Raw genomic sequence first — 57,671 nt, forward strand, 5'->3', positions numbered from 1 at the left:
TAATAGGATCTCGGGCAGCGGATAGATCACTTTGGCGAGTTGGCGCGGATCGCGTAGGCTTGCCAGATGTTCCATCAGACGGCTTACGGCATTGGCAGGAGGTGGGCATTGGGTAGGGGGGATAGGAGGAGTGTTTGGCATCTTGACGGCTCTCGGAGTAAAAGCCTTACTTATCCTCTATTTATATAGCAGGGTTCAAGCGATTGCCCTGCCTGGTAGTGCTTGTTCAGTTACCACAGGTAATGCTAGCACCTATACTAAAGCCTCTACTAGTTTCACAAACTCTGGAGCAACTCAATTGCAGGTTGTATGCCCTCTACCTCATATAAATGCTGAGGGTATTTTAGCATCTTTAGTGAAAGTATATGTATATCAAACTGCTGCTGCTGCTACGACTTGTACACTCAGTCGAAAAGATATTGCTTTAAATACTGCAGGTAGTAGAAATAATATTGCTGTACCTGCAGCTATTGGAGCTCAAATTGTAACTTTCAACGATTTTACAACTCCACATACACCTCAAGCTAGTTACGCTCTTATCTGTAAAATATCAGCTGGAGATACACTCAGAGGTTATGAGTGGTAATCACTAAGTTATTTTATAATTAAAATAGATATATCAGCTAAAAGCTGATATATCTATTAAGCTTTCATCAAATTAAATTTTAAAATGAATATTTTTTATCAATTAAAGCTTTTAAATAATATTGGTTTAGTATCTTATATAAAAGGAATCCATGAAACCCTTTATAACAAATACATTCAAAAAAAGTTTAATATTGATGGATGGCATGTTACGGGCTATCATTTGAGGCCTTATAAAAGTCAAGTAGTAGATTTAATAAATAATTTAAAACCAAATTCAATCTTAGAAGTAGGATGCGGTTTAGCAGATATCCTTTCAAAAATCAATTGCCCTAATAAAATTGGCATTGATTCTGATCCAAATGTTATCAAGGCTGCTAACTATATTCACCGTAAGCAAAAAATTAATTTTATTACAGCCTCTTTAGAAGAAAGTTTCGAGGGAATTATAAGCAGTAATATAGAAAAAGTTGATATTTTACTATTAGTTAATTGGATACATCAAATTCCTTTCGATGTGCTTTACCTACATATTTATAAGTTAATAAGTTATTTTGAAGTAAAATATATCATCCTAGATATAATAGAACCAAATGCTATAGGGTATAGGTATCACCATTCTATTAGCCAACTAGAAAAAATGGGATCGATAGTAAATAGAGTTCAAGATATTGATAAAATTAGAATTTTTGTAGTGATCTCCCCTAATAAATGAAGGTTGGTTCTATCTGGTCATAGTCCTTGACCTGTACTCACATCAAGTGATCAGCTAGCCGCTAGTCTATGTCCGAGCGAATGATGGTAGATACTCGCAAGCCTATCACAATTGAATCCGTTTACATTCTGCTCGTCAGTATCGCAGTCCGATACAATGTGAAGCAGATTTTTGTCAAACGCTCGCTTCTTAGGCTATCTACTTTTGATGGAATAAATCAGATGCTCCCACATCCATTAATCTCTCTTTTTATTATTCTAAAGTACCCATTGTTTTTTATAAAAATAGCCTTTACTTAAAATTTGGCAAGATATTACCACAGCATATACTATGAAAAAATATATTATTAGATTCGATGATATTTGTCCTACTATGAATTGGGATAATTGGGAGGATCTAGAAAAAGAACTTATTAAGTTAAATATAAAACCAATAATTGGCGTTATTCCAGATAATAAAGATAAAAAACTAATGATAGGTTCAATAGATGAAAAAAAATTTTGGGAGCGCATACGTCACTTTGACCAACTTGGATGGACCATTGCATTACATGGTCTTCACCATACATATGAAACTCAGGATTCTGGCTTACTAAAGCTAAATAATCGCAGTGAGTTTGCAGGGTTACCTTATGATATTCAGAGTAATAAAATCAGAAAAGCGTTAGATATTTTCACACGTAATCAGATAAACATTAAGATCTGGATGGCACCTGCTCATTCTTTTGACGAAAATACTATCTTAGCTCTTAGAGAAAATAATATTAATATTATTACAGATGGTTTCTATTCAAGACCAGTGATACATTTAGGTATTACCTGGATTCCACAACAATTATGGAATTTTAAAAGACATTTATTTCCTGGGATTTGGACAATATGTTTTCATCATAATAATCTTTCTACGAAAGATATATATAAGATCATAGAAAATTTAAATAATTATAAGAAAAGAATTATATCTGTAGATGATCTACTTAAAAACCATACAATACAAAGAATTAATTTTTTAGATATATGTTTTAATTTTTTATGGAGAAAAAAAATTCATATTAACTCTAATTTACATAAATATATTGGCTTAAAAAAATGAAAATAATGATAGATCTTGATAGCTTACCTAAGGAAAAATCCATACAAATACTTAATGATTTTCCAAAAAATAGCTATTATATATTAACCCAATACGATACAAATTTATATAGAAATAATATTGGAGATAATGTTAAAATACACAATTACCCTCTATACCATAATAAAATTAAAGAGACTAACTTAAAAAATTCTCCTGATAAAATATGGAGCAATATAATAAATGACCACCAAACTTTTATGCTTTATGATAGGGAAAAAGTATTCCCTGGTCAGACTAATAATAAGGTTTATGAAATCTCTAAGCTATGTTTATCCTTTCAAATATACCTTGAAGATATAGATCCTGATATTATTATATTCATAGCCACACCCCATCACATCCACACATGGATATTTGCCAGAGTAGCGGAATCAATGGGTATTAGGGTGATTTATTTTAAATCAAGTATTCTTCCATGGCGCTATTATTTATGCCAAGGGCTTCACTCAACACCACTCCTAATTAGCCATAAAGATATAGACATCACTGAGAAAGAGCACCAATTAATTTCTTTTTTTATAAAAAACAAGAAAGATGGGCATTTAAATGCTATGCCAGCATACGAAAAAGATCGCCTTAGTAATAATAGAGGTAAATATTTTAATATAAAAAATGAGATCATTAGTTGGTGGCAACGACCTGATTTAATCTTAAATAAAATCTTATGCTTTAACTATTATAAAAAACTAACTAAAAATTTTACTATGCCTCATAAGAAGTATGTAGTTTATTTTTTGCATTATCAACCTGAGAGAACCACTCTTCCTGAAGGATATGGTTTTGCACAACAGTTACTAGCTATCCAATTACTTTCAATAGCGTTACCAAATGATTGTCTTTTAATTGTAAAGGAACATCCAACAACATTTACAAAAATGTGTTCATGGAAAGAAAGAAATACAAGTTACTACTCAAAGATTCATAGCCTCCATAATGTAATAATAGCCCCTATTGAGCAAGATGCTTATACACTAATCGATAGAAGCATTGCGGTTGCTACTATTACAGGAACAGTCTCAGGCGAAGCTTTAATTAGAGGAAAACCAGCTATTGCTTTTGGCAATGCTCCCTTAAAAATAAAAAACCATAAGCTATTCCACCAATACATTGATTTATATGAACTTTCTCTATTCATAGCACAAGCTTTTAGCTTGACTAATCCCCATAATAATCAAAATGAGGTGAAGGAATTGATCTATCACACATTTTGTAGAATATCAGATGATGAACTAGGTCAGATTGATTTAAAAAAAATTAATTATTTAGACTTAAGAAATAATACAATACTTAATGGAATTAATAGTTTTCTATCCTATGAATATAAAAACACCAACTAAAGAATATAAGGAAGAATTTTTTCTTGGCTTTTTATTTTCACTACATTTATTACAATTTAATCAACTATCTTTTTGGTTATTCAATATCATTAGTCCACTATTATTATTATTAATTTATAAACATAATACTTTAAAAGCAGATCAACTCAAAATTATAGTTATTTTTTTAACATTCCTTTTATGGATTTTACTCACTGGAGTACTCTCTCAAGAACCTTTCAATCCATTAAGAAAAGCAAGTGAAATATTCCTATGTTTTCTATTTCTTATAGGTATTTTATTAATAATAAGTAATAATAAAAAAACTGTTGTATTTATTAATGGCATTATTTATTCTGGGATTCTTATTTCTCTTTATATCATTCTTGTGGGAATTCGAAGCTCTTTTGAGATTGATTTTTCTACGACATTAGTTTCAAAAAATCCCTCTGGAATGCATCTAGTTATTTCAGGGATGGCAATAATTTTTCTTTCCACAGTTAAAAAAATAAATCTACAATATTATTTTTTCTATTTGATTATAGGATTTGCGCTAATTTTAACTCTATCATTAAAATCAATAATTATCTATTTTATGATGACTTTTTTTCTATTTATAAGAAGCAATAAAAAAATACACGTACTAATTGGATCTATGATCCTCTTCATAATTTTTCCTATATTATGGCCCGAATACATTTTTAATTTTGAGGAGTCAAAAAACTATTACTTTGTTTCAAACAAATTCTTTGCTGCATTAGGGTATGATACAAATACATTTGCGGATAATGCCGTTATTGTACGTCAACGACTGCAGCAGGGTGCTCTAGAGCTTTTTAGAGAAAACCCTTTTTTCGGTATTGGTTTAGAAAATACTAGGATTTATCTTGGAACTTATTCTCATAACAACTGGATAGAACTACTTGCAGGTGGAGGGGTGTTAGCCTTAGTTTTATTCATTTTACCTATAGGATATATATTTTTGGCAAAACATGACACTATCCTTGCCAGTAGGAAAAGATTTTTATTATCTATTTTGATAGTAGTTGCAATTTTAGTTTTCTCACAAGCTCAGAGAATATATGACTCCAAAACTTTCATAATTCTATTCTCTCTCCTTTACCTATCTACTCTCAAAAACCTAGGTAACCAATAATGCCAAACAGAAATCATATTGCTATATTCCTACCCTCATTAATGGGTGGGGGGGCAGAGCGCATGATGATTAACCTAGCAAATGAATTCGCTCATCAAGGATTTCGCATCGATTTAATTGTTGCTCAATTAGAGGGGCCTTATTTGACAGAAATCAGTGATGATATATGCTTAATAAACTTAAAATCCACACGTGTCATAAAAAGTATAGTACCTTTAATAAGCTATATTAGAAAAGAAAGTCCCGATATCATTCTATCTGCAATGAACTATGCAAATGTAGTGGTTATTATATCAAAAATACTATCTTTTTCTAAAACAAAAGTTATTGTAAGTGAAAGAAGTGTTCTATCACAAGTACTTTCTAAATTGCATCCAATAAAATCTATTTTTTTCAAAATACTAATTAAAACCACTTATCCATTTGCAAAAAAAAACATATGCATCTCAAATACCGTTAGACATGATTTATTAAATACAATTAAAATTAATGAAAACAAATTAGTCACTATTTACAATCCTGTCATTGATAAAGGTTTTTTCGAAAAAAAGCAAGCATATATTTATCACCCTTGGCTTAGTGATGAAAATATACGTGTAATTTTAGGTGTCGGTCGCCTTTTTTCTGTTAAAGGATTTGATACTCTAATAAAAAGCTTTAAAATAACTCATAATACGAATAAAAATACAAGACTAATAATATTAGGAGAAGGACCATTAAGATCGGATCTAGAAAAACTAATTCAACATCTAGAAATTGAAGACTTTGTTTTCATGCCGGGCTTTGTGCAAAATCCATACCCATATATGGATAAAGCAGATATATTTGTTTTATCTTCACATTATGAGGGGTTTGGAAATGTACTTGTTGAGGCCATGGCTTGTGGAACACCTGTTATATCAACAAATTGCCCAGGGGGTCCCGCTGAAATCTTGGAAAATGGAAAATGGGGGACTCTTGTTCCTGTAGATAATCCACATATTATGGCTAATGCAATTTTGGAAGTATTATCTAATTATAACTTTTTCTTAAAAAAAAGCTCTCAAGAACGAGCTTTACAGTTTAATACTAAAACAGTTGCTGATCTTTATATGAAAGAGCTAATGCAAGCAATAAAGTAAAAATTATGAGAATACTTCACATCATTACAGGTTTGAATAATGGTGGCGCAGAAGCTGTGCTATATAGATTAATATCCCGTGACACAAAAAACACTCACACGGTCGTATCACTAACAGGTAATGGTAAATATAGTAGTCTTTTATGTGATTTAAATGTAACAGTCTACACTCTTAATATGCCTAGAGGGAAAATTACTTATTTAGGGGTAATGAAATTATGGAAAATTATAAAAAATGACAATACCGCTATTATACAAACATGGATGTACCATGCAGACCTACTTGGTGGCTTGCTAGCCATATTACAAAAGACTCCCTATATTATATGGGGTATAAGAAACAGCGATATTTCTACTCAAACAACAAGCTCAAGTACTCGTATTGTGGTATACATTTGTGCACTCTTATCTCGAATTATTCCAACCAAGATTATTAGTTGCTCACAGCAGGCAGCAGATGCACATCAAAAAATAGGATACATAAAGAAAAAATTTATTGTAATTCCAAATGGTTACAATACTAGTTTATTCTCACCTCATCATGATTTTTATTCAGCATTATATAGCGAATTAAACTTACCAAGAGATATAACCGTTTTAGGCATGGTAGGGCGATTTAGCCCACACAAAAATCATCAAAACCTGATTGAAGCTCTCAAAATAATAAAGCAAAATCAAATTAGCTTTCATTGCTTACTAATAGGCAATGATATGTCTCATACAAATATTGAATTAATTAAATGGATAGAACAAGCAAATTTAACCAATCAAATTTCATTGTTAGGACAACGAAATGATATTCATAAAATAATGAATATACTTGATATACATATATTATCATCTATTGGGGAAGCTTTTCCGAACGTATTAGCAGAAGCTATGGCTTGTGGTATCCCTTGCGTTACAACTGATGTGGGTGATGCTGCTATGATAGTCGGTGATACCGGATGGATTGTTCCGGCTTCTGATAGTCAGGCTTTAGCTGATGCTATAATTCGTGCCATAGTAGAAAAGGAAAGTGAACCAAATATTTGGCTAACCCGCAAACAAGCAGCAAGAAATCGAATAATCGAAAACTTTGATATTGATCGTATGGTCAGTGCCTACAACAAAGTTTGGCAAGGAATCTAAAATAATGTGCGGTATATGTGGGTTACTAAATTATTATACTCATACTGATCATCATTTGCCGAAAATGATAAATATGTTATCTCATCGTGGCCCTGACGATTCTGGGATATGGTATGATGATGAAAGAGGCATTGGTTTAGCACACCGTCGTCTTGCCATTGTTGATCTATCTCCTGCTGGTCATCAGCCCATGCATTCAAATGATGGTCGTTACATCATTGTCTTTAATGGGGAAATTTACAACCATAACAAGCTACGGGCTGAACTCGAAAAGACTAACCCAGCTCCCCATTGGCGCGGACATTCCGATACTGAAACTTTATTGGCTGCTATTGAAATATGGGGTATTGAGTCCACCCTACAACGCTGCATCGGCATGTTCGCCATCGCTTTATGGGACAAAGAAACCCAAACCCTGACTTTAGCGCGTGATCGCTTGGGTGAAAAACCGCTGTATTATGGTTGGCAAGGTGATACTTTTCTATTTGGCTCCGAACTTAAAGCACTTAAAGCTCATCCCGCATTTCAAGCAACGATTGATCGTAATGCTCTATGTCTCTATATGAGGTATAATTATGTACCAGCTCCTCATTCGATCTATCAAGGTATCCACAAGCTTCCTGCTGGCACTTGGCTACAGGTGTCACGCCAGCAACGAGAGCCACAGATCAAAACATATTGGTCAGGTGTTGAGATTAGCCATAAAGGAAAAATTCACCCCTTTACAGGCACATCTGAAGATGCAGTAAATACTCTCGAAACTCTACTTAAAGACGCTATTAAGCAACAAATGATGGCAGATGTACCACTAGGAGCATTTCTTTCAGGGGGTATAGATTCATCGACTGTGGTTGCTTTAATGCAAGTACAATCTAACCAACCGATTAAAACCTTTTCGATTGGCTTTCATGAAGAGCTATATAACGAAGCTGCTCATGCTAAAGCAGTAGCCCAATACCTAGGCACTGATCATACAGAACTCTATGTCACACCGGATGAATGTATGAGGGTTATCCCTCGCATACCTGTCTTGTATGATGAGCCCTTTTCTGACTCCTCACAAATACCTACTTTTCTGGTTTCGCAACTAGCACAGCAGCATGTCACTGTATCACTATCTGGGGATGCGGGTGATGAGTTATTTGCCGGTTACAACCGTTACCAACTCACCGCTAATACATGGGGAAAGCTTTCACAAATACCTCGCCCACTACGTCATGGGGCAGCTAAAGCCATTACACATATTTCGCCAAATAGTTGGAATCGTATTGCCTCTACCCTAAAAACTATTATTCCTGCCTTCAACCAATGGGCCAATATAGGAGAGAAGCTACATAAAGGTGCGGGTGTTATGACTCACCAATCTGTCGCTGATCTTTACTTAGGCATGGTTTCGAGCTGGCAAAACTCTTCAGATATCGTTATTGAAGGTAAAGAACCACCTACATTACTTACCAGTCATTTACCCGACCTAAGCCATCTCAATACTATCGAGCGTATGATGCTACTCGATATGCTCACCTACCTTCCTGATGATATTCTTTGTAAGGTAGACCGAGCAGCAATGGGAGTATCACTAGAGAGTAGAGTTCCTTTCCTAGATCATCGTGTTGTCGAATTTGCATGGCAACTGCCGCTGGAATATAAACTGCGAGAAGGCCAAACCAAATGGGTACTACGTCAAGTTCTCTACCGTCATATACCAAGAGAGTTAATCGAACGCCCTAAAATGGGATTTGGAGTTCCGATCGATAGTTGGTTACGAGGACCATTACGTGATTGGGCAGAAAATCTACTTAACGAATCACGCCTACATCAAGATAACTATTTTAACCCTATACCCATACGCCAGAAATGGAAAGAGCATCTTTCAGGACAACGTAACTGGCAACATCAACTATGGAATGTACTAGTTTTCAATCAATGGCTTGATCATAACCGCCTATCAAACACATGAAGCGATTTATTCTTATCGGTGCACTACCCGAATCCCTAATCAACTTTCGTGGTTCACTTATTCAGTCGTTACGCAAAACTAATTATCAAGTCACTGCAATGGCATCGGAAACAAAAACAATTGTTACCCAACAGCTAGCTGCATGGGGTACAAACTTCTGTACATACCCTGTACAACGTAACAATTTAAATCCATTGGCCGATCTAAAAACATGGTATGCTTTGCGACAAACCTTTCTTATTCTTCAACCAGATGTCATCCTAGCCTATACAATAAAACCTGCAATTTGGGGGGGATTAGCTAGCCGAATTTTACCTAATGCCCGCTTTTACGCACTCATTACTGGTTTAGGCTTCGCCTTTCAAGGTAAAACCATCAAACGCAAGCTTTTGAGCAAGCTGGTGACATTTCTCTATAGCATTGCTCTAAAAAATGCCAGAAAGGTCATTTTTCAAAACCCAGATAATCTCAATGAATTTGTCCAACGGGGTATTGTACCTGCTGATAAATGTGCTTTGGTGAATGGTTCTGGTGTAGATATTAGCAACTACACACATACGCCTTTACCAAGTGGTTCTATAACTTTCCTTACTATCGGACGTTTATTAGGTGAAAAAGGCTTTCGCGAGTATGCTCAGGCTGCAAAACTTGTCAAAGCTCTTTACCCAGAAGCCATCTTTCAACTATTAGGACCAGAAGATCCATCACCTGATGGTATTCCCCTTAGTGAAGTGCAACATTGGCACCAACAAGGTTGGCTCGAATACCTAGGTTCTACCCATGATGTGCGACCCTATTTGCAAAATTGTCATATCTACGTATTACCTTCCTACCACGAAGGAATGCCACGTACTGTACTAGAAGCAATGGCAACTGGTCGTCCTATCCTCACCACCGACGTACCTGGTTGCCGTGAAACGGTAACTAATGGCGACAATGGCTATCTCGTCCCCAAAGCAAATGCCCAAGCGCTCGCCGAACGTATGATTTGGTTCATCGAAAACCACGACCGGTGGGAACATATGGGCAAACGCAGCCGTGAACTCGCAGAAGAAAAATATGATGTCCACAAAGTCAACGCGAAATTGCTGGAAATAATGGGATTATGAAGCGCTTTTTTGATCTAACCGTATCCCTGCTCGGCTTGCTCCTGCTCAGCCCACTTATTCTGATACTGATACTATTGATACGCTGGAAACTCGGTTCTCCTGTATTCTTTACTCAAGCCCGCCCTGGTTTACAGGGCAAGCCGTTCAGAATGGTTAAGTTCCGTACCATGACTGATGCTCGTGATGATAATGGTAATTTACTGCCTGACAGTATTCGTCTTACCTCATTTGGTCGTTTTCTACGCTCCACTAGCCTCGACGAACTCCCAGAACTCTGGAATGTGCTTAAGGGTGATATGAGCTTAGTAGGCCCCCGTCCCTTACTAATGGAATATCTTCCCCTCTACACCTACGAACAAGCACGTCGCCATGAAGTGCGCTCTGGCATTACTGGCTGGGCACAAATCAATGGGCGCAATGCCATTAGCTGGGAAGAAAAATTCAAACTTGATATTTGGTATGTTGACAACCAATCCTTTTGGTTAGACCTAAAAATCTTAGCTTTAACTGCAAAAAAAGTGTTTGTGCGTGAAGGGATTAGTGCTGAGGGTGAGTCTACCATGCCCAAATTTACTGGATCGACATCATGATTTATATCTATGGTGCGGGTGGCCATGGCAAAGTTGCTTTTCACACACTAATCCAAAGTGGCAAACAAGTTGGATACTTCATCGATGATAAAGCACAGGGAGACTTATGTGGCATCCCTATTCTTGCTCCAACACAAATTATGGAGTCACGCACCTATACTATTCACTTTGCGATTGGAAACAATGCCATTCGTAGTCGACTACAAAACCAATGGCACAATATCGCTATTATACCCGAAACTGCCATCCATCCCCATGCCACGATTTACCCAGGTGCAAGTATAGGCTTAGGCAGCCTAATCACTGCTGGCTCTATTATTGGTCCAGATGCCCAACTTGGCACTGGTTGTATCATCAACCATAATGCCGTGATTGATCATGATTGTGTCATTGGTGATTTTTGTCATATTGCCCCTACAGTTACTCTTGGTGGGGGTGTTACCATCGGTAAGCAGTGTCTTATTGGCGCAGGTGCCACTGTTCTACCCTACTTAACTATAGGCAACAATGTCACTGTTGGTGCCGGTGCAGTTGTTACACATAACCTACCAGATAACATCATAGTAGTGGGTTGCCCTGCACAACCTAAAAAATCCTAAAACCAAAATTATGCTAAATACTCAACCGTCTCCATGGCCTGCATTTACCCAAGAAGAAGCCGATGCCATTTCCCATACCCTTCTCTCTAATAAAGTCAATTATTGGACTGGTATAGAATGTCGTGAGTTTGAAAAAGAGTTCGCCACGTGGTGTGGTACAGAACATGCTATTGCTCTTGCCAATGGCACAGTCGCTCTTGATCTTGCCCTCAAAGTATTAGACATTGGACAGGGTGATGAGGTCATTGTTACTTCACGCACTTTTCTTGCTTCTGTCTCCTGCATCATTACCGCAAGTGCAACTCCTGTGTTTGCCGATATTGATCGCGATAACCAAAATATTACTGCTGCCACCATCGCCCCTATGATCACTCCGCGCACTCGCGCCATTATCTGTGTACATCTCGCAGGTTGGCCGTGTGAGATGGATCCCATCATGCAACTTGCTGCTCAACACAATCTCTATGTCATTGAAGACTGTGCCCAAGCTCATGGAGCGACCTATAAAGGGCGCATGGTTGGTAGTATTGGGCATATCGGCGCATGGTCATTTTGCCAAGACAAAATTATGACCACAGGCGGTGAAGGCGGCATGGTCACGACCAATGACCATAAGCTATGGTCAAAAATGTGGAGCTACAAAGACCATGGCAAGAGTTGGGAAGCTGTATATGAACGCCAACACCCCCCAGGGTTTCGCTGGCTACATGATAGCTTTGGTACTAACTGGCGTATGATTGAAATACAGGCTGTTATTGGTCGTATCCAACTCACTCGTATGAAGAACTGGACAGCTCAACGCCAAAAAAATGCCTCAGCTATATGGGAAACTGCTCGCCAACTACCTGGGTTACGTGTCCCTATCGTCCCTCCTCATATCGGTCATGCCGCCTACAAGTGCTATGTTTTTGTAGAGCCACAACAATTGAAAAGTGATTGGAGTCGTGACCGCATCATGGCTGAAATGAATCAACATGGCATCCCCTGTTTCTCTGGCTCATGTTCGGAGGTCTACCTCGAAAAGGCCTTTGATAATACAGGATGGCGACCTACTCAACGTCTTCCTATTGCTCAGGAATTGGGTGAAACCAGTCTAATGTTTCTTGTTCATCCTACTCTTACTGAGCATGAAATAACAAAAACTTGCTCTACTATCACTCAAATCCTCCAAGCAGCAACCTTATAGCAAATACATAACTGTATTTTACCTGGCTAAACCACAAGCATTATAACTGCCTAAGAGCCTATCCATGTTTAATCCCTCTCAATCCATCTACCATCTGTTTACCCTCCCCCGCTGGCAAAAGCGCATTGTCATGGTCACAGCCGATCTCTTGATCCTGCCACTGGCGATCTGGATCAGCTTTGCTCTGCGCCTCAGTACTTGGACACCTACCCTCAATGATGGGGTGTGGCTGATGCTCATTGCCCCGTTGGTTGCATTTGTTATCTTTACTCGGTTAGGGCTATATCGTTCTATTATCCGCTTTATGGGGGTGAAAGCCTTACAGTCAGTCGTGATAGGTGTCACACTCAGTACTATAGTCCTATGGGTGGTTGCAACCTTTGCTCATTGGAAAGGGATTCCTCAATCGATCTATCCTATCTATTGGGGTACTGCTTTATTAGTGATTGGGGGTAGCCGCTATCTCATGCGACGCTACTATCAACTCCTTAACTCGCGTCAACACCAACAGCAACGCGCTGCTGTACTGATTTATGGTGCTGGACAATCCGGTGCACAGCTTGCGGCTGCTTTAGAACACAATGAATATTATCGTGCAGTAGCCTTTGTAGATGATAACCCTAGCCTGCATAAATCCCTTATTCAGGGCTTATCGATCTATGCACCCGAACAAACCGCACGCCTCATTGAACAATATGCGATTAAGCACATCTTTTTGGCGATGCCACTCATAGCCCATACCCGTAAGCGTCAAATTATTCAGTCTTTAGAGTCGCTACCTGTGCATGTGCGCACTATTCCTAGTATGACTGAATTACTCTCAGGTCAACGTTCCATCGATGAAATTCGCGAAATCGATATCGATGAACTGTTAGGGCGTGAAGCGGTGGCTCCTAATCAAGCCTTATTGTCAGTTTGCATCCAAAACCATCATGTGATGGTCACCGGAGCGGGGGGTTCAATAGGTTCAGAACTCTGTCGCCAAATTCTCCGCCAACAACCTAGCTCTTTAGTGCTTTACGAACTCAGCGAATATGCGCTGTATCAAATTGAACAGGAACTACTTGAAATCAATCGTAGCGAAGGTTTGAATATTCCGGTGATTCCGGTGCTGGGTTCGGTACAAGACCGCCAACGTCTTGACGAAACTATCAAAAATAATCAGATTCAAACCCTCTATCATGCCGCAGCCTATAAGCATGTTCCTTTGGTTGAACATAATCCCATTGAAGGTATCCGTAATAATACTCTAGGTACCTATCACACGGCTCAAGCCGCGTTGGCTCATCAAGTGAAACACTTTGTGCTGATTTCCACCGATAAAGCGGTACGCCCTACCAATGTCATGGGGGCTAGTAAACGCATGGCGGAGTTAGTCTTACAAGGTATCTCCGAACAGACTCAACATACTTGTTTTAGTATGGTGCGTTTTGGCAATGTCTTAGGCTCCTCTGGCTCAGTCGTGCCACTTTTTCGCAAACAAATTCAACAAGGTGGGCCGATTACTGTGACTCACCCCGATATTATCCGCTATTTCATGACGATCCCCGAAGCCGCTCAATTAGTGATTCAAGCCGGTGCACTCGCACAGGGGGGAGAAGTCTTTTTATTGGATATGGGTGAGCCAGTTAAAATCGTCGATCTAGCTCGCCGCATGATTCATCTCAAAGGCTTATCGGTTAAGAATGAAACCAATCCCTATGGTGATATTGCGATTGAATTCAGTGGCTTGCGTCCAGGTGAAAAGCTGTATGAAGAACTACTGATTGATGATCATGCCCAGCCTACTCAACACCCCCGTATTCGTCAGGCACATGAAGACTACTTAACTTGGCCTCAGATTCAACAAGTGATTAGCACCCTACAATACGCCTGCTCACAGCGTGATCTGCTCACGATCTATCAACTACTGCTACAACACGTCAATGGGTTTAAACCGACCCATCTGCCTGACTACCTAGCGCCGCTTGCGAGTCATACCCTTCCCACTTCTAACTCACACACCAACACATCCCCACCTCGTATTCCATCTCTCTCCTTTACACCTCTCTCCGCGAATTAACTTGTGACCTTTTATCTTTTTATTCTTTATAGGAGCAATGACCGTTAATACGGAAAGATTAGTCCTTTATAACAATAGTTAATATAGTCTAGCCAACCTCCTAGATTATTAAAACAACTTAATAAAGGGTCAATCCATGCTAAAAAAAATAATTCAAGCCACACTTTTAGTTTTAAGTCTTAGCAGTTCTGCTGCTGTTTTAGCTGAATTAGTCAATATCAATACTGCCGATACCAAAACCATTCAAGATAATCTAAAAGGTATCGGTGAGAAAAAGGCTAAAGCCATTATTGATTATCGCACCGAAAAAGGCAGTTTTAAAACTCTAGAAGAAATTCAAGAAGTTAAAGGTATTGGGCCTAAATTATTTGAAAAAATCAAAGCAGATATTTCCCTTACTGAAGGTTTAGGTACTACTAAACCCACCCCAGCCTCTAGCCCTGCTCCTATTGCTACTACAACACCCAGCACTACCCCTGTTTCTACCCCTAGTAATACCCCAGCACCTGCTAAGCCGGTAGAAAATACACCTACTCCGACTTCAACAGTGGCAAAAAGTGTAACAGCTCCAGTCATCAAAACAGATTCTGGCAAAACTCCCCTTAGCTTAGATCGTCCAGCAACGTCTACTCAGTAATAGTAGCTATAAAATAGTGGTATAGGGTAACTTTATAAATGCTACTCTGTACCACTGGCTATTAAGTCACATAAGCGCCTTTTTAACCTTACCTTAAACCAAAATAGGATTTATGACGTCTTAGGAGAAATTACGCTATACTATCCCTAGGTTTGCTTTCCCATTGGTGTTACAAAATTTTTCTATGATTGATTTACATAGCCACACACTCCCCGCTCTTTGTGATGGATCACAAGATCTTGAAACCTCACTTGCTATGGCACGCATGGCCGTCGCGGATGGTATTACCCATTTAGCTTGTACCCCCCACATCTATCCGGGCTTATACGATAATTCAGCCGCTACTATTGCTCCCGCTTTAGAGGCACTACAAGCACAACTGGATTTAGCCCAAATTCCACTGAAATTGTTGATTGGTGCAGATACCCATATGGTACCAGATGTGATGCGAGGCTTGAAAACGGGGCGCATCCCTACCCTCAACCATTCACGTTACTTTTTACTCGAACCCTCGCATCATGTCCCAGTCAATGATTTTATTGGACAGGTTGAAAACTATATCCATGCAGGCTATATCCCCCTCATTACTCATCCCGAACGTCTTACTTGGATTGGTGAGCATTATGAGGAGTTTTTAACTGTCGCACGTTTGGGGGCTTGGATTCAGATTACGGCAGGTTCTATTACTGGACAGTTTGGGCGCAGTGCTAAAAAATTTGCCGAGCAATTCTTGCGTGATGGTTATGTACATATTATTGCAACGGATGCCCATGGCATTGATAGACGCCCACCGATTTTATCAGAAGGGGTTAAAGCAGCAGCATTGATTGTAGGTGAGCAAGAAGCACGATATTGTGTCTGGGAACGCCCTCAGGCTATTCTGGAAAATCTGGCTCCTCATTTAGTCCCAACTATTCCTGCCTTACAGGCTAATACCTCTAAAACCCCCTTGCGATCTGCGGCTAATGATGCTAATAGGCAAAAGTCGTTCTTACAGCGTCTATTTGGGCGCAGCTAACCATTATTCGATTGACTAGTAAACTGAGATATGATGAACCAACTAAAACTAAATCTCACTGCCGTTGCCTGCTGTGTTGTTCTGGCAGGTTGTAGTACAGGCGGAGCGCTCCCCGTTACCTCAGGCCCTGCGGTCAATAATAGCAAGCAAATTTTTTCCAATATTAATGAGTTGGGCTATATACCCCCACAAAGCGAATACCGTATTGGACCATCAGATCTATTGGCTATTACTATTTTTCCTGCTGAAGGCTTAAATCAGGAAGTCAGAGTCGATTCACGCGGTTATATCGCTCTGCAAATCATTAAGGAAATTAAGGCTCAGGGCTTAACTCAACAAGAATTAGCTCGTGCTTTAGAACAAGCCTACTCCAGTAATCCCGAAGGTCTTAATAACCCTAAAATTACCGTCTTAGTGAAAGAAGCGGCTAATCAAAGGGTAACCGTTGAGGGTGAAGTCACTAAACCTAATGTTTATGCGATTGAGGGGGCTATGACGGTGATGCAAGCCATAGCTCAAGCAGGAGGACCAACTACTCTTGCTTCTAAAGATAAAATTATTCTATTTAGGACACTACCTAATAAATCGGTAAAGGCTTATCGCCTTAATCTTACTGCAATCCGTAATGGGCAACTCAAAGATCCTTATCTGCAAAACGATGACCGTATTGTCGTCCATCGCTCTGATAGTCGTTATTGGTTGAAGGAAGCCGCTGCATTTATTAGCCCTATCAATACTCTCAACAATTTGGTTAACTAAACAAACAGGGGTAGTGGATTCAATGAACGCGGAATTAAATGCTTCTGAGTATGGGCGGCGTCAAACTTTCCCTACTCAATCTCAACAGGTTATTACAGCATCCTATCAAGAACCAATTAATGATGAGTCAGATGACAAAATTGATTTACGTGAGTTATGGCAAGTTATCATTAGACGCAGATGGTTAATTCTCTCCATTACAACCTTAGTACTCATGTTAGCACTCGTAGCAACCCTGATGATGACACCAATCTATCGAGCCAGTGCTACTTTGCAAATCCAGCCTGAGTCCTCTGGTAAAGTTTTAAGCTTTGGTGTTGAGGCTCAAGATGCTAATGTTACTGACAAGGACTACTATCAAACTCAATATGAGTTATTGAAAAGCCGTAATCTAGCACGGCGTACCATTGATAGCTTAAATCTAGATGCCGAGCTAAAAGGAGAACGAGTAGCTAAACCTTTTTTTGCTGAAACGTTAGATGAGATAAAGGCTTTATTTGGTGAGAAACCTACTGATCCGAATACCTCTAACGATGATCCGCTATTGGAATCTGAAACTACCCCAGCACCAGAAGAGTTGGTCAAAAAACTAGGTGAACGACCATTAGAAGATAAATTTCTTAGTAATTTAACTGTTTCACCAGTTAAGAACTCACAAATTGTCACACTTTCATATGATCATATTGATCCAGTAAAAGCATCAACTATTATTAACACTTTGAGTGAAAACTTTATTAATATGAACCTGGAGAGGCGGCGAGAGTCGGCTCAATATGCGGAGAAGTTTTTAAATGCTGAATTAGCAAAAGCTAAAAGCCAAGTAAATGAGTCTGAAAAAGAGTTATTCAACTTTTCTAAAGAAAAAGATATTACTAACATTGACCCTGAAAACAAACAAACCTTAACAGGACAGAAACTGCTAGACCTTAGTAAATCTTTATCTGAGGCTCAAAGTGAACGTATCAAAGCTGAAAGTCAATATGAAAAAACCCGAGCAAGTAGTGGTGCTAGTAAAACATTGAATAACTCCACTATTCAAGAACTCAAAAAGCAATTAGCACAAGCGGAAACCCAATATCAAGCAGAGTTAGCAGCTCCTACTGCTTATGATAATGAAGTGGTGAAAAATTTACGCAAGGAACTAGCCAAATTAGAAGGTGATTATATAGCAGAAAGAAGTGTTCCCACCGCTCGTGATAATGCGGTAGTACGTAGCTTACGCCAAGAACTCACTAAACTGCAGGGCGAATATCAGGCACAACTAAAAGCATCTACTGCACGTGATAATCCAGTTGTCTCAAGCCTACGCCAACAACTGACTAAATTACAAAGTGACTATCAAGCTGAGGTTAAAGCATCTAAAGTCCAAAGCACAGATCCAACCATTCAGGCTCTAAATCGACAGCTTCAGACCTTGCAAGCAGAATATCAAGAAAAACTCCAAGTCTATAAGCCTCTTTACCCGACCATGGTACAATTAAAACAAAAAATTGATACTATCAAGACTCAATTAGTTGAAGAAACAAGAGCTGTTAAGGGTAACAATATTAATAATCTCAAGCAACTAATTACTGAGATTGAAGCACAAATCCAGCGTGAAACACAAACTGTTAACAATACTACTTTAAATAATTTAAAGCAGCGAATTAGTGAATTAGAAGCCCAAATGATCATTGAAACTCGCACAGTACAATCAACAACTGTAAATAACTTAACACAACGAATTGACCAGTTAAGAACACAGATTATTCAGGAATCATCAGCTATTACAAAAACCACACTTAAAAACCTTGAGGAACGCGCCAATCGTTTACGAGCACAAATTCAGGATGAAACTAACAAAATTACTCAAACAAGTAGCGATGAACTAGAAGCCACATTAAAAGCTGCCCAACAGCGTGAAGCTGTATTAAGGGTTGATGTTGAGGCACAAAAGGCTGCACTATTCGAATTACAAGAAAAGAGCCTAGGCTTTAATACATTAAAACGTGAAGTAGAAAAAAGTCGTAATTTACATGAGGCTTTGTTACAGCGTATTAAAGAGGTAGGTGTAGCCAGTGGTATCGGTAATAACAATATATCGATTGTAGATCCAGCTGTGATTCCTTTTGCTAAATATAAGCCTAATACTAAACTTAATTTGGCTCTTGGTTTAGTATTGGGTTTACTTTTAGGTACTTTATTAGCTTTTTTACTCGAACTCCTTGATGATCGCATTAAGACCACAAGTGATTTAGAGCGCGTAGTAAAATTACCCTTACTAGGAATTACTCCGCTTATGAAAAACACTATTGATAAAGATATAGCATTAATCGCTTCTCAAAATCCCACCTCCGCGATGGCAGAGGCATTCCGCTCACTGAGAACGAATTTATTATTCTCTACTAGTGCTGGTGCGCCTTTAACACTATCTATTACAAGCTCTATGCCTAGCGAAGCTAAATCGAGTACTTGTACTAATCTAGCTGCTGTTTTTGCTCAGGCAGGTAAACAAATTCTAATTGTAGACTGCGATTTACGTAAGCCTACCTTGCATAAACGCTTAGAACTAGATAATAGTATAGGGCTTAGTGCCTATTTAACCCATCAAGCAACTATTGAAGAGGTAATTCAACAAACCTCTATGAAAGGTGTTTTTGCTATTACAGCAGGTCCTCTATCACCCAACCCAGCTGAGCTAATTTCGAGTCCACGCATGGAGGAGTTACTTACTTTAGCCCCAACACGTTTCGATATGATTATTATTGACTCCCCTCCAGTTATGGGGTTAGCCGATGCTTTAATTCTTGCCAATCGTGTGAATGCTACTATTCTAGTCGCAGCTCATGCACAGAGTAAAAAGCGTCCGCTACATGATGCTTATCAACGTTTACGCCAAGCCAATGCTAACTTAATTGGTGTGATTATGACTAAAATGAAAGCGGGTTCTAGTTATGGTTATAACTATGATTATTACTACTCTTATGGCTCTGACGCTAGTCGCACACGTAAACGCCTAACATCGGATACTAACTCATGATCTGGGTATGGCGTGGGCTATTAATATTAGGTTTGATAGGTATCAGCTATCTGATAGCGGTCTATCGTGTGGGAGGGGTAGGGCCTAATGATTTTACCTATCCAAAGTATAGCTCTTCTGATCTCGCAGGGGTAGAAGGCTTATTTCCTCCTCTAGAACCTTGGCAGGTACAGCGTAGCGAAGCCCTGTTAGATCAATCACAAGCTATTTATAATCTGGATATTAATCAAGCTTTGAGTTCAGAGTCATTAGCAGAAGCTAAAGCTCTAGCCTTACAGTCCTTGAAACAAGATATTACCTTTGGTTATGGGGCAGCACAGCTGTTAAGTATTTATGAAAAGCAGCAAGATCTAGAAAATGCGAATCAACTAGCTACACTTGCTACAGATTTAGCACCTGCCCATATAGCCACTCATTCTTATGTAGCGAACTATTGGCTTCGACAAGGTAATCTGGAAAAAGTATTATATGAATGGAATATATTGTTAACTCGTGACCCAAACAAATACAAAACATTATTTCCTATTTTATTGCAAGTCATTTCAGAAAATATAAATGACTTCATACCCTTTATAGAAACCCCCCCTACTTGGTGGAATCGTTTTTTTACTTTTGTTGCTCAATCCTCAGAGCATGGCGAGTTATTAGAAGTAATCTATAATAAACGCATACAGCTATCAAATGGTCCTCTATCATCACAAGAATTAAATACTTACATCGCACGCTTAATAAAAGATGGCTTTTGGGCTGCGGCTAAACAAGCTTGGATTGAGGGATTACTTAATCATCAGATTAAATTTGGTGGTACTATCTATGATGGTGGCTTTGAAGATACTCGCAATATAAATAAAGGAGGATTTTATTGGAGTTTTGGTCGACATAAATTATTTACTATAGAACCGAGCATTACCTCCGGCATGAAGGGATCAAGTGCGCTAAAGATCAACCTACGTAATACAGTTGTCCCTATTAACTTTCAGCATGTTAGTCAAAATTTAGCTCTAGAATCTAATGCATATATCTTTAATGCTTTATATAAAGTCGACAAACTAACAACCACGGGGGGATTGAGTTGGCGTATTCGCTGTCAAGATACACAAAAAACCTTACTAGGTGAAAGCACTGCGATAAAGGAACGTACCAGCTGGAGCAGTTTAAGTATCCGATTTACTGTCCCTAGTAATGACACTTGCGAAGGTCAAATGCTACGTTTAGAAGCAGCCAGCCCATATGCTCATAATAAAACCTTTAATGGAACAGTATGGTTTGATCAATTAAGCATTGTGCCTATTATAAATGAGGAGCGTTCTGAATAATGCTTGCTAATAAAAGCCAATGGGTAATGACTATTATAATAGGCTTACTATTTATTATTATCCCCATTCTATACAGCGGACGCACTCTTCAATCTCTGTTTCTATTGGAAATAGCCGCCCTATTACTCTTACTCATAACCGGGTGGAATTTATCGTGGCGTTCCCATATTAATAAACTTAGTTTAGTTTTATTCGGACTAATTTTAATAACTCCACTACTTTACTTAATACCCCTGCCTTATGATACATGGATTCAATTACCTGGTAGAGAGCGCTATCTAGCATCATTAGAGTGGTTGACACAAAAAGCCCATATTGAACCTTATTTGGCTATTAGTATTATACCTTATAAAGCTGTTCATGCTTTTTTAGCTATGATACCCCTAGTTGCTATTACCCTAGCGCTAACAACCTTAAACTCTAAACAACGTTATTATTTGGTAGTTTTATTTTTAATAGTCGCCTGCTTTCAAGCTATTTTAGCCTTAATGCAGTATATGAATCCTAATGCAGAACTCCTTAAATGGGTAGGAGCTGATACCGGGCGTAGTTCACAGGGTACTTACCGAAATCGGGATCATTTAGCCACTTTTATGGTCATAGCTCTACCTATGGCAATCGGTTTAACCATTTATAGTATTGGTCTTAAAACCTCCACAGATAATGGTAGAAAAACACAAGAATGGCGTATCACTACCACTTTAACCTATTTATCTCTACTATTGATTATCTTAATAGGTGCTATTTTCACCCGCTCACGGGCAGGGGTATTGCTTACTATAGTAGCCCTAATTGTCACCTTACCCACATTTGCCCCTCATATGGGAGGGCGTAAGGCGGCTGGTATTATCGCTAGTATTTTGGGCTTGGGCTCTGCCCTATTAGCCAGTATTGGGTTAATTCCAGTCTTAAATCGCTTTATTGTCGCTAGCCCATCAGAAGATGGACGCTGGGAAATGTTTGCTATGACTATGAAAGCGATTAAGGAGTTTTTTCCCATTGGATCTGGGCCTAGTACTTTCCAAGAAATCTATCGCGGTTTTCAACCTGTTGAGCAATTAAAATTCATTAATCATGCTCACAATGATTATTTAGAATTGATTTTAGAAATTGGTGCTTTAGGTATTGTGCTACTAGCTCTCGCCTTTATTGTTTACATTATGGGTTGGGTGGCTATGTGGGGTACACAGTGGGATCGTGAGCGTATTATTAAAGTGGCGGCGGGTATTGGAATTTTACTATTCATGCTGCACGCTATTTTAGAATTTACCTCTCATACGCCTGCTAATGCAATGTTTTTAGCCTTTTTGGCAGGGCTATTCTTAAAGTTGCCTAGTGATTCTCAACTCAGTAAAACCTAATACTTGGCTGATTAAATGTTATAAGCTCTCGTAAAACGGTGGCTAGTACCTGTAGTGCTAACCACTGTTTTACGAGATATCCATTAGCATTGTCGACAATTTTTATATCTATCGATCATCTAAGTTTATAATCGCTACTTCAAAGCGCTTTCATAGGTTTTAATAATCCTAGAATTAATAAAATTGTCGACTATTTCAGTTAAACCCTCTTTAAAAAAATCCTAACTTAGCTACACTCTTCTCACCTTTGAGAGAGGTGGATTTTCGAGCAAGGCACAGTATGCTAAGCCAAAATCGTAGGATTAATTAACCAGAGGAGGAGACTTCATATGAAAAAGCTGACTTATATATTAGGAATTACCCTTACTGCCTTGAGTTTAAATGTTTTGGCTGCTGATGAAATTGGTAATGAAGCAGAAGCACAAGCTATGAGTGAAAAGGCCGCTACTTTAGTCAATGAAAAAGGCGATGAGGCTTTTACTGTATTTGCGGATAAAGCGGGCGGTTATCAGGAAAAAGACCTGTATGTATTTTGCATGGATTTAGAGGGTAAAATGTTATCCCATGCCATAAAGCCTGAGCTAGTTGGTCAAGAAATGAAAGATTTTGATAAATATGGTGATAAACTATTTCTCAATATGATTGATACCGCGAAATCTACTGAGGGCAAAGGTTGGGTTGAATATAAATGGCCTTATCCGGGTACTGAAGATTTAAAAGCCAAGAAAACCTATGTAATTAAAAATGATAAAGGCTTTTTCTGTGGCGTGGGCGCTTATGTAGCAGAATAATACTAGGCTAATCCTGCGAAATAGTTCTACTTAGCTTAATACTAGGTAGAGCTGTTTAAGCGCTCAAATAGTTAATAATAAAACCACGGCATGCGCTGAAATACCTTCTTTTCGTCCCTCAAAGCCTAAACGTTCCGTGGTGGTAGCCTTAATATTGATTTGTTCTATAGTACATTGCAAATCCGCAGCTAAGTTGTTTCGCATTGCTACAATATGCGGAGCCATTTTTGGGGCTTGAGCGATAATAGTTCCGTCTAAATTACCAATCTTATACCCACGCTCTTGTACTAACTTAAATACATGACGTAATAAAATACGGCTATCAATATTTTTATACTCACTAGCCGTATCGGGAAAATGCTGACCAATATCGCCTAAAGCACAAGCTCCTAATAAGGCATCGCAAATGGCATGAATTAAGACATCACCATCTGAATGAGCTTTAAAAGCATGAGTATGTGGTATTTTTACCCCACCTAAAACAATATAATTGCCCTCGGTAAAGGCGTGTACATCGTAACCATGCCCTATTCTCATTTTTGTATGACACCTTGTTGCTGTAAGGCTACTGCCTTGTTATGACGGCTAATCACTTTAGCACACATAAAACTACCACTATATAAGCATATACTGAGTATTATCATGCTATAGCCATAAAGAGGCTCAGAACCTGTATTTAAAAACCCTATAATGACATAAACTAGTGCTAGCAAAATAGCGTAGACATATATTTTTCCTATGTCTTTTACTATACCCGGTACTAGCACGATTAATGGAATGAGTAATAAACTCAATTCAAGCACTAATGGCACATATTGCACTAACGATAGTTGTAAATTCCAAACCAAAATCAAGGCTATTAAACCCAACAACCCCGCTAAACTTAAAGCTTTCCAATACCACGGAATAGTGATCATAATTTAACTGCCAGCGTTGCTAGACGCTTACCTAATGCTCTACAAAGGCGTTTTTCTTCCTCACTCAGCGGACGTTTGCTATCACTACCAGACACATGAGTCGCACCATAGGGTGTCCCGCCTGTTTGGGTAGTGATTAAATCAGCATTAGAGTAAGGCAGTCCTACGATCATCATACCGTGGTGCAATAGGGGTAACATCATTGATAATAAAGTACTTTCTTGTCCACCGTGCAAACTAGAGGTGGAGGTAAACACCGCCGCAGGCTTATCCACTAACGCACCCGACAACCATAAGCCGCTAGTTTGCTCCCAAAAATATTTTAAGGGTGCTGCCATATTGCCAAAACGTCCGGGGCTACCTAAGGCTAGAGCAGCACAATCCCTTAAGTCCTCTAGTGTCACATAGGGCGCACCGGAGGTTGGAATGCTATCAGCTATAGCCTCACACTCTGCTGAAACCTCAGGTACAGTGCGCAGTTTCACTTCACACCCTGCTACGGACTCTACCCCACGCGCTATCTGCTGCGCCATCAAGGCAGTATTCCCCTGACGACTATAATATAAAATCAAAACGATTTTCATAGTTCTTCCCCGCGCATAGACTGCAACAATAGATTAGCTAAGACTAAGTCACTAGGGCGGGTAATTTTAATATTCCAAGCATCCCCTTCGACTAGGCGCGGCTTCAGCCCTTGAGCCTCTAAGGCAGAGGCCTCATCCGTGAGCGCGGCTCCTGTAGCTAGACCCTGCTCTATAGCTTGCTTCAGTATACCTAAAGGGGCGGCTTGTGGGGTCAGCGCATGCCATAAGCCTGCTCTTGGCTCAGTATAGGCCACTAACGCCTGCTCAGTGGCACGTTTCATAGTGTCACGCACTGAATAGCCTAACAACGCCCCCTCTGGACTATTTTGAGCGATCTCAACTAGATGATTAAGGTCTGTTTGACTCAAACAAGGGCGTGCTGCATCATGCACCAATACCACACTCTCCGCTGATATTTGCAACACATCGGTTAAATAGCACAAACCATTTAATACGGAATCAGCACGTTCCTTCCCACCTTCTGTCCAAAAAATGGGGGTAGTAGAGTGTGAAAAATGCAATTGCTGCCAATAGGGATCGTCAGCACTCACCACCACCACAATCCCTGCAATCACAGCATGTTCAATAAAACAACTCAAGGTATGCTCCAATACAGTTTTACCTTGGAGCTCCAAATATTGTTTAGGGCGATCAACCTGCATACGCTTCCCAACGCCAGCCGCTGGAATCACCACCCAGACTTTTGCCTTATTCAACACGCACTCCTGTAGTACTAGAACTAGCAGGCAGCGGGGCTAATAAGGGTGCTTCGGGCTGATTTTTGAGAATCACCTGATAAAATGTTTCACCTGCTTTAATCATCCCTAATTCGCTCCGTGCATAATCCTCTATAGTATCATTATCCCTAGTGATACTAGTGACATCGGCTTGTAATTTACGATTACGTTCAGCAAGCTGTTGATTTTCATCTTTTTGGGCTTGGATGCGCTGCTCTAGCTCCCAGATTTCGGGGTAACTTCCTGATCCTACCCAAATCCGAATACTTAAAAAAAACAGCACAAAACCCAGCACCCATAACATCATTGGTGTCAGCTTCATTCTCGATCCTAAAACAAGGGCAATAGCCCAGCAAACTTAAGCATATCAAAGCACACACCGAATTTCAGACAAAGTCACTATTGCGGTGTTTTTATCACCACTATAGAGGATATACACGATTACTTTTGTCTAATTATTTACCTGTATGACAGAAAATCTAGCTTCTTTATTTGTATACTGGATATAACGGCATTAAATGTGAGGATGTATTGGTATCCGTTGGCGGATATTTAAACTCTTTCACCGCTTTAGCCAAATTAGCACCCTCCCAATTTTTATCGCCCCCTTCTTTGCTATAAAGCGCCTGCTCTAATTCGTTCATAGCGGTTTTGAGGTCTTGGCTTGCAATGGCTCTTAAATTCACCCACTGTGGGCTAGGTAGTGCTAAGACATCACGCGCCCAAGCGGTTAAGCCTAATTGCGCGGCCTGCTTATCCTGTTGAGCACAGGCTTTCAGTAAATGATTTAAACTCCCCCGCTGTAAACTGTCTTGTACGGGGTTATGGTTCTGAGACCCTTGTTTTTTACCATGGCGATACGCAATAGCACCCACCACTAATACAATAAATGCTAACAATGCCGCCCATAGCCATCCTGCCCAGCGCGGATTAACCACAGGCTCTTCTGCCTTAGGTGGAGTCGCTGCTACCGTATTATCATGAGCAGGTTGAGGCGCGGTATTAGCCTCTGTCTTTGCCGGTGGATCTGCCACCCAAGGTTCACCCCCGACCTTAAACTGTGTGGCATCTAACTGCGCTAATTCTTGTTGTTGTGTTTCAGTATTCCACCAATCCAGTGTCATTTCAGGAATATTAAAATCTCCACCGCCTGAAGCAATAAATACCCACTTCTCTTGACGAATACCAATAATACCTTCCTCTCGCACCTGATCATTTAATAAGGGTTGATCACTATAGGCCTTCATGCCGACTGGAACCGGAATAGTCAGCGCGGGTAATTGTTCTGCCGTCAAACCATCCGCCATAATAGCAATCGTTAGCGTAACCGGCTCACCCGCTTGCAAAGAATCTAAGGGTTTATCCCATGAAGCATTTAAACTAATATTTTTAGCCGGTAACCAATCTTTGCCCGTATAGAGGGGATCCTGTGGGGCAACAGTAATATCAAAGGGTTTGGAAAAACGCCTAACATTTTTCCCGCCTAAACTAAAGGCAAAATAACGCCCTAAAGGATCATTATTATTATTAGCATTAGGGTCAGGAATAACACCTTCAAAAATAGTCCGGCCTATAGTCAATGTACCGCTTTGTTGAGCCATCAGGGCAAATTTACGTTCAATCACTTCATAACGTTTACTATTACGCACAATAGTATGGGCGGTCGGTGAACCTAGTTGGCGCAATAAACCTTTGCCCTGTTCAATTTGCGGTAACGTTAAAGAAGCTTGGGTATTATCGAGGCGGGTACTGGCTAATAAGCGTTGAGTTAAAATAACTTGCTGCTGCACTAAAGGAGCCTTAGGCTCAATATCAAACTCAATTAAAATATCAGCCGGGGCATTTTTATTATTACTTGCGCTAGGGCTTGTACTATCGCTTACGGTTAACCTAATAGGATCAGTACTTTCATTACCTACCACGATGGCTGGAATAATTAACTGCCCCGCTTTACGTGGATAGAGTGATAGCACCCAACGTGAAGTTTGAGTGACACGACCATTAATAGAGCTAGATAACTCTTCTTGACGTTGAGAGCTGATCTCAAAATCTTGATCTAAGACAGATAAATCAGGTGCTACAGTGGTATGATCCGTCGCCGTAATAGTAAGCTCTATCGCATCACCATAGGCTAACTCCGTTTGGTCGACGCTGCTTTGTACCGCAGCCCAACTATAACCGACAGTACTAAACCAGATTAAACCCGCTATCAAAATACGCTTTACCATTGTGAACCCTGCTCTTGTGGAGTACGTTGTTGATACTGATATAAAAACTTACGCCGCCATAATTCCGCAGGATCATCGGGAATCCGCCGCAACCATTGCTCCGTAGCTTGCTGTTGCTCTCGACTTTGTTCAGACTGCGGCTCACTCTGTTGAGTAGCCTCTTTAGTGGGGGACGGCTTTTGTTCTGGTCGCTTAGCTTCTGGCTTTTGTTCAGTAACCTCTGGTTTTTCCTGTTTTGACTCGGCTTGATCTTGAGGCTTAGACCGTTGATCATTTTGCTGTTGATCACTTTCTTGCGGTTTGGCGTTTTTATCTTGATCTTTTGAGCCAGATGAAGAACCGGATTGTTGTTGTGAGCTATTGCCCTGCTGCGGTTGCTGATCTTTTTGTTGATCTTGTTGCTGCTGCTGAGCTTGCTGTTTTTTCAACTCAGCTTCGACCAGTTTACGATTATAAAGGGCGTCTTCATGTTTAGGATTTTGCGCCAATACTTCATCATAAGCCTTTAATGCTTCAGCGAACTTACCTTGTTTGGCTAAGGTATTAGCATAATTATAGCGTGCCTCTGGTGAAGTTTGGTTTTTATAATACTGTTCGGCCTTATTCCACTCTTTTCCTTCATAGGCTGCCGCTGCTTTCCAATCAGGTTGCTGAAACTGTTGCTCAGCCTGCTTAAACTCCTGTTTGTGCATGGCTTGCATAGCCTGCTGATCTGGCGTCTCAAATAAATATTGCAGTTCTAAGGCTAATACTGGCTCAGGATGGGTACTCATGACAAATGCAACCGCTAAAACCAACCACCCGCGCCTAAATATGCCCATCATTAAAAAAATAATAGGAATTAATAACCAGTAACCGGCATTCAACCATACGGTCGCTTGTTGGTTTTGTAATTGTGGGGCTTGATCTTGTACATGTTGCTCCCATAGTGCTTGTAATTGCTTAATCTCGCTATCATTAATAGTCGTTTCTAAAGCTAAACCACGCCCTGCTTGAGCGACGGCTGTAATGGCTGCTTTATTGACAGGAGCAAGTATGGTCTTACCTTGATCATCTTTGAGAAAGCTCTTATTAGGAATCGGAATGGGTGCGCCCTTTTCAGTCCCGATAGCCAAAGTAGATACATTAAAACCATCCTGATTGGCTAATTGTGCCGCATAGATAGCATCAGTCTCATCATCAACTCCATCCGTTATCAGTAAAATATCCCCTTGACGGGCATTGGCTTGCGTCAATAATTGCCGTGCCTCCGTAATCACTGGAGCTAAGCGACTGCCCATGGCTGGCATAATATCGGGGGTTAGGTTTTTCACTTGCTCGGCAATAGTTACCGTATCCGTGGTCAGCGGTGTCACTACAAAGGCATCACCCGCAAATACCACTAAAGCGGTTTGACCGTCTTTACGTTGCGCTAAAATATCTAGTAATTTAAAGCGTGCCTGATTTAGGCGATCAGGTGCCACATCTTTTGCCCACATGGACATGGATAAATCTAACCCAATCACTAAAGCATGCGGATTATCATATACCGGCACTTCACGCTTTTGCCAACTAGGCCCGGCTAAAGCACACACGGTTAACACCCATATTAGCCCTAATATGACTAATTGCCAGCGCTGCGAATCGATCAGTTTACCAGTCAATACAAAGGGAGCGAGTTTGGCATCCACCCATTCTTGCCAATGGACTTGTTTAGGGGCATAGAGCAGCCACAATACCAAAGGTAGCGCTAATAAGAGAACTAGCCACCAAGGATACAAAAAATGTAACTGGGAAAAATCCACGCTATTCCACTCGCCTCCACACTAATAATCCCACCCCTAATACCACTGCCAATGCCAGAGGCCAGGTAAATAACTCGTGTTGCGGACGCCATTGTTTACCCTCTTGCTCAATCGGCTCTAATCGATCCAGCTCGCTATAAATACGGCTAAACTCGGTTGTATCGCGAGCGCGAAAATATTGCCCACTTGTTTTACTCGCAATGAGTTTTAATAATCCCTCATCTAAATCAGCAGAAGGATTATTAAAAGAAAATCCAAAGGCACTATTTACCATATTCGCATCGGAGCCAATCCCAACCGTATAGATTTTTAATCCAGCTTTAGCTGCCATATCGGCGGCCTCTTTCGGATCTACTGAACCAGCGGTATTAGCCCCATCGGTCATTAAAATCAAAACCCGATTTTTTTCAGGATTATCCTTAAGGCGTTTGAGTGCTAAACCTATGGCATCACCAATCGCAGTACGTTCACCCGCCAAGCCAATAAAGGACTCGCGCATCAGGCGACTCACGGTAGCGGCATCAAAGGTTAAAGGCACTTGCAAATAAGCTTGATCGGCAAACACAATGAGTCCCAAACGATCCCCTTGGCGTTTGCGAATAAAATCACCGGCAACATATTGTGTCGCGGTCAAACGATCTACCATACGCCCATTTAGCTCAAAATCCGTTTCCCGCATACTGCCAGATAGATCAACGGCTAACATTAGGTCACGCCCGCTAAAAGGTAGAGCCACAGGCTCACCAATCCACACCGGACGAGCCACGGCAACCACTAAAGCACCCCAGATAATACTGGCTAATAATAATTTTAAGCGGCTCTGCCACGTGCTTTGCTCCACCCATTCGCCTAACTCAAACTCATCCACATTAGGGACTTTTAAGGCTAGGGTATTATCCGCACTGGCTTTAGGCGAGAGCCAGTACACTAAAATCGGCAGCGGCAATAGAGCAAAAGCCCACCACCATAGAAATTCATACATACTAAGAACCTATCAACTGCGGTTTGAGCTGAGCATTAATCCATGTTCGTACTTGTTGTATTAATTGGGTACTATTCACATCCTCAATCGGACGATAAGGCATTTCGCTTAAAGCATGGGCTAAATCGGCACTCATCACCGGATTGCCGGCCTGTTGTAAAAACTCGGCCCAAGCGGCCCCTGTTAAACCCGCTGTTTGGGAGCGCCCATATTGTTGCATTGCGACTCGACGTAACAAACTGGAAACCGCTTGTACTAATTGACGCTTATCATTGTGATAATGCTGCTCAATAAGCTTCAATTCTTTGAGTGCTTGTTGAATAGCCAAACGCCGCCGATTAGTGCGATATTTATGATACTCAACCAGCAGCATACCAAGTGCAATCGCTCCTAAAATCAATAACAGCCACCAGCCGATGGCAGGAGGCCACCAGCCAATGGGGTCTGGGAAATGAATAGGGCGTAAAGGAAGTTCAGTCGTGCTAGGTGTCATGCAATACTCCGCGCTAATAAACGCAAGCGCTCGGTCGTATTCATATCTGTACTAATAGTCAAAAAGCCCATCCGATAGCGCCTAGCATATTGTTTTAATTGGTTTAGCTGTAAACTAGAACGCTCGGCATAACACTCCCGAAAGCGTTGTTGTAACGATATCCATAAACTATACTGCCCATCGGTTAGGCGCAGTTTACCATTCAGATGATCGGGCATTTTTGCTTCAAAGGGGTCTTGAATATGAATTAAGCTGACCTCGCAGTGCTGCGATATTAAGGCTAATTGGCGCAAAGCAGCCGGGGTGGTTTGTTTAAAATCACTAATCAATATCACTTGAGCGCCCGCCGTCGCCACCCGCCGCAAGCGCCCCCAGCTTTCATCTAATAATGATAAGGCGGCTTGCGTATTAGGTTGCTGTAATTGTGTGGTATCTGCAATATGCCGTAATAAATGCAAGGCAGCGCCATAAGCATGGCTGGGTTTGAATTCCGCACAGTGATGTGTTGTTTGAATAAAGCCGCCAATCCGATCACCCGCTTCTAAGGTTTTCCACACTAGCAAAGCCGCTACTTCTGAGGCTAAGACACTTTTAAAGCAGTTTCGGGTGGCAAAATACATGGCTGGGCGCATATCTAGCCACAGCATCACGGGGCGCTCGCGCTCCTCTTGGAATACTTTGGTGTGTACCTTGCCACTACGCGCCGTCACACGCCAATCAATCGTCCGAATATCATCACCTGCTTGATAAGGACGGGATTCGGCAAAATCCATGCCCCGCCCTTTAAAAACGGTACGATATCCACCAGACGTGTTAGCCTCTGCGTGTTTTTTGGCACGCTGCAAGGCTGCAACTTGAGCTTTTAAACGAATTAGGGCGTTTAAAGAGCTATAAACAATACCCTCACCGGCTTGCATCTAAGGTACTGCCACCACATTAAGTAATTCGGTGACTAACCCTTGACGCGTCATACCGTCTGCTTCAGCTTCAAAAGTCATAATAATCCGGTGGCGCAATACATCATGTGCAATCGCCTGCACGTCCTCTGGGCTAACAAAGTCCCGTCCATTAAGCCAGGCATGCGCCCGAGAGCAGCGATCTAAGGCTAAAGTCGCCCGTGGACTCGCACCAAACGCAATACTTCCCTTTAATAAACCGCCATAAGGGCCGGGCTTACGGGTCGCCATCACCAATTGCACCATATATTGCTCTACATTCTGCGCCATATAGAGGCTTAATATTTGTTGGCGTGCAGCAAAGATATCGTTTTGACTGACCAACACTTGCTTGGTTGTCACATCATGACGCACTTGTTGTAATGCTTCTTGGCGGGCAAGCTGGAGGATTTTATATTCATCCTCTACATTCGGGTAATCCACCACTACATGCATTAAAAAGCGGTCTAATTGCGCCTCTGGTAGTTGATACGTCCCTTCTTGCTCAATCGGGTTTTGGGTTGCCATTACTAAAAATGGCTCTGGTAAACGCCAAGTGGTGCCTGCAACAGTAATCTGGCGCTCAGCCATGGCTTCTAACAGAGCAGATTGCACCTTAGCGGGTGCGCGATTGATTTCATCCGCCAGAATCAGATTATGAAACAAAGGTCCCTTTTGAAATTTAAAGCTACTATCGCTAGGATAGAACACTTCGGTCCCTGTAATGTCGGCAGGTAGTAAGTCGGGGGTAAATTGTACACGATGAAAGTCGCCCTCAATCGCTTGACCGAGCACTTGAATCGCGCGGGTTTTAGCAAGCCCTGGTGCACCCTCTACCAATAAGTGACCATCCGCTAATAACGCAATAAGCAGGCGATTAATAAGCGTGTGCTGACCGATGATTTTACTGCCAAGGTAATGGGCCAAATTGTCAAAATTTTGTTTTTGATTCATGCCTAAAAAGCCATTTTAACGTGTATGATGGTTTCTATCGCGCCCCTAAGGGCGAATTGGAAAGGAGTTATGCCTCTCCCAACTCAGTATATCTCCCTATCTCCCTGAAGGAAGAGGTTTCAACCTAAGAGAAATTTGATGAAATATACGCACTATTTGTTGATATGCAAGCTTTCAGAGGTTCATTATGCACATCCAAACTCAGATTGAGGCAACCTTACAAGCGACTTTCGCCCCCGACTTTTTGCAGGTTGAAAATGAAAGTCACCTGCATAATGTCCCTCAAGGCTCGGAATCACATTTTAAAGTTACCTTAGTCAGTGAGCGATTTACAGGCAAGACGTTAGTCTCTCGACACCGACTTGTCAATCAAGCCTTAAGTATAGAGCTTTCACAAATTCATGCCTTAGCGCTGCATACCCTGACACCAGAGGAGTATTTTGCCCGCGCGGGCAAGGTGGCGGATTCGCCATTATGTATGGGAGGTGCTAAACATGGGTGAAGTACTGCCTTTTCGCCGCAAAGGCATTGATGCCGCTCAAGGTGAGGGGCTAATGCTCTGCCAAAGTAAATTCCATAAATGGGAAATTGTGCAAGAAAAACAATTTGATGTACGCTTGGGCAAATTAATTACTTTATACAAATGTAAACGTTGCGGCGTCACGAAAACTGAGGCTCGTTAAAATAAAAGCCCCAAAGTTTGATACTTTGGGGCTTTTATTTTAGCTAAGATTTGCTTTTAGTGGGCTAATAAAATATTAGAATTATGTGAATAAGAACAATGACACCATCTTTTAGTATCCGCACAATATGAGATGCGACCGCATTGAAAATCCATCATATAGGTTTTGCCATCTGGGGCTTCATACTCATCCGATATTGGATAACCTAATAGACTCTTTTCTCCGCCTAAAGAAAGCCATTTTTCCAAAATAACCCCATGTACCCCATGAGCACCGGTATATCTAGTCCAATAGATACGCCCGCCCTGAAACTGCACAAAGGCTCCCTCGCCATCCGAGCATTGGATAGTGGTTTCTATCGTTTCTATGGGTTCTCCTAATAAGCCTGCCTCACCATCTAGGCCACACCATTTGGTATATACTTCTTGGTGAATTATTGAGAAATCCACCGTCGTTTTCTCATTTGCAGAGAAAATGGTGTTGATCTCATCACTAAAACCTTTAAAAAACTCTAGCTTTGAATTATTAAAAACTTGATCGTAAAACATAATATCTCCTCCCCCCTATTGAAAAATAACAACAAGACCTTATTATTATAGAAATAAATAATAGCTATCTAGAGTTTAAAAATATATTTAACACAAGCATCAAAGGGTCTACAGTATCTCAGGATTTATCTTATTATTGAGTGTAACTGTATGACTATGTATGTAAAAAATTAGAAGCTAAAACCGTAATACTTAAAGCGAATATTCATGCACCATTCAGTTAATATTACGTTCATGATTATAATAGCTATATTTTTAGTAATTTTCAATGATTTTTAATTAATCCCCATCACGCAATTAAAATTATCTTTATTAATAGCTAAAAATTAATCACTTTTTGTTTCCATCGTTAATTAAATTTCATTATTAATATAAATAGTTAACTTGTTGATTTTGCTATATTACAATAAGAAATTAGGCTTATATGCTACAAAGCGGCATTTCTGCCGCTAAACTGTCTCCAGAAACATGAAATTACTGTCTGTCAGATATTTAATAGCCTGTATATTCTGCCATACAGCGCACATGTTCAGTCACACTACGCCCTAGCGAGGAAAGCTCATAGCCCCCCTCTAAACAAGAAACCACTCGCCCCTCGGCATAGCGTTGAGCAATATTACATAGGGATTTAGTGATCCATACATAATCAGCCTCTACTAAATTAAAGTCCCCCATATCATCTTCCATATGGGAGTCAAATCCGGCTGAAATTAATATTAATTGCGGTTTAAATTCCTCTAAAGCCGGTAGCCAACGCTCATACACTGCCGAACGCCATTGGGGGGATTTCGTACCTTTAGGTAGAGGTAAATTAATCACATGCGCCACATCGGTATCGGCACCTTTATAGGGGTAATAAGGGTGTTGGAACGAGGAGCAGAATAAAATACGCGGATCATCTTTTGCCACGGCCTCCGTACCATCCCCATGATGGACGTCAAAATCAATAATCGCGACCCGCTCTAGCCCATAGTGATCTAAGGCATGTTTAGCCGCTACGGCGATATTATTAAAGATGCAAAAGCCTGAGGAGTGATCGGGATAGGCATGGTGTCCAGGGGGACGAATCGCACAAAAGGTATGCCGATGCTTACCTGCCATGACTAAGTCCACCGCTTGAATAGCCGCACCGGCGGCATGACGCGCCGCACTTAAGGTATGTTTATTCATGGCAGTATCGCCGTCTAAATTAATCAACTCGTCATTTTGTGGTGCTATACTACGCACCTTAGCTAAATATTCTGCTGTATGAACCCGCTCTAATTGTGACCAGTCGGCTTCTGGCGCATCATAATGATGACAAACCCAGTCCACACCGGAGGCAATAAGGCGATTATTAATAGCACCCAAACGCTCTGCACATTCGGGATGGAGGCTGTTTCCATTATCGTGTAACTCACAGCTAGGATGGGTAATCAACGCGATCGTCATAGTCCTTTACACTCCTACTAGAAAAACATGTTGCAACGCACAAAATAAGGTATAATAAACCCTCTTTCGGTACTAAAAAATAACACAGAGGTCTCCATCATGGGACACCATTATCTCCACCAGCTTTTAGCCTCTCATACCGTAGCGGTATTCGGCGCTAGCGAGGAACCCCTTGCCATCGGCTCGATGGTGTTAACTAATCTTATTCAAGCACCTTTTAAAGGTAAGATTCTACCTATTAATCCTAACTGTGAAAAAGTACAGGAGCTAACCTGTTATCCAACACTTGATGCTGCCCTACAACAAAGTGGGCTGCATGTTGATTTAGCTGTTATAGCAACGCCTGCTGATACCGTGCCTAGCATTGTGGAACAATGCGGGGCGCATGGTGTTAAAGGCGCACTTATTTTATCGGGAGGTTTTAGCGAAACTACTCAAGGTAGACGCCTAGAGCAAAACTTTATGGAAGCCGCCCATCACTACAATATGCACATTATTGGCCCTAATTGTCTAGGGGTAATACGCCCTAGTCGTGGCTTAAATGTCACCTATAGTCGGAATCAGGCACGAGCGGGCAATTTAGCCCTCGTTTCTCAATCAAGTGCTATGTGTACTGCCATTTTGGATTGGGCTGAGCCACGTAAAATTGGCTTTTCCAATGTCATTACGCTCGGCGATGCAGCGGATGTCGATTTTGGGGATGCACTCGATTACCTAGCACTAGATCCTTTAACCGATAGCATTTTGCTCTATGTGGAAGGTATCCATCATGTGCGTAGCTTTATGAGTGGCTTACGGGCTGCCTCGCGCATGAAACCGGTGGTGGTGCTTAAAGCCGGACGTTATGAAGATGGTGCGCGGGCAGCGACTTCCCATACCGGAGCTTTAGTCGGACGGGATGATGCGTTTGATGCAGCATTAGATCGTGCAGGGGTGGTGCGAGTGAATACCATCACGCAATTATTTGCGGCGGCTGAAATTCTCGCCTCTGGCATGCGTGTACAGCAAAACCGTCTCGCTATTGTTTCCAATGGCGGAGGGCCTGGTGTCATGGCAACGGATCGCGCTGTAGAATTAGGCATTCGTCTCGCCCCCCTAGAGCCAAGCCTAATCACTGCCCTCAATAAAGTACTACCTAAACAATGGCCTCATAATAACCCCATTGATATATTAAGTGATGCCACACCAGAACGTTATGAAGCGGTATTAAAGCTCTGTCTGGCTAATGACTCTATTGATGGGGTGTTGGCGATGCTGACCCCTCAAGCGCTTACTGATCCGCGTGGTATTGCTGAAGTACTCGCACGTTTAAAAACAACCACCAAAAAACCTATTCTAGCCTGCTGGATGGGCGATGCTTTAGTCGCAGCCGGGCGTGAAGTATTATTCAATGCGGGTATTCCCCATTTTCAGGCACCTGAATCTGCTATTGAAGCCTTTTCCTACCTCACAACCTATCGTGAAAACCAGAAAATGCTCCTGCAAATGCCCCCGTCCGTTGACACCACACAACACGGTGACCCAGATATTATCGGTGCGCGACTCATTATTGAAAGCGTATTATCCGAAGGACGCAAAGTACTCTCCACCACCGAATCTCGCGCTATTTTAGCGGCCTTTCATATCCCCTGTTTGCCTACTATTCTAGCTCGTAGTGCAACCGAGGCCTTAGTGGTGGCAGAGTCAATCGGTTTTCCGGTGGCGATGAAAATCAGCTCCCCCGATATTATCCATAAATCGGATGTACACGGGGTACGCCTCAATATTTCTAGTGCTCAAGCAGTGCGTAGTGTCTATCAAGACTTAATCGATAGCGCCAAAAAACAACGCCCCGAAGCGCGTCTAGAGGGTGTCACTATTGAAAAAATGCACTCTAGTAAAACAGCGCGTGAATTAATGGTCGGGGTGGCACGTGATCCGGTGTTTGGGCCGGTGATTAGCTTTGGTACGGGCGGTACAACGGTTGAAATTCACCGCGATCATGCCGTCGCACTCCCACCACTGAATGAATACATTATTCGTAAAACCATCGGGCGTACTCGTATTGCGCGTCTATTGGGTGAATTCCGCCATATGCCAGCGATTAAATGCGAGGCATTAATTACCGTATTGCTGCGTGTTTCGGAAATGGTGAGTGAATTACCTGAAATTATGGAAATGGACATTAACCCCCTACTCGCGGATGAGCATGGTGTAATGGCGGTGGATGCGCGTTTTGTAGTAGGCTATCCCTCTGGTGCAGGACGGAAATATAGTCATATGGCAATACATCCCTATCCTATTGATCTGGTGCGTAAACTACAATTAGCCGATGGCACCGATGTGGTGATTCGCCCGATTCGCCCTGAAGATGCGGAAATGGAACAGGAATTCGTCCGTAATCTATCGATGGAGTCGCGCTATATGCGCTTTATGCAGGCTTTACGCGAACTCACTCCCGAAATGCTCGTGCGTTTTACCCAAATTGACTATGACCGCGAGATGGCCTTTATCGCTCTCGCTCGGCAAAACGGTAAAGATGCTGAAGCGGGTGTGGCACGTTATGCGATTAATCCTGACAAAGTGAGCTGCGAGTTTGCGCTGGTGATTGCAGATGATTGGCAAGGGCGCGGCCTAGGCGGTCTATTAATGCGCTCTTTAATGGAATCGGCGCGGAGTAAGGGTTGTACGCTCATTATTGGCGAGGTGCTCGCTGATAATGGTAATATGATCCGTCTCATGACCCGTTTGGGCTTTGAAAAGTCACGCGTTGAAGAAGGTGTCGTCACTGTCACCAAACGTATTACGGATGATGCATTCTAAAGGAACTCGTTTTGCCTGATTACTCCACAACAATTGAAACGGTTGCGGATGCATTAGCCACACAAGGCTATTGCATCCTAGATCACGTTTTAGCTAACACGGTAAATGAGGCACTCTTAGGGCATTGCAAAAGTCTCGACCAAGCTCAGTTTAAACCAGCGGGCATTGGTCGAGCCACTCACCATCAGCATAATCAGCAAATCCGTACCGATCAGATTGTGTGGCAGGACTCTGATAATCCGCTACTTGCCGCCTATTTTGACTGGATTGAACAATTACGCTTAGGCTTAAATCGCGTCCTGTATTTAGGTTTATTTGATTATGAATGTCATTATGCCTATTACCCTGCGGGGGCTTTTTATCGCAAGCATATTGATGCCTTTAAAGCCCAACGTAATCGCATGGTCAGTACTATTTTATATTTAAATCCCGCTTGGTCAGCCGAAGCAGGTGGGAAACTCATTTTATATCATCCCGATGATAGCGGAGTATTAACCCGTATTGAGCCACTGTTTGGGCGCATGGTCATTTTTTTGAGCGAACAGTTTCCCCATGAAGTCGCTACCACAAGGCAAGAACGCTATAGTTTAACGGGTTGGTATCGGGTTAATAGAGGGTGAATGATCTTTATGCTAGTATCTAAATGATACTTTTATTTTCCTAGTATAAACATAATCCAGAACGATTATACTGAGATACCATAAATGACCCGAAAAAAGCTCCCCATTGGTATTCAAACCTTTAGCGTGATTCGTCAAGAAGGGTATTATTATGTTGATAAGACAGCACTAGCCTATCAACTTATTAATGAAGGTCGTTATTACTTTCTTTCTCGTCCGCGTCGATTTGGTAAAAGCCTATTTCTAGACACTCTCAAAGAGCTATTTGAAGGCAACGAACCCCTATTTCAAGGGCTAGCCGTACATGATAAATGGGACTGGTCAATTCAATATCCTGTATTACGCTTTAGTTTCGGCTTAGGTAATTTTTCAAACCCCGACTATTTATTTCAAAATCTCAGTGCCCAACTCGATCAACTAGAAACCCAATTTCACTTTCAGTCAGGCTACACTACCTGCCCCGAACGCTTACAAGCACTGATTCGTCATGTTCACCAGCAAGCAGGGCAATCCGTTATTATTCTGATTGATGAATATGACAAACCGATTTTAGATGCGCTAGATTACCCTGATATTGCCAAACAAAATCGTGATTTTTTACGTGGCTTTTATAGCACCCTTAAAGACTATGGTGCTTATATCCGATTCAGTTTTTTAACGGGGGTTAGTAAATTCTCTAAGGTCAGTTTATTTTCAGGGTTGAACAATCTCTACGATATTACCCTAGATAAAGAGTACTCTACGCTATGCGGCTACACGGATCACGATATTGACACGGTTTTTGCCGAAGAACTAGAAGGGCTAGATCGAGAGCAAATTCGCGATTGGTATAATGGTTACAATTGGCTAGGAGGTGGCGTTTATAATCCGTTTGATATTTTGCAGCTATTTAGACTGCGTGAATTTAGAAACTATTGGTTTGAAACAGGCACTCCCACCTTTTTAGTTAACCTACTCCTCAAGCGTAAAGTCACCTCAGTTCTATTAGATAACAGCATTAGCAGTGCTACCGTATTATCTAAGTTTGATGTAGATGATATAGAAACGGATGCACTATTATTTCAAGCAGGCTATTTAACCATTAAAAACACCCGTTGGGCCGGTGATAAGGAATTTTATACCTTAGGCTACCCTAATCAAGAAGTCTATCAGAGCCTTAATGAGATTTTACTATCAGCATGGGTGAAAAATCAAAAAGCGCAAGGGATTCAAACGCTACACTTATATGATTTATTAAAGGCAAATGATTTATTAGGCTTAAAGGCATTATTTCATAGTTTCTTTGCCAGTATCCCCTATCATTGGTATAGCAATAATGATATTCAAAACTATGAGGGCTATTATGCTAGTGTCTTTTACTCCTATTTTGCTTCGCTTGGTCTAAAAATCACCGTAGAGGATGCCACTAATCTAGGCCGTATTGATATGACGGTACAGTTTAATGAGAATATTTATTTATTTGAATTTAAAGTATTGGAAAATAGTAGCCCTGAAGCCGCTATGGAGCAGCTAAAAGCCAAACGTTATGCCGATAAATACCGCGCCCTGCAACAACCCATCTACTTGATCGCGGTGGAATTTAGTAAACTTTCACGCAATATTGAAGGTTTTGCCGTCGAGCAGGTATAGTAGCCCCCTTTTAAGAATGGGTGTTATATCACTATGGAACAACGCTTAGAGCGCTTAGAAATGCTCTTTATGGAGCAAGAGCAAACCTTAGATAGCTTAAGCGAGCAGGTCTATTTGCAACAAAAAGAAATCACTCAATTGCGCCTAGAGATTCATCAGCTCAAAGAACGTCTCAAGGGTTTCACTCCCTCTATTATCGCGAGTCCCGCTGAAGAAACACCGCCCCCGCATTATTAAGCTCCAGATGTTATGCGTTATCAATTAGTTCAAACGCCTGAGCGTCTAGAATTACACGACTTAGCAGACCCTCATATGGGAGCGGTCTATGTCGATTTTATTGGGGGTAAGGCGCAACATCGGCGGCAATTTGGCGGTGGCAAAGGGCAAGATATAGCCAAAGCGATAGGGCTTAATAAATATGCGCATCCTTATGTAGTAGATGCGACCGCAGGCCTTGGACGTGAAGCATTTGTGTTGGCGAGTTTAGGCTGTCAGCTTTTAATGCTAGAGCGTAATCCTATGGTATTTGCATTGCTAGCAGATGGTTTAAAACGCGCCCAAGCCTGTGAGGATGCCGATTTACTAGCCATTATACAGCGCATGACCTTAGCGCCTATTGCTGCACAAGACTGGTTACAGACGCTCACACCTGATGCCTATCCTGATGTGATTTATCTTGACCCTATGTTCCCTGAGCGACAAAAATCGGCCTTGGTACAAAAAGAAATGCGCTTTTTTCATAGCATTGTCGGCAATGATGACGATGATGCGGGCTTAGTGGAACTAGCGCGGCATAAGGCATTAAAGCGCGTGGTGGTTAAACGCCCCCAAAAAGCACCGTTATTGGGTAATAGCAAACCGGCTTTTGTGATTGGCGAAAAGGCAGCGATTCGTTTTGATGTGTATTTGCCCTTTATTTCCACGCCCCTAGGGTAATCTTGCCTTGGCTCACATAATGCGGCGGCACGGTTAAGGCAGGAATATTTAATGCGCTATTCAAAGGGCGTCCTGTGAGGTCATAGCTGGCTTGCGTACACGTATCGCGCAAGAATGACTGCCTGACCTCGGTAATTAAGGTTATTGGGCAACCGATCCCCGCACCTTTATTGAGATAGACAAAGTAAGCGGGATTATGCATTTGAGTGTCAGGCGCACGCGTATTAGCCTGATTTAAACTAGCTTGCATGGCCTCACTAAGGCGCAACACCCCTACTTCTTGTTGTCCCCAGCGGATGAGTTGTACTTTGCCCACCGGAGCGGTTAGCGGCACAGTGAGCTGTGAACTCGTCTCAAGCTCTGCAGTAGATTTGACCTCTGACGTGCTGATAAAACTGCGTAGCAATACACCGAGCAGCACTATTAGGCCAAATAACACCATGCCTTTCATCAGAACTCGATATAATTGACGCTTATCGATTGAACTCATGTTCACTATTACCTTGGAAAATGACAAATGCTCTCACAACATAAACCATCATTATGGTTATTCCTAGCGAGTTTATTGGGCTTATTAGCGGTGGTACTCGGTGCCTTTGGTGCTCATGGTTTAGAGAAGATCCTTGATCCTCAACTATTACAGCGTTATCACACCGGCGTAGAATATCAATTTTATCATAGCTTTGCTTTATTAGCGGTAGGGCTTTGGTTTAAGATTCAACCGACTAAGTTACTAGGTTATGCGGGTTTATTGTTTACTATAGGAATTATTTTATTTTCGGGTAGTCTATACCTATATGCTCTTAGTGGTGTTAAAGCCCTTGGCATGATCACCCCCATCGGTGGGATTGCTTTCATCGCTGGCTGGGCTGTGATGCTATATACGGCTTGGACCACTTAAGCTGGCTAGGCTGAGTTCAGATAAACGTTAAAACCCCCGCTTTTATCTGAGCCAACTCGCACTGAAGTACAGAGTTGCGATTAAATACCCTGATTCTAGAGACAGTTTTACTAATCTCTATTTTCTTTTAACCACTGGCGTTGCTGTTATATGCCCTATCAAGCCTTTAAATTTTTTAGTCGGAATAGTCGCGGACGCGATTTTGTCGTGGGTGATATTCACGGACATTTCGCGGCGTTAGAAAATTTATTACAACGGGTACAGTTTAATCCGTCAGTAGATCGGGTTTTTTCCGTTGGTGATATGATTGATCGCGGCCCTGAATCCCATCGTGTGATGGAGTTTCTCAACTACCCTTGGTTTCATGCCGTTATGGGCAACCATGAGCGTATGTTACTCGACTCTGCCCATGATATGACCGTCAAACAAAACTGGATTGAATATAATGGTGGCGCGTGGTGGCATAATATTCCTTCGCTCATAAAACCGCGTTTTCGCCGCACAATTGGCAATTTACCGATTGCTTTTGAAATTGATACCGAACTCGGACGCGTGGGGATAGTGCATGCGGATATTCCCCAAAGCTTTAATTGGCGGCAGTTTATTAATAATCTCAGTCTAGATGAGGCGGTGGTTGAATATGCCTTGTGGTCAAGACAACGCTTTAAGCAATTACAACTAATGGGGCGTACCTTGCCTATTAGTCAGATTGATTTAGTGATTTTTGGACATACTCCCGTTTCACGCGTCGTGCAACAGGCCAATGTCTATTACATTGATACGGGTGCTTGTTATCCACAAGATCCTGATTTAGGGCACCTAACCTTATTAGAGTTAGGGCGTGGCATTAAAGCGTATAGTATTGGTATTAAAGTACAGGATAGAACGGCTCCCTCAAGACAAATGGCATTAAGCCATTAGCACAGATCCTATCCTATACCTAAGCTCAATGCGCTGTGCTAGCGCGAGTAGTGGTACTGGTTGTGCGAGGCGGGAACATGGTTGCAATACGATTGGCAATCGTATCTTGACGTTGTGACACTTGGCGCACTTCGGGGCGACTCACAAAATTAGCCAGAGTTAACTCATCTAAGAATTTATATAACTGATCGCTTAAATCGGCCCATAACTGATGGGTTAAGCACTTTTCACCACCGTGGCAACCAGGGCCACCTTGACAACGAGTGGCATCAATTTTTTCATCCACCGCGTCAATAATTTGAGCAATCGTAATCTGATTCGCAGGACGTCCTAAACGGTATCCTCCTCCCGGACCACGAACACCCTCGACTAAACCTTCTTTACGTAATCTAGCAAACAATTGCTCTAAGTACGATAAAGAAATCCCTTGGCAATTAGAAATATCTGCTAGTGTCACGGGGCCTTTATGATCATGTAATGCCAAGTCAAGCATGGCAGTAACCGCGTATCGTCCTTTGGTGGAAAGTTTCATAACGCATTCCTAAAGTTAATCCTTACTATCATTAGAAAGGATTTGTGGGTTTTTATCCGAAAATCATTGTAATATTAACCTAGTATTTTAATCAACAATAATACTACATGCAGATGGTTAAAACTACATTAAATTCCACTGACTATTGACCATACCCATGGTGATGGTCACCAACTAATAACTAACCTACATACACTAGGGATCACCTTTGCTCATCCATAAGCTCATTACTCTATCCTTACTTATCTATACTGGGTGCTTTAAAAAAAACTAACTTTCTCGCTAATACTTATCTTACCTCTAGCGACACTACCGTAGAGGTTATACTGAAATCTCATAATTATATTATGATTTAATTATATATAAACTATATATCAATACCAAGAGGCTTACTTAGAGGTTAGCGCAAATTGATACTGATGGCGACGTAAATGTCGTATCCATTTGTATAAAAATCGATTCGTACGCCAACGGTATGCCAACATACTATCTGCCGTACCTCGTAAAAAAGACTGGGCTTTTAAACCATGGGTTTGCCCTACTACCTCCACTTGACGCGCATCATGATAGACCCTGAGATCTAAATCATAGGAGCGCCCCCCCTCATGATCCGAGCTAAAGCAATAGGTTAGGGTTAGGTTAGTGGTGTGTTTTGCACGGTCGGTAATGGTTAAAGCAACCGGGACATGCCCCACCACTTTAGCCAGTGCATATTCTGGCAAAGCCTCAAACTCCCCCAAGAGCAAACGTAGCTGAATATAGTTCAACTCATACATTTCCATTAATGCACCAAATGATTGCGGCACGGGCGGAAAAAGGGATTTACTTTGTTCTTTAAGTAGCATAATTTCTTCATCTACGTGACTGAGTAACAATAAGGTTTGCCCCTCTATGACCATTCAAACTATATCCACCACACCTTTTGATGATCAAAAACCCGGAACATCAGGATTAAGAAAAAGTGTTAAGCACTTTAAAAAACCCCATTACCTACAAAACTTCGTTCAAGCTATTTTTAATACCCTAGACACCGCGCTCATTCGCTCACGTTTAGTCTTAGGGGGAGACGGTCGCTATTTTAATCGTGAGGCTATCCAAATTATTTTGCGGATGGCAGCGGCTCATGGCGTTGCAGAAGTGATTGTAGGTCAAGGTGGTATTCTCTCTACTCCTGCTGCGTCTCATCTTATCCGTCAGTATAAAGCATTAGGGGGCATTATACTCTCAGCGAGTCATAATCCGGGCGGCCCTGAAGGCGATTTTGGCATAAAATTTAATGGTAGTAATGGCGGCCCTGCACCAGAATCGCTCACCGAAGCCTTCTATGAAGAAGCTTGTAAAATTACTCAGTATAAAATCGAAGATTTACAGCCCGTTCCACTAGATAAACTAGGCGACTATACCCTCGGACAAATGAAAGTACGGGTGATTGATCCGGTCGAAGATTACTCGGCTTTAATGCAGCAAATTTTTGATTTCGACAAAATTCGCGCCCTCATTCAATCCGATGGCTTTGCTATGCGCTTTGATGCCATGCATGCTGTAACAGGCCCTTATGCTACCCGTATTTTCGAGCAGGAATTAGGAGCTAAAGAAGGTACTGTGATGCATGGTCAACCCTTAGCAGACTTTGGGGGTGGTCATCCTGATCCTAATCAAGCACACGCCACTGAGCTCATGGAGCAGCTCTTCTCAGAACGTGGTATTGCCTTTGGTGCCGCCTCTGATGGAGACGGCGACCGCAATATGATTTTGGGTAATTATTTCTTTGTGACCCCTAGTGATAGCCTCGCGATTATTACCGCCAATGCTACTTTGATTCCCGCCTACCGCAACGGTATTAGTGGAGTCGCGCGTTCTATGCCCACGAGCCAAGCAGCCGATGTGGTCGCACAGAAATTAGGGATTGAATACTTTGAAACCCCGACCGGTTGGAAATTCTTTGGTAATTTACTTGATGCAGGGCGTATTACCTTCTGCGGCGAGGAAAGCTTTGGTACTAGCTCTAACCATGTGCGTGAAAAAGATGGTATTTGGGCGGTCTTATTCTGGCTCAATCTATTAGCAGAAAAACGCACCTCCGTAGAAAGCATTGTACGCGAGCATTGGGCTAAATTTGGGCGGCATTATTATATGCGCCATGACTATGAGGCGATTCCTACTCCAGCGGCTAATGCGGTCATGGATCATCTCAAAGCGAGTTTACCTAAACTGGCGGGTACTGAGGTGAGCGGTATGAAAATCTTAGCGGCAGATAATTTTTCTTATACCGACCCGATTGATAGTTCTGTTAGCTCCAATCAAGGGATTCGGATTCAATTTGAAGGTGGTTCACGTCTAGTCTTTCGCCTGTCCGGTACGGGTACTCAGGGGGCAACACTGCGGGTATACCTAGAGCGTTATGAGCCGGATGTGACTAAACATGACCTTGACCCAGTGGAAGCACTTGCCAATATTGCCAATGCCGCTCAAGCCTTAGCTCGGATTGAGGAGCTAACCGGACGCGCTAAACCGGATGTAGTGACCTAATACAATAAGGAAAATCGATTGAAGAAAGCGGTTGTACTGTTCAGTGGTGGGTTGGACTCCACCACTGTTTTGGCTCTGGTCAAAGCACGCGGGTATGAGGTTCATGCCCTATCGTTTAGTTATGGTCAACGTCACAGTGTTGAGTTAGAGATGGCACGGCGGGTTGCTGCTCATATGTCCGTCAGTAACCATAGCATTATTAATATCGACCCACAGGTATTTCAAGGCTCCGCCCTGACTTCTGCGCTTGAGGTTCCCAAAAATGCTCCGAATGAACCCATTGGGCAGGATATACCCATCACTTATGTACCCGCACGGAATACCATTTTTCTATCCTTTGCGTTGGGGCTAGCAGAAGTTATAGGAGCGGATGATATTTTTCTAGGGGTGAATGCGGTGGACTATTCAGGCTACCCTGATTGCCGCCCCGAATTCATTGCCGCTTATGAGCAAATGGCTAATCTAGCAACCAAAGCTGCCGTGCAAGGCCGACACATGACCATACACACGCCACTAGCGGGCATGAATAAGGCGATGATTGTGCAAGAGGGTATGGCACTACAGGTCGATTATTCACTCACCAGTAGCTGTTATGACCCCGCGCCAGATGGTCGCCCCTGTACGCGTTGTGATTCCTGTGTATTACGGGCAAAAGGTTTTGCGGAGGCGGGTTTGAAAGATCCGTTGTGGGTTAAATTTGGGCTAATTTAAGCATTACATCACATCGGTTAGGTAAAAAGCCCACCAGTATTTCTGGAGCAGTCTTGGCGGCATCAATGCCGCCTTGTAGCGTACAAGGACGTATTCACAGCGACTGCGGAAGACATACTGGTGGGCTCTTTGCTCACAGACTACTAAACTAAAGAGCGTAACAAGTCACACTTGTTACGCTTCATCTAGCAGAATACTTTTATTAACTATTACTATTCGGTACTAAGAGCACCGGAATTTTACTGTGCTGGGTTAAAGTACGCGCGGTAGAACCTAATAAAGAATGCTTAGGTTTACCATTTGCATGCGTGCCCATCACAATTAAGTCCACATTATGCGTTTCGGCATAATGCTTAATGACCTCGGCGGGGTCACCCGCACTCACCGCAATTTTGTCAATAATTTCGTCTCTATCATGTAAAATATCATCCTCTTCCTCGCAATACTTATCTAAGCGCTGGCGCATGGTATCGGCGACTTGGCTGAGGCTTTCCTGCTCGACATTGGAGATATTTTTCTCTGGCAAATACATCGATAAAATCGCGCGTCCGGTAGAACCTAAAGGCGCTATGACATGCAGCATAATAATTTTAGCTTTATGTATACGCGCCAAATTAATCGCTTGGCGAAATACCGGGCGTGTGTTAACGCCTAAATTCGTGGCATATAAAATCGTTTTAAATGGCCTTACTTCAGGCATGGTAAGTGACTCCTATATCAAACCCATTAACTGTGGTAACCATAGACTAATAGCGGGTATATAGGTTATTAACATTAAAAACGCTAACATGGTTAATAACCAAGGCCATACCGCTATTGTTAGTTCGGTAATACCCATTTTCGCAATCCCTGAAGCGACATATAAGTTCAAGCCTACAGGGGGGGTACACAAACCGATCTCCATATTGACCACCATAATAATCCCAAAGTGAATAGGGTCAATGCCTAATTTCATTGCCATAGGAAATAGAATCGGCGCAAAAATTAAGACGATACTCGAAGGCTCCATAAAGTTGCCTGCCATGAGTAATAAGATATTGACAATCAAGAGGAAAACAATAACGCCCATGCCTTGTGCTAACATCCAGTCTGCTAAGGATTGAGGAATATTTTCATTAGTCAAAATAAAGGAGAACATCACCGCATTGGTAATAATATAAAGCAGCATAGCCGACATGCTAGCGGAGTTTAACAGGACTTTAGGGACGTCTCTCAAACCCATATCTTTATACACAAATACCGCTATTACAAACGCATAGACCGCACTCATTGCTGCCGCTTCAGTCGGTGTAAAGAGGCCGGTATAAATCCCTCCCATCACGACTACAATCAAGAGTAAACCCCAAATGGAGTCCAAGAACGAGGTAAGACGCTGTTGAGTGCTCGCTTTAGGCTGACGGGGATAGTTAAACTTTTTCGCACGCCGCCAAGTGGTAAAACCTAAGAAACCCGCCAACATCGCGCCCGGAATCACGCCCGCCATAAACAAAGCTCCTACTGAGCTATTGGTGGCGACCGCGTACATGACCATGACAATAGAGGGCGGAATCAAAATCCCTAAACCACCTGAGGTGGTAATAACACCGGCACCGAAATCTTTAGGGAAGCCCGCTTTTAGCATCGCGGGTAATAAAATTGCACCAATAGCCACAACGGTAGCAGGACTAGAACCAGAGACAGCGGCAAAAAGCGCACACGCCACCACGCCCGCTAAGCCTAAGCCACCATACCAATGCCCTACCATAGAGGAGGCAAAATTGATCATGCGTTTAGCGACCCCGCCGTGGGTCAAGAAATTACCCGCCAAGATAAAGAAGGGAATCGCCATAATTTCAAATTTTTCAATCCCCGTGAATAGCTTTAACGCTACCGCCTCAACGGGCACCGAACTCATGGTGAATAAAAAGGTTAATACGGTAAGCCCCAATGCAATCGAAATGGGCATGCCCGTCAGCATAAGAACCGTCAATAAACCAAAAATGACTAATGCACTCATTATTTACGCCCCACTTTAATTTCTAAGGGTTCCGTTTCCTCTAAACCGTCGACATGACCGTGATCATGATGCGGTAAATCGCCCGTTTTTAAGAAAGTGATAAACACCTGTATAAAGCGAAAACACATGAGCGTAGACCCCAAAGGCACGGCTAAATACACCGCCCAAGTAGGCCATTCCAGATCGGGTGTAGTAGGCCCCTCGTAATACTCCCCAGTTTCTAAGCCAAAGGTCGTGAGTGTGGTATACGCCAGACCATTTTCCCATACCAAACGTCCGCCTAAGATCGCTACTGTTGCGGTAAACAAAATACAAGCGCCCAAGGCAAAAAAAGTTGTAAGACGACGTTTATCAGCCGATAAACGATTGACTAAGACATCAACGCCCACATGAATACCTTGGCGTACCCCATAGGCTGCACCAAATTTAGCCATCCAGACGAATAAAATAATGCACAGCTCTTGTGCCCAGCTCAGATTGATCTTTAGCAATCCATCTTGCAGCGCACCTAGAGACGACATACCAGAGGTGTAACGATGCACAACGGCAACAAAAATAACTAACGTAGCCGCTGCAATCAAAAAGGTAATAAAGATTTCTTCCAGACGATCAAGCCATTTCATAGTGGCCTCCTCCATAGCAAGCTTTAATAATCACACTCCAACTAATTAGCGGATAATTAGCTGGAGTGGAGAAACTTGAAGCGATTATGAGCTACCTGCAACAGGGACACAGGTAGCAAAGAACATTAACTATTTAGCGGGATCAAAACCAGTCGTAGTATAAATAGAGTCAATTAACTCTTTGCCAATACGATCAGACATTTCAGCATGCACAGGCGCTAGGGCTTTTTGCATGGCCTTAACTTCATCTTCAGTTGGGGTATAAATTTCTGTTTTACCTGACGCTTTAACCGCTTCTAGTGATTTGTCATTTTCCTCTTTAGCGATTTGGTTGGCATAGTCAGTCGCCTCTTTTAAAGCTTCTTCTAAACCTGTACGTACGGCAGGATCTAACTTTTCCCAAAAACCTCTATTAGCAATCACGGCATAACCTAAATAACCATGATTCGTTAAACTGACATGCTTTTGCACTTCATGCATTTTTTGGGTGTAGAGATTAGACGGTGGGTTTTCAGTCCCATCCACAACGCCGGTTTGTAGGGCTTGATAGGTTTCAGAGAATGGCATGACTTGAGGATTAGAGCCCAATGCACGCATTTGCGCCTCTAATACTTTAGAGGACTGAATACGCATTTTTAAGCCTTTGTAATCATCTGGCATTTTTAAAGGCTTATTAGCACTCATTACTTTAAAGCCATTATCCCAGTAAGCCAGACCTTTCACGCCTTTTTTCTCAAGCTTGTCTAATAAACTCTTACCCACCTCACCTTCAGTAACTTTGTGTAGGTCTTCATAGTTACGGAAAATATACGGGAGATCAAAGACTTCAAACTCTTTTACCCCTAATGGGCCAAATTTAGCTAAGGAGGGGGCTAACATTTGTACAGCACCCATTTGCAGCGCTTCCATTTCCTCTTTATCTTTATACAGTGTGCTATTAGGGTAAACCTCGATTTTTACCGCACCATTGGTTTTGGCTTCGGCTAATTCTTTAAACTTTTCAGCCGCTTTACCTTTTGGAGTATCGGGTGCAACCACATGGCTAAACTTAATCATGATAGGATCAGCCGCTTGAGCTGATAAAGCAGCCACGCCAAACACTACAGCTACTGCCAAACTTACTAAAGGTTTCATCACTCTCTCCATTTTAAACGGTTTGTGTCACTTACTTAACCGGACTATTATTAAAGGAAAGGTAGGCGTTTGACTAGCCTTACCGCTAAATTTATTTAATCCGTCAATACTAATCAATGACTTATATAGCAACCTGACGATAGAATGCTAAATACTCGCGCAAAATGGTGAAAATAAATGCCTGCCACCGCCTTGTTCACCTAGATTACCGCCTTGTTCACCTAGATTCTTGTCTATTACATTGAATGCGAATATTAACTACTTAATACTCATCCCATAAAAATTTAAGACACTAACCCTCTTTTTAAATTTTAAGCACTATAATCTAGATTCAAATCCAACGAACCCTTTACTGTTAAGTAGGTATACCAAAGTAATTGAGTATTTCTGGAGCAGTCTTGGCGGCAGGGATGCCACCTTGTAGCGTACAGGGAGGTATTATTCGGCGCGTCCTTGCGCCTCTCAAGCTGGCGTGAAAAATCGTTCCTGACGATTTTTTCACAGCGGCGGAAGAAATATTCGATTACTTTGGCTCAAGTACTGACTCAGTATTCATTACAGATCACAACATATAGCAATTAATAGGAACGATTATGCGTATACTATGGGGCGGACTTTTATGGTTAACATTAAGCAGCTACGCAGGAGCCGCCAACCTCAATTGTACCGAGATTGAAAAATTCTCTGATGATGACTCCGCCATCGACCTGTGTCTAAAACAAGCGAATGACACTCTCAATAGAAATTATGAGCAATTACAAAAGCGCTATAAAACGAGTCGGGAAAAATCAACCGCTCTACTCAATATGCAAATTGCGTGGTTAGCCTTACGTGAAGCCCAATGCGATCTCGCCGGCTATAATGCTCAAACCAAGAATAGTTTAATGCGCACCGCACAACGTTGTGTCGTTAAGATGACGCTAAAACGTGCCCATGAATTAAGGGAAATGCCATAAAACTTATTTTATACTGTGCTGCTTAATACAACTCTTGTACCTTGACGATGCTGCCAACTATCACGGATTTAAACTTTTACGCTGTACTCGCCGAGCATCCTGATCCCACCTTAATACTCGTGACAGCACCCCACTGTGGCGCTTGTCAGGTATTAAGACAGGCGCTATCACACTCAACTCTCGCAAATGCTATGCCGATTTTTGAGCTAGACGCCGTGCATAATTCTAGCATTGTACAAGAGTTGGAAATTTTCCATTTGCCCGCCCTGTTTTTGTATGTCAATGGTGAGTTTCACGCCGAGCTACGCACTGAACCTAAACCACGGGCGATTCAACAGGCGTTAGAACATGCCCTCACCCAACCGGCAGAGGAAGCACCTTAATGATTGATACCCAAACGGGCTTATATAGCTTAGCCCGTCAATGTCCTTCACCCAATCACGATGAACGTCCTGCAGGGTGTGTGCCTGATTTAATCGTGCTGCACAATATTAGCCTACCGCCTTATGAGTTTGGTGGGAATTGGATTGATCAACTCTTTACCAATCAGCTTGATCCTAATGCTCACCCTTTCTTTGCCACTATTACCCATTTACGGGTGGCGAGTCATCTCTTGATTCGTCGTCAAGGCGAAGTCGTGCAATATGTCCCCTTTCATCAAAGAGCTTTTCATGCGGGGGTATCCCGTTATCAAGGGCGTGAGCGTTGTAATGATTTTTCTATTGGGATTGAAATCGAGGGGACAGATTTTGAGCCTTTTACAGAAGCACAGTATTTAGCACTAGAGGCTTTATTACCCGAATTAGTCGAGGCTTATCCCACCTTAAGCCTTAAGCATATTACCGGGCATGAGCATATCGCCCCCGGACGTAAAACCGATCCAGGGCCTTATTTTGATTGGGCACGCTTATCTAAACGCTTAGGTGTCACATTACCCGCTGATGCAGGCAATGTATTGGGACATTTTGCCTAAGTAGCCCCTAAAAAGTAGTCGAGTATTACCGCCACAGTCGCTGTGAAAAAATCGTCAGGAGCGATTTTTCACGCCAGCTTGAGAGGCGCAAGGACGCGCCGAATAATAAATCCCTGCCGCCAAGACTGCTCCGGTAATACCCGACTACTTTTAGTCGTTAACAGATACTTATTTTGAATTCTTTTTAATAAATTTCATCAGGCGCTTTTTCTTATGAATCTGACGTGGCGTTAGAGTATTACGCTTGCCTTCATAAGGATTTTCGCCGGTTTTAAACTCTAGTTTAACCTGAGTTCCTTTGAGTTTTAGCGTTTTGCGGAAATAGTTAATCAGATAGGTCTCATAGCTAGGCGGTATTTTCTCGGTCTGATTACCGTGAATAATAATTAAAAACGGGTTGCTGCCCCCCTGATGCGCATAGCGCAATTTAATTCGGCGTCCATTGATAATAGGCGGCTGATGCATACGTAAAGCGGTTTCTAAAATACGGGTTAAACGTGAGGTAGGCACTTTGAGCATGGCAGAATCATAGGCTTCTAATACCGACTTAAAGAGCAACCCTACTCCAGTACCATGCTTAGCGGAAATAAAATGCTTATCTGCAAAGTCTAAAAAGGGTAGTTTTAGTTCTAATTGATGCTTAATCAAATCACGCTGTTCGGTATCAATACCATCCCATTTATTAATGGCTAAGACTAAGGCTCGCCCCGCATCAATGATCATCCCTAATAATGTAGCATCCTGATCGGTAATCGCATCATGCGCATCCACTAGCATAATCACCACGTGGGCCGCTTGAATAGCTTCCATCGTTTTGATAATACTAAACTTTTCTACCGTTTCACTTACCCGACTGCGGCGACGCATCCCGGCGGTATCAATGAGTGTATAAGCTTGCTCATCACGCTCAAAGGGGATAAAAATACTGTCTCGTGTCGTACCGGGCTGATCAAAGGCAATAACGCGCTCTTCACCTAAAATACGATTGACTAAGGTTGATTTACCTACATTAGGTCGTCCAACAAAGGCAATTCTAATCCGCCCCTCGGTATCGACTTCATTACCCTCCTCATCCAATAAGGGTGGTAATTCCTCTGCCACTTCAGGCTCAGGAAACGCCTCTAAAATCTCCTCAATCATCGAGGTCACACCACGATTATGGGCTGCTGCAATGGTAAATACATTAGTAAAACCAAAGCCATAAAACTCAGAAGCAGCTTGATCTGCATCAATACGGTCGATTTTATTGATAACTAGGAACACAGGCTTATTGCTGACACGCAATAAATCCGCAATCATTTCATCCGCCCCGGTGCGCCCGTGTTTACCATCCACGATAAACAGTACGGCATCGGCTTCAGCAATCGCTGCTTTACTTTGCTTCGCCATGTGTTCATCAATGCCGACTTCTTCGCCACTTAAGCCGCCAGTGTCAATGACATGATATTCTCGCTCATCCAACTCGCCCAAACCATATTTACGGTCACGAGTTAAACCCGGGAAATCCGCTACTAGCGCATCACGCGAGCGAGTCAGGCGATTAAATAAAGTAGATTTACCCACATTTGGGCGACCGATGAGAGCAAGAACTGGTTTCATGACAGAGGTTTATTCAAATAAGTAACATCAAGCGCGAGAGGATACCACAAAGTGGAACTAAAGCGCTGTGCTATCTGAGTTTGGTTCTAGTGGTTCATCAAACTCCGCTAAAAACGCCCAGTCTATCGTTAAGTCATTGAAGGTGATCACCCTACTCACCTCATCCATCCCTAACATCAAAGGCTTACCATATTTTCCCTGTGCATCCAGCACATAAATCATCACCCAACGCTCCTCAGGATGGACAATCCAATATTCTTTAACACCATGTTTTTCGTATAACTCGCGCTTGAGATTCATATCTTTAAGCGCTGTTGAGGTCGATAGCACCTCAATAATCCAATCGGGAGCACCACGACAACCACGCCGATCTAGTTTAGTTTTATCACAAACCACCACTATATCAGGCTCTACAACCGTATCGGTTTTGTCATCGGATTGATTAGGTTTAGGTAAACGCACGGCAAAGGGCGCAACATAAGCTCTGCAATTTGCATTTTGCGCTTTGAGATAGTCACGGATTTGTCCACCCACCTCAAAAACCACTGCTTGATGAATACGCAAAGGAGCCGTCATAGCATAGGCAGTACCCTCTATTAACTCCCAACGCTCCTCTTCAGGCCAACATTGGTAATCAGCATAGGTGTAAGTTCGTGCTAATTTCTCAGCGGTTGCCATAGCTAAACCTCCGTGATTGAGTACTTTGACTATAGCATAGGGCAAATAGTAAAAAACTTAGGCCTTTTTCAACCACGGCACATACATCACGGCCTCACCTTGTATCAATACTTTGCCATCCTTATCGGTACAGGTGGTTTTTAAGGTTACAATCGGCTTACCTTCACGAATACTGGTAATTTCCACCGTTGCGGTGACATCCGTATTCAAATAGACAGGGGCTTTAAAGTTCAGATTTTGGGTCATGTAAATGGAACCATGGCCGGGTAGTTCTTCACCTATTAAGCCTGAAAACATACTCCCCACCAACATACCATGCACAATACGCTGCTTAAATTGGGTCGTTGCAGCAAATGCCTCATCGAGATGTACCGGATTATGGTCTGTAGATAAATCGGCAAAGATACGAACATCTTGATCGGTAAACTGACGTGTCACCGATACCTTATCACCTACTTTTAACTCTCTTGGCATAAATTATTCCTTAAGTTTTCTAGGCCGAATAGTTGAAAAGCAAAGGGATGTTTCTGGAGCAGTCTTGGCGGCAGGGATGCCGCCTTGTAGCGTACATGGATGTATTTACAGCGACTGTGGAAGAAATGTCCCTTTGCTTTTTGCCCAGCGACTTACATATTCGGGTAGTTCGGCCCACCACCGCCCTCTGGTGTGACCCATGTAATATTCTGCGCGGGATCTTTAATATCACAGGTTTTGCAATGTACGCAATTCTGAGCATTAATTTGTAAACGTACCCCGCTCGCATCCTCTACTACTTCATAAACCCCTGCCGGACAATAACGCTGGGCAGGTTCGGCATATTTAGGCAAATTCGACTGAATAGGAATAGTTGGATCTTTTAAACGCAGATGACAAGGTTGGTCTTCTTCGTGATTGGTATTCGACAAAAATACTGAAGTCAGCTTATCAAAACTCAATTTACCATCCGGTTTAGGGTACGCAATGGGCTTACACTCGCTCGCAGGCTTTAAACGGGTATGATCGGGATGATTATCTCGTAAGGTAATAGGTAACTTACCTTTAAACCAATTTTGATCTAGGTAATTAAAAGCGCCACCCAATAAAGCGCCGTATTTATGTAAAGCAGGGCCAAAATTACGCGAAGACTCTAATTCATCATACGCCCACGAATGTTTAAAGCGCTCGGCATAGCCAGTTAAATCTTTACCACCCTCATCACCACTTTGTAGGGCAGCAAAAACCTCTTCAGCCGCTAACATGCCGGTTTTCATAGCGGTGTGAGTGCCTTTGATTTTGGAGAAATTCAAAGTACCCGCCTCACAACCGATTAATAAGCCTCCCGGAAAAGTCATTTTAGGCAGAGCATTAAAGCCGCCCTTGGTAATCGCACGCGCCCCATAAGCCACCCGCTTACCACCTGTTAGCGTGTCTGCTATGACAGGGTGGTGCTTAATACGCTGAAACTCATCATAAGGGCTTAAGTAAGGATTAGAATAATTAAGATCCACAATCAAGCCGACTACGACCTGATTATTCTCAGTGTGATAGAGGAAAAAGCCGCCCCCTGTGCCACCGGGCAATGCCCAATTTTCTAAAGGCCAACCGGAGCCATGCACCACTTTGCCCGCCTGATGCTTAGCAGGGTCAACATCCCATAACTCTTTAATACCTAAGCCATAGTGCTGAGCATCGGCGTTTTCATCGAGCTTAAATTGTTGATATAGACGCTTACCTAAATGGCCACGACTCCCCTCGGCAAAGAGGGTATATTTAGCCACCAGCTCCATACCCGGTGTGAAGCTATCTTTAGGCTCACCATCCGCCCCTATGCCCATATCGCCGGTTTGAATACCCCGTACACTACCATCCTCATGATACAAAATTTCACTCGCGGCAAAGCCGGGGAACACATCCACGCCTAAACTTTCAGCCTGTTCGGCTAACCAGCGACATACATTCGCAAGGCTAACAATATAGTTACCCTGATTGTGCATAGTAGCTGGAATAAACGCATGCGGTAATTTAGTAGCGGCGGTTTCATTACGCAGTAGATAAAGCTCATCCTCGGTCACAGGGACATTGAGTGGCGCACCCATTGCTTTCCAATCAGGGAATAGCTCATCCAGGGCGCGACTTTCAATCACTGCACCCGACAAAATATGAGCACCTACCTCCGAACCCTTCTCGACTAAGCACACACTTAGTTCTTGATTCGCTTCATTGGCTAATTGTTTCAGGCGGCAAGCAGCGGCAAGTCCCGCAGGCCCTCCTCCAACAATCACCACATCAAACTCCATTGTGTCGCGTTCAATTAT

The 57,671-nt window shown here is 42.1% G+C and carries 58 protein-coding genes (1 of these 58 running past the window's edge); 34 read left to right on the forward strand and 24 right to left on the reverse strand.

Features of this window, described 5'->3' with window-relative positions; all coding sequences use genetic code 11:
- The first annotated feature begins 142 nt into the window (after window positions 1-142).
- From A3IK_RS0103595 to A3IK_RS0103690, 20 genes are all read left to right on the forward strand, one after another.
- Entirely contained in the window at window positions 143-586 is a 444-nt protein-coding gene (locus A3IK_RS0103595; protein ID WP_040848616.1) for a hypothetical protein, read from the forward strand.
- Between the two features lie 84 nt (window positions 587-670).
- Window positions 671-1,300, forward strand: a complete 630-nt coding sequence (locus tag A3IK_RS0103600; RefSeq protein WP_020558606.1) for a class I SAM-dependent methyltransferase — start codon at window positions 671-673, stop codon at window positions 1,298-1,300.
- Between the two features lie 330 nt (window positions 1,301-1,630).
- Entirely contained in the window at window positions 1,631-2,392 is a 762-nt protein-coding gene (locus A3IK_RS18400; RefSeq protein WP_020558608.1) for a DUF2334 domain-containing protein, read from the forward strand.
- Window positions 2,389-3,771 carry a capsular polysaccharide export protein, LipB/KpsS family gene (locus A3IK_RS0103610; protein ID WP_020558609.1) on the forward strand — a complete coding sequence of 461 codons (1,383 nt, stop codon included), beginning with the start codon at window positions 2,389-2,391 and terminating at the stop codon, window positions 3,769-3,771. The genes A3IK_RS18400 and A3IK_RS0103610 overlap by 4 nt, the downstream gene beginning before the upstream one ends.
- Entirely contained in the window at window positions 3,749-4,906 is a 1,158-nt protein-coding gene (locus A3IK_RS0103615) for an O-antigen ligase family protein (RefSeq protein WP_020558610.1), read from the forward strand. Before A3IK_RS0103610 ends, A3IK_RS0103615 begins: the two co-directional genes overlap by 23 nt.
- On the forward strand, window positions 4,906-6,027 hold the full coding sequence (locus tag A3IK_RS0103620) for a glycosyltransferase (RefSeq protein ID WP_020558611.1): 1,122 nt from the start codon (window positions 4,906-4,908) through the stop codon (window positions 6,025-6,027). Before A3IK_RS0103615 ends, A3IK_RS0103620 begins: the two co-directional genes overlap by 1 nt.
- 5 nt (window positions 6,028-6,032) lie before the next feature.
- Entirely contained in the window at window positions 6,033-7,157 is a 1,125-nt protein-coding gene (locus A3IK_RS0103625; RefSeq protein WP_020558612.1) for a glycosyltransferase family 4 protein, read from the forward strand.
- Window positions 7,158-7,161: 4 nt separating this feature from the next.
- Window positions 7,162-9,114, forward strand: coding sequence for an asparagine synthase (glutamine-hydrolyzing) (gene asnB, locus A3IK_RS0103630; RefSeq protein ID WP_020558613.1), 1,953 nt, complete (start codon window positions 7,162-7,164; stop codon window positions 9,112-9,114).
- Window positions 9,111-10,223 (forward strand): glycosyltransferase family 4 protein, encoded by a 1,113-nt coding sequence (locus A3IK_RS0103635; protein ID WP_020558614.1) that lies wholly within the window; start codon window positions 9,111-9,113, stop codon window positions 10,221-10,223. Before asnB ends, A3IK_RS0103635 begins: the two co-directional genes overlap by 4 nt.
- A complete protein-coding gene (locus tag A3IK_RS0103640) occupies window positions 10,220-10,813 on the forward strand; it encodes a sugar transferase (protein ID WP_020558615.1) in 594 nt (197 codons plus the stop codon). The genes A3IK_RS0103635 and A3IK_RS0103640 overlap by 4 nt, the downstream gene beginning before the upstream one ends.
- Window positions 10,810-11,412: an acetyltransferase gene (locus tag A3IK_RS0103645; RefSeq protein WP_020558616.1), complete on the forward strand. Its 603-nt coding sequence runs from the start codon at window positions 10,810-10,812 to the stop codon at window positions 11,410-11,412. Before A3IK_RS0103640 ends, A3IK_RS0103645 begins: the two co-directional genes overlap by 4 nt.
- A 10-nt stretch (window positions 11,413-11,422) precedes the next feature.
- Window positions 11,423-12,598 carry a DegT/DnrJ/EryC1/StrS family aminotransferase gene (locus A3IK_RS0103650; RefSeq protein ID WP_020558617.1) on the forward strand — a complete coding sequence of 392 codons (1,176 nt, stop codon included), beginning with the start codon at window positions 11,423-11,425 and terminating at the stop codon, window positions 12,596-12,598.
- A 64-nt stretch (window positions 12,599-12,662) separates the two neighbouring features.
- The gene (locus tag A3IK_RS0103655) at window positions 12,663-14,660 is read left to right on the forward strand and encodes a polysaccharide biosynthesis protein (RefSeq protein ID WP_020558618.1); all 1,998 of its coding nucleotides are present in this window, start codon (window positions 12,663-12,665) and stop codon (window positions 14,658-14,660) included.
- Window positions 14,661-14,796: 136 nt separating this feature from the next.
- Window positions 14,797-15,297, forward strand: a complete 501-nt coding sequence (locus tag A3IK_RS21805) for a ComEA family DNA-binding protein (protein ID WP_020558619.1) — start codon at window positions 14,797-14,799, stop codon at window positions 15,295-15,297.
- A 184-nt stretch (window positions 15,298-15,481) separates the two neighbouring features.
- Window positions 15,482-16,315 carry a tyrosine-protein phosphatase gene (locus A3IK_RS0103665; protein ID WP_020558620.1) on the forward strand — a complete coding sequence of 278 codons (834 nt, stop codon included), beginning with the start codon at window positions 15,482-15,484 and terminating at the stop codon, window positions 16,313-16,315.
- Window positions 16,316-16,345: 30 nt separating this feature from the next.
- Window positions 16,346-17,074 (forward strand): polysaccharide biosynthesis/export family protein, encoded by a 729-nt coding sequence (locus tag A3IK_RS0103670; protein WP_026220801.1) that lies wholly within the window; start codon window positions 16,346-16,348, stop codon window positions 17,072-17,074.
- Window positions 17,075-17,096: 22 nt separating this feature from the next.
- Window positions 17,097-20,093: a polysaccharide biosynthesis tyrosine autokinase gene (locus tag A3IK_RS20080; protein ID WP_020558622.1), complete on the forward strand. Its 2,997-nt coding sequence runs from the start codon at window positions 17,097-17,099 to the stop codon at window positions 20,091-20,093.
- Window positions 20,090-21,409 (forward strand): tetratricopeptide repeat protein, encoded by a 1,320-nt coding sequence (locus tag A3IK_RS18415; protein WP_020558623.1) that lies wholly within the window; start codon window positions 20,090-20,092, stop codon window positions 21,407-21,409. Before A3IK_RS20080 ends, A3IK_RS18415 begins: the two co-directional genes overlap by 4 nt.
- Entirely contained in the window at window positions 21,409-22,770 is a 1,362-nt protein-coding gene (locus tag A3IK_RS0103685; RefSeq protein ID WP_020558624.1) for an O-antigen ligase family protein, read from the forward strand. The genes A3IK_RS18415 and A3IK_RS0103685 overlap by 1 nt, the downstream gene beginning before the upstream one ends.
- A gap of 329 nt (window positions 22,771-23,099) precedes the next feature.
- Entirely contained in the window at window positions 23,100-23,561 is a 462-nt protein-coding gene (locus A3IK_RS0103690; protein WP_020558625.1) for a cache domain-containing protein, read from the forward strand.
- Between the two features lie 63 nt (window positions 23,562-23,624).
- Here the strand turns inward: A3IK_RS0103690 and ispF are convergent, their stop codons facing one another.
- The 11 genes from ispF to A3IK_RS0103745 all read right to left on the reverse strand — a co-directional run bounded on the left by ispF (window position 23,625) and on the right by A3IK_RS0103745 (window position 33,175).
- Window positions 23,625-24,098 carry a 2-C-methyl-D-erythritol 2,4-cyclodiphosphate synthase gene (gene ispF, locus A3IK_RS0103695; protein ID WP_020558626.1) on the reverse strand — a complete coding sequence of 158 codons (474 nt, stop codon included), beginning with the start codon at window positions 24,096-24,098 and terminating at the stop codon, window positions 23,625-23,627.
- Window positions 24,095-24,478, reverse strand: a complete 384-nt coding sequence (locus A3IK_RS0103700) for a DUF2069 domain-containing protein (RefSeq protein ID WP_020558627.1) — start codon at window positions 24,476-24,478, stop codon at window positions 24,095-24,097. The genes ispF and A3IK_RS0103700 overlap by 4 nt, the downstream gene beginning before the upstream one ends.
- Complete coding sequence (gene wrbA, locus A3IK_RS0103705) at window positions 24,475-25,062, reverse strand: NAD(P)H:quinone oxidoreductase (protein ID WP_020558628.1); 588 nt, start codon at window positions 25,060-25,062, stop codon at window positions 24,475-24,477. Before wrbA ends, A3IK_RS0103700 begins: the two co-directional genes overlap by 4 nt.
- Window positions 25,059-25,778 carry a 2-C-methyl-D-erythritol 4-phosphate cytidylyltransferase gene (gene ispD / locus A3IK_RS0103710; RefSeq protein WP_020558629.1) on the reverse strand — a complete coding sequence of 240 codons (720 nt, stop codon included), beginning with the start codon at window positions 25,776-25,778 and terminating at the stop codon, window positions 25,059-25,061. Before ispD ends, wrbA begins: the two co-directional genes overlap by 4 nt.
- Window positions 25,771-26,121 (reverse strand): FtsB family cell division protein, encoded by a 351-nt coding sequence (locus A3IK_RS18420; RefSeq protein WP_020558630.1) that lies wholly within the window; start codon window positions 26,119-26,121, stop codon window positions 25,771-25,773. Before A3IK_RS18420 ends, ispD begins: the two co-directional genes overlap by 8 nt.
- Before the next feature lie 166 nt (window positions 26,122-26,287).
- Window positions 26,288-28,027: a BatD family protein gene (locus A3IK_RS0103720; RefSeq protein WP_020558631.1), complete on the reverse strand. Its 1,740-nt coding sequence runs from the start codon at window positions 28,025-28,027 to the stop codon at window positions 26,288-26,290.
- Window positions 28,021-29,811 carry a VWA domain-containing protein gene (locus A3IK_RS0103725; protein WP_020558632.1) on the reverse strand — a complete coding sequence of 597 codons (1,791 nt, stop codon included), beginning with the start codon at window positions 29,809-29,811 and terminating at the stop codon, window positions 28,021-28,023. Before A3IK_RS0103725 ends, A3IK_RS0103720 begins: the two co-directional genes overlap by 7 nt.
- A 1-nt stretch (window position 29,812) precedes the next feature.
- A complete protein-coding gene (locus tag A3IK_RS0103730) occupies window positions 29,813-30,793 on the reverse strand; it encodes a vWA domain-containing protein (RefSeq protein WP_020558633.1) in 981 nt (326 codons plus the stop codon).
- Between the two features lies 1 nt (window position 30,794).
- The gene (locus tag A3IK_RS18425; RefSeq protein WP_020558634.1) at window positions 30,795-31,286 is read right to left on the reverse strand and encodes a DUF4381 domain-containing protein; all 492 of its coding nucleotides are present in this window, start codon (window positions 31,284-31,286) and stop codon (window positions 30,795-30,797) included.
- Window positions 31,283-32,203, reverse strand: coding sequence for a DUF58 domain-containing protein (locus tag A3IK_RS0103740; RefSeq protein ID WP_020558635.1), 921 nt, complete (start codon window positions 32,201-32,203; stop codon window positions 31,283-31,285). The genes A3IK_RS18425 and A3IK_RS0103740 overlap by 4 nt, the downstream gene beginning before the upstream one ends.
- Window positions 32,204-33,175 carry an AAA family ATPase gene (locus tag A3IK_RS0103745; protein ID WP_020558636.1) on the reverse strand — a complete coding sequence of 324 codons (972 nt, stop codon included), beginning with the start codon at window positions 33,173-33,175 and terminating at the stop codon, window positions 32,204-32,206. It abuts the gene before it with no gap.
- Window positions 33,176-33,362: 187 nt separating this feature from the next.
- Between A3IK_RS0103745 and A3IK_RS0103750 the strand changes: the two genes are divergently transcribed.
- Window positions 33,363-33,677: a BolA family protein gene (locus tag A3IK_RS0103750; protein WP_020558637.1), complete on the forward strand. Its 315-nt coding sequence runs from the start codon at window positions 33,363-33,365 to the stop codon at window positions 33,675-33,677.
- Window positions 33,670-33,858, forward strand: a complete 189-nt coding sequence (locus tag A3IK_RS0103755) for a hypothetical protein (protein ID WP_020558638.1) — start codon at window positions 33,670-33,672, stop codon at window positions 33,856-33,858. Before A3IK_RS0103750 ends, A3IK_RS0103755 begins: the two co-directional genes overlap by 8 nt.
- A 56-nt stretch (window positions 33,859-33,914) precedes the next feature.
- On the opposite strand, the gene A3IK_RS20085 is transcribed toward A3IK_RS0103755, so the two are convergent.
- Entirely contained in the window at window positions 33,915-34,406 is a 492-nt protein-coding gene (locus A3IK_RS20085; RefSeq protein WP_020558639.1) for an LGFP repeat-containing protein, read from the reverse strand.
- A gap of 492 nt (window positions 34,407-34,898) precedes the next feature.
- On the reverse strand, window positions 34,899-35,837 hold the full coding sequence (locus tag A3IK_RS0103765) for a histone deacetylase family protein (RefSeq protein WP_020558640.1): 939 nt from the start codon (window positions 35,835-35,837) through the stop codon (window positions 34,899-34,901).
- A gap of 99 nt (window positions 35,838-35,936) precedes the next feature.
- On the opposite strand from A3IK_RS0103765, the gene A3IK_RS0103770 reads away from it, so the two are divergent.
- The 5 genes from A3IK_RS0103770 to A3IK_RS0103790 all read left to right on the forward strand — a co-directional run bounded on the left by A3IK_RS0103770 (window position 35,937) and on the right by A3IK_RS0103790 (window position 41,824).
- The gene (locus A3IK_RS0103770) at window positions 35,937-38,639 is read left to right on the forward strand and encodes a bifunctional acetate--CoA ligase family protein/GNAT family N-acetyltransferase (RefSeq protein ID WP_020558641.1); all 2,703 of its coding nucleotides are present in this window, start codon (window positions 35,937-35,939) and stop codon (window positions 38,637-38,639) included.
- Between the two features lie 11 nt (window positions 38,640-38,650).
- Window positions 38,651-39,259 carry a 2OG-Fe(II) oxygenase gene (locus A3IK_RS0103775; RefSeq protein ID WP_020558642.1) on the forward strand — a complete coding sequence of 203 codons (609 nt, stop codon included), beginning with the start codon at window positions 38,651-38,653 and terminating at the stop codon, window positions 39,257-39,259.
- An 84-nt stretch (window positions 39,260-39,343) separates the two neighbouring features.
- Entirely contained in the window at window positions 39,344-40,888 is a 1,545-nt protein-coding gene (locus tag A3IK_RS0103780; protein ID WP_020558643.1) for an ATP-binding protein, read from the forward strand.
- Between the two features lie 33 nt (window positions 40,889-40,921).
- Window positions 40,922-41,125: a SlyX family protein gene (locus A3IK_RS0103785; RefSeq protein WP_020558644.1), complete on the forward strand. Its 204-nt coding sequence runs from the start codon at window positions 40,922-40,924 to the stop codon at window positions 41,123-41,125.
- A gap of 12 nt (window positions 41,126-41,137) precedes the next feature.
- Window positions 41,138-41,824 carry a class I SAM-dependent methyltransferase gene (locus A3IK_RS0103790; RefSeq protein ID WP_020558645.1) on the forward strand — a complete coding sequence of 229 codons (687 nt, stop codon included), beginning with the start codon at window positions 41,138-41,140 and terminating at the stop codon, window positions 41,822-41,824.
- Here A3IK_RS0103790 and A3IK_RS0103795 read toward each other — a convergent pair.
- Window positions 41,802-42,314 (reverse strand): hypothetical protein, encoded by a 513-nt coding sequence (locus tag A3IK_RS0103795; RefSeq protein ID WP_020558646.1) that lies wholly within the window; start codon window positions 42,312-42,314, stop codon window positions 41,802-41,804. The two genes, A3IK_RS0103790 and A3IK_RS0103795, sit on opposite strands and share 23 nt — an antisense overlap.
- A gap of 27 nt (window positions 42,315-42,341) precedes the next feature.
- Between A3IK_RS0103795 and A3IK_RS0103800 the strand changes: the two genes are divergently transcribed.
- Both A3IK_RS0103800 and A3IK_RS18435 read left to right on the forward strand, forming a co-directional pair.
- On the forward strand, window positions 42,342-42,725 hold the full coding sequence (locus tag A3IK_RS0103800) for a DUF423 domain-containing protein (protein ID WP_020558647.1): 384 nt from the start codon (window positions 42,342-42,344) through the stop codon (window positions 42,723-42,725).
- Between the two features lie 150 nt (window positions 42,726-42,875).
- The gene (locus A3IK_RS18435; protein WP_020558648.1) at window positions 42,876-43,646 is read left to right on the forward strand and encodes a metallophosphoesterase; all 771 of its coding nucleotides are present in this window, start codon (window positions 42,876-42,878) and stop codon (window positions 43,644-43,646) included.
- 25 nt (window positions 43,647-43,671) lie between these two features.
- Here A3IK_RS18435 and A3IK_RS0103810 read toward each other — a convergent pair whose 3' ends face one another.
- Window positions 43,672-44,178 (reverse strand): Fe-S cluster assembly transcription factor, encoded by a 507-nt coding sequence (locus tag A3IK_RS0103810; RefSeq protein WP_020558649.1) that lies wholly within the window; start codon window positions 44,176-44,178, stop codon window positions 43,672-43,674.
- A 389-nt stretch (window positions 44,179-44,567) separates the two neighbouring features.
- Window positions 44,568-45,077, reverse strand: coding sequence for a DUF1249 domain-containing protein (locus tag A3IK_RS0103815; protein WP_020558650.1), 510 nt, complete (start codon window positions 45,075-45,077; stop codon window positions 44,568-44,570).
- Here A3IK_RS0103815 and A3IK_RS0103820 point away from each other — a divergent pair.
- Window positions 45,070-46,707 carry an alpha-D-glucose phosphate-specific phosphoglucomutase gene (locus A3IK_RS0103820; protein WP_020558651.1) on the forward strand — a complete coding sequence of 546 codons (1,638 nt, stop codon included), beginning with the start codon at window positions 45,070-45,072 and terminating at the stop codon, window positions 46,705-46,707. The two genes, A3IK_RS0103815 and A3IK_RS0103820, sit on opposite strands and share 8 nt — an antisense overlap.
- 18 nt (window positions 46,708-46,725) lie before the next feature.
- Window positions 46,726-47,418 (forward strand): 7-cyano-7-deazaguanine synthase QueC, encoded by a 693-nt coding sequence (queC, locus tag A3IK_RS0103825; RefSeq protein ID WP_020558652.1) that lies wholly within the window; start codon window positions 46,726-46,728, stop codon window positions 47,416-47,418.
- 202 nt (window positions 47,419-47,620) lie between these two features.
- Here the strand turns inward: queC and A3IK_RS0103830 are convergent, their stop codons facing one another.
- From A3IK_RS0103830 to A3IK_RS0103845, 4 genes are all read right to left on the reverse strand, one after another.
- Window positions 47,621-48,118, reverse strand: a complete 498-nt coding sequence (locus A3IK_RS0103830) for a universal stress protein (RefSeq protein ID WP_020558653.1) — start codon at window positions 48,116-48,118, stop codon at window positions 47,621-47,623.
- Window positions 48,119-48,130: 12 nt separating this feature from the next.
- A complete protein-coding gene (locus tag A3IK_RS0103835) occupies window positions 48,131-49,414 on the reverse strand; it encodes a TRAP transporter large permease (protein ID WP_020558654.1) in 1,284 nt (427 codons plus the stop codon).
- The gene (locus A3IK_RS0103840) at window positions 49,414-50,037 is read right to left on the reverse strand and encodes a TRAP transporter small permease (protein ID WP_020558655.1); all 624 of its coding nucleotides are present in this window, start codon (window positions 50,035-50,037) and stop codon (window positions 49,414-49,416) included. The genes A3IK_RS0103835 and A3IK_RS0103840 overlap by 1 nt, the downstream gene beginning before the upstream one ends.
- Window positions 50,038-50,166: 129 nt before the next feature.
- Window positions 50,167-51,171, reverse strand: coding sequence for a TRAP transporter substrate-binding protein (locus tag A3IK_RS0103845; protein ID WP_020558656.1), 1,005 nt, complete (start codon window positions 51,169-51,171; stop codon window positions 50,167-50,169).
- Between the two features lie 593 nt (window positions 51,172-51,764).
- On the opposite strand from A3IK_RS0103845, the gene A3IK_RS0103850 reads away from it, so the two are divergent.
- Genes A3IK_RS0103850 through ampD form a run of 3 tightly spaced genes read left to right on the forward strand, consistent with a single transcriptional unit; the run spans window position 51,765 to window position 53,100 of the window.
- Window positions 51,765-52,127 carry a lysozyme inhibitor LprI family protein gene (locus A3IK_RS0103850; protein ID WP_020558657.1) on the forward strand — a complete coding sequence of 121 codons (363 nt, stop codon included), beginning with the start codon at window positions 51,765-51,767 and terminating at the stop codon, window positions 52,125-52,127.
- 47 nt (window positions 52,128-52,174) lie between these two features.
- The gene (locus A3IK_RS20650) at window positions 52,175-52,510 is read left to right on the forward strand and encodes a thioredoxin family protein (RefSeq protein WP_083915657.1); all 336 of its coding nucleotides are present in this window, start codon (window positions 52,175-52,177) and stop codon (window positions 52,508-52,510) included.
- On the forward strand, window positions 52,510-53,100 hold the full coding sequence (gene ampD / locus A3IK_RS0103860) for a 1,6-anhydro-N-acetylmuramyl-L-alanine amidase AmpD (RefSeq protein ID WP_020558659.1): 591 nt from the start codon (window positions 52,510-52,512) through the stop codon (window positions 53,098-53,100). Before A3IK_RS20650 ends, ampD begins: the two co-directional genes overlap by 1 nt.
- A 168-nt stretch (window positions 53,101-53,268) precedes the next feature.
- Here the strand turns inward: ampD and der are convergent, their stop codons facing one another.
- The 4 genes from der to A3IK_RS0103880 form a co-directional block, all read right to left on the reverse strand.
- On the reverse strand, window positions 53,269-54,699 hold the full coding sequence (gene der, locus A3IK_RS0103865) for a ribosome biogenesis GTPase Der (protein WP_020558660.1): 1,431 nt from the start codon (window positions 54,697-54,699) through the stop codon (window positions 53,269-53,271).
- A 57-nt stretch (window positions 54,700-54,756) separates the two neighbouring features.
- Window positions 54,757-55,377, reverse strand: a complete 621-nt coding sequence (locus A3IK_RS0103870; protein ID WP_020558661.1) for a Uma2 family endonuclease — start codon at window positions 55,375-55,377, stop codon at window positions 54,757-54,759.
- 57 nt (window positions 55,378-55,434) lie between these two features.
- Entirely contained in the window at window positions 55,435-55,851 is a 417-nt protein-coding gene (locus tag A3IK_RS0103875; protein ID WP_020558662.1) for a MaoC family dehydratase, read from the reverse strand.
- A gap of 152 nt (window positions 55,852-56,003) precedes the next feature.
- Window positions 56,004-57,671, reverse strand: partial view of an electron transfer flavoprotein-ubiquinone oxidoreductase gene (locus A3IK_RS0103880; protein ID WP_211209405.1) — the 3' portion only. 6 nt of this gene lie beyond the right edge of the window; only the last 1,668 of its 1,674 coding nucleotides appear in the window; its start codon lies beyond the right edge, outside the window; it ends in the stop codon at window positions 56,004-56,006.

The sequence above is a fragment of the Thiofilum flexile DSM 14609 genome (genome assembly GCF_000380185.1).
Lineage (GTDB): Bacteria > Pseudomonadota > Gammaproteobacteria > Thiotrichales > Thiotrichaceae > Thiofilum > Thiofilum flexile.

Bases quoted from the DNA above. Each gene is read 5' to 3' on its own strand.
- A3IK_RS0103770 (WP_020558641.1), top strand. From the start codon at position 35,937: ATGGGACACCATTATCTCCACCAGCTTTTAGCCTCTCATACCGTAGCG.
- A3IK_RS0103850 (WP_020558657.1), top strand. From the start codon at position 51,765: ATGCGTATACTATGGGGCGGACTTTTATGGTTAACATTAAGCAGCTAC.
- A3IK_RS0103750 (WP_020558637.1), top strand. From the start codon at position 33,363: ATGCACATCCAAACTCAGATTGAGGCAACCTTACAAGCGACTTTCGCC.
- A3IK_RS18435 (WP_020558648.1), top strand. From the start codon at position 42,876: ATGCCCTATCAAGCCTTTAAATTTTTTAGTCGGAATAGTCGCGGACGC.
- A3IK_RS0103815 (WP_020558650.1), bottom strand. From the start codon at position 45,077: ATGGTCATAGAGGGGCAAACCTTATTGTTACTCAGTCACGTAGATGAA.
- A3IK_RS0103795 (WP_020558646.1), bottom strand. From the start codon at position 42,314: ATGAGTTCAATCGATAAGCGTCAATTATATCGAGTTCTGATGAAAGGC.
- A3IK_RS0103740 (WP_020558635.1), bottom strand. From the start codon at position 32,203: ATGCAAGCCGGTGAGGGTATTGTTTATAGCTCTTTAAACGCCCTAATT.
- A3IK_RS0103610 (WP_020558609.1), top strand. From the start codon at position 2,389: ATGAAAATAATGATAGATCTTGATAGCTTACCTAAGGAAAAATCCATA.
- A3IK_RS0103635 (WP_020558614.1), top strand. From the start codon at position 9,111: ATGAAGCGATTTATTCTTATCGGTGCACTACCCGAATCCCTAATCAAC.
- A3IK_RS20085 (WP_020558639.1), bottom strand. From the start codon at position 34,406: ATGTTTTACGATCAAGTTTTTAATAATTCAAAGCTAGAGTTTTTTAAA.
- asnB (WP_020558613.1), top strand. From the start codon at position 7,162: ATGTGCGGTATATGTGGGTTACTAAATTATTATACTCATACTGATCAT.
- A3IK_RS20080 (WP_020558622.1), top strand. From the start codon at position 17,097: ATGAACGCGGAATTAAATGCTTCTGAGTATGGGCGGCGTCAAACTTTC.
- A3IK_RS0103665 (WP_020558620.1), top strand. From the start codon at position 15,482: ATGATTGATTTACATAGCCACACACTCCCCGCTCTTTGTGATGGATCA.
- A3IK_RS0103645 (WP_020558616.1), top strand. From the start codon at position 10,810: ATGATTTATATCTATGGTGCGGGTGGCCATGGCAAAGTTGCTTTTCAC.
- A3IK_RS0103790 (WP_020558645.1), top strand. From the start codon at position 41,138: ATGCGTTATCAATTAGTTCAAACGCCTGAGCGTCTAGAATTACACGAC.
- A3IK_RS0103780 (WP_020558643.1), top strand. From the start codon at position 39,344: ATGACCCGAAAAAAGCTCCCCATTGGTATTCAAACCTTTAGCGTGATT.
- A3IK_RS0103755 (WP_020558638.1), top strand. From the start codon at position 33,670: ATGGGTGAAGTACTGCCTTTTCGCCGCAAAGGCATTGATGCCGCTCAA.
- A3IK_RS0103600 (WP_020558606.1), top strand. From the start codon at position 671: ATGAATATTTTTTATCAATTAAAGCTTTTAAATAATATTGGTTTAGTA.
- A3IK_RS0103800 (WP_020558647.1), top strand. From the start codon at position 42,342: ATGCTCTCACAACATAAACCATCATTATGGTTATTCCTAGCGAGTTTA.
- A3IK_RS20650 (WP_083915657.1), top strand. From the start codon at position 52,175: ATGCTGCCAACTATCACGGATTTAAACTTTTACGCTGTACTCGCCGAG.
- A3IK_RS0103655 (WP_020558618.1), top strand. From the start codon at position 12,663: ATGTTTAATCCCTCTCAATCCATCTACCATCTGTTTACCCTCCCCCGC.
- A3IK_RS0103625 (WP_020558612.1), top strand. From the start codon at position 6,033: ATGAGAATACTTCACATCATTACAGGTTTGAATAATGGTGGCGCAGAA.
- A3IK_RS0103730 (WP_020558633.1), bottom strand. From the start codon at position 30,793: ATGTATGAATTTCTATGGTGGTGGGCTTTTGCTCTATTGCCGCTGCCG.
- A3IK_RS0103840 (WP_020558655.1), bottom strand. From the start codon at position 50,037: ATGAAATGGCTTGATCGTCTGGAAGAAATCTTTATTACCTTTTTGATT.
- A3IK_RS18400 (WP_020558608.1), top strand. From the start codon at position 1,631: ATGAAAAAATATATTATTAGATTCGATGATATTTGTCCTACTATGAAT.
- A3IK_RS0103640 (WP_020558615.1), top strand. From the start codon at position 10,220: ATGAAGCGCTTTTTTGATCTAACCGTATCCCTGCTCGGCTTGCTCCTG.
- A3IK_RS0103650 (WP_020558617.1), top strand. From the start codon at position 11,423: ATGCTAAATACTCAACCGTCTCCATGGCCTGCATTTACCCAAGAAGAA.
- A3IK_RS0103765 (WP_020558640.1), bottom strand. From the start codon at position 35,837: ATGACGATCGCGTTGATTACCCATCCTAGCTGTGAGTTACACGATAAT.
- A3IK_RS0103875 (WP_020558662.1), bottom strand. From the start codon at position 55,851: ATGCCAAGAGAGTTAAAAGTAGGTGATAAGGTATCGGTGACACGTCAG.
- A3IK_RS18415 (WP_020558623.1), top strand. From the start codon at position 20,090: ATGATCTGGGTATGGCGTGGGCTATTAATATTAGGTTTGATAGGTATC.
- A3IK_RS0103830 (WP_020558653.1), bottom strand. From the start codon at position 48,118: ATGCCTGAAGTAAGGCCATTTAAAACGATTTTATATGCCACGAATTTA.
- A3IK_RS18420 (WP_020558630.1), bottom strand. From the start codon at position 26,121: ATGAAGCTGACACCAATGATGTTATGGGTGCTGGGTTTTGTGCTGTTT.
- A3IK_RS0103690 (WP_020558625.1), top strand. From the start codon at position 23,100: ATGAAAAAGCTGACTTATATATTAGGAATTACCCTTACTGCCTTGAGT.
- A3IK_RS0103685 (WP_020558624.1), top strand. From the start codon at position 21,409: ATGCTTGCTAATAAAAGCCAATGGGTAATGACTATTATAATAGGCTTA.
- ispF (WP_020558626.1), bottom strand. From the start codon at position 24,098: ATGAGAATAGGGCATGGTTACGATGTACACGCCTTTACCGAGGGCAAT.
- der (WP_020558660.1), bottom strand. From the start codon at position 54,699: ATGAAACCAGTTCTTGCTCTCATCGGTCGCCCAAATGTGGGTAAATCT.
- A3IK_RS0103615 (WP_020558610.1), top strand. From the start codon at position 3,749: ATGAATATAAAAACACCAACTAAAGAATATAAGGAAGAATTTTTTCTT.
- A3IK_RS0103835 (WP_020558654.1), bottom strand. From the start codon at position 49,414: ATGAGTGCATTAGTCATTTTTGGTTTATTGACGGTTCTTATGCTGACG.
- A3IK_RS0103845 (WP_020558656.1), bottom strand. From the start codon at position 51,171: ATGAAACCTTTAGTAAGTTTGGCAGTAGCTGTAGTGTTTGGCGTGGCT.
- ampD (WP_020558659.1), top strand. From the start codon at position 52,510: ATGATTGATACCCAAACGGGCTTATATAGCTTAGCCCGTCAATGTCCT.
- A3IK_RS0103785 (WP_020558644.1), top strand. From the start codon at position 40,922: ATGGAACAACGCTTAGAGCGCTTAGAAATGCTCTTTATGGAGCAAGAG.
- wrbA (WP_020558628.1), bottom strand. From the start codon at position 25,062: ATGAAAATCGTTTTGATTTTATATTATAGTCGTCAGGGGAATACTGCC.
- A3IK_RS0103700 (WP_020558627.1), bottom strand. From the start codon at position 24,478: ATGATCACTATTCCGTGGTATTGGAAAGCTTTAAGTTTAGCGGGGTTG.
- A3IK_RS0103620 (WP_020558611.1), top strand. From the start codon at position 4,906: ATGCCAAACAGAAATCATATTGCTATATTCCTACCCTCATTAATGGGT.
- A3IK_RS18425 (WP_020558634.1), bottom strand. From the start codon at position 31,286: ATGACACCTAGCACGACTGAACTTCCTTTACGCCCTATTCATTTCCCA.
- A3IK_RS21805 (WP_020558619.1), top strand. From the start codon at position 14,797: ATGCTAAAAAAAATAATTCAAGCCACACTTTTAGTTTTAAGTCTTAGC.
- A3IK_RS0103810 (WP_020558649.1), bottom strand. From the start codon at position 44,178: ATGAAACTTTCCACCAAAGGACGATACGCGGTTACTGCCATGCTTGAC.
- A3IK_RS0103820 (WP_020558651.1), top strand. From the start codon at position 45,070: ATGACCATTCAAACTATATCCACCACACCTTTTGATGATCAAAAACCC.
- A3IK_RS0103870 (WP_020558661.1), bottom strand. From the start codon at position 55,377: ATGGCAACCGCTGAGAAATTAGCACGAACTTACACCTATGCTGATTAC.
- A3IK_RS0103670 (WP_026220801.1), top strand. From the start codon at position 16,346: ATGATGAACCAACTAAAACTAAATCTCACTGCCGTTGCCTGCTGTGTT.
- A3IK_RS0103745 (WP_020558636.1), bottom strand. From the start codon at position 33,175: ATGAATCAAAAACAAAATTTTGACAATTTGGCCCATTACCTTGGCAGT.
- A3IK_RS0103720 (WP_020558631.1), bottom strand. From the start codon at position 28,027: ATGGTAAAGCGTATTTTGATAGCGGGTTTAATCTGGTTTAGTACTGTC.